Source organism: Sphingomonas arenae (assembly GCF_016924655.1).
Taxonomy (GTDB): domain Bacteria; phylum Pseudomonadota; class Alphaproteobacteria; order Sphingomonadales; family Sphingomonadaceae; genus Sphingomicrobium; species Sphingomicrobium arenae.
This window is the reverse complement of record NZ_JAFFJU010000001.1, coordinates 1190001-1239268: the sequence shown is the minus strand read 5'-3', so window position 1 is coordinate 1239268 and position 49268 is coordinate 1190001. Positions and strand designations below refer to the sequence as shown.

General features: G+C 64.2%; 39 protein-coding genes, 1 tRNA gene, 2 rRNA genes and 1 pseudogene (1 of these 43 only partly in view). 20 read left to right on the top strand and 23 right to left on the bottom strand.

The window, feature by feature from the left end; translation table 11 throughout:
- Positions 1–4514: beta strand repeat-containing protein (locus tag JT720_RS13790; protein WP_336511949.1), on the bottom strand; the 4514-nt coding region annotated here is incomplete at its 3' end.
- 340 nt (positions 4515–4854) lie between these two features.
- On the opposite strand from JT720_RS13790, the gene JT720_RS06215 reads away from it, so the two are divergent.
- The 7 genes from JT720_RS06215 (at position 4855) to JT720_RS06185 (ending at position 9496) form a co-directional block, all read left to right on the top strand.
- Positions 4855–5100: a MoaD/ThiS family protein gene (locus JT720_RS06215; protein WP_205480074.1), complete on the top strand. Its 246-nt coding sequence runs from the start codon at positions 4855–4857 to the stop codon at positions 5098–5100.
- A gap of 5 nt (positions 5101–5105) precedes the next feature.
- Positions 5106–5564: a molybdenum cofactor biosynthesis protein MoaE gene (locus JT720_RS06210; RefSeq protein WP_205480072.1), complete on the top strand. Its 459-nt coding sequence runs from the start codon at positions 5106–5108 to the stop codon at positions 5562–5564.
- A complete protein-coding gene (moaB, locus tag JT720_RS06205) occupies positions 5542–6108 on the top strand; it encodes a molybdenum cofactor biosynthesis protein B (protein WP_205480071.1) in 567 nt (188 codons plus the stop codon). Before JT720_RS06210 ends, moaB begins: the two co-directional genes overlap by 23 nt.
- Positions 6105–6578: a cyclic pyranopterin monophosphate synthase MoaC gene (gene moaC, locus JT720_RS06200; RefSeq protein ID WP_205480070.1), complete on the top strand. Its 474-nt coding sequence runs from the start codon at positions 6105–6107 to the stop codon at positions 6576–6578. Before moaB ends, moaC begins: the two co-directional genes overlap by 4 nt.
- A complete protein-coding gene (locus tag JT720_RS06195) occupies positions 6566–7762 on the top strand; it encodes a molybdopterin molybdotransferase MoeA (RefSeq protein WP_237219670.1) in 1197 nt (398 codons plus the stop codon). Before moaC ends, JT720_RS06195 begins: the two co-directional genes overlap by 13 nt.
- 229 nt (positions 7763–7991) lie before the next feature.
- Positions 7992–8747 carry a cytochrome b/b6 domain-containing protein gene (locus JT720_RS06190; RefSeq protein ID WP_205480069.1) on the top strand — a complete coding sequence of 252 codons (756 nt, stop codon included), beginning with the start codon at positions 7992–7994 and terminating at the stop codon, positions 8745–8747.
- On the top strand, positions 8744–9496 hold the full coding sequence (locus JT720_RS06185; RefSeq protein WP_205480068.1) for a molybdopterin-dependent oxidoreductase: 753 nt from the start codon (positions 8744–8746) through the stop codon (positions 9494–9496). The genes JT720_RS06190 and JT720_RS06185 overlap by 4 nt, the downstream gene beginning before the upstream one ends.
- Before the next feature lie 330 nt (positions 9497–9826).
- Here the strand turns inward: JT720_RS06185 and JT720_RS06180 are convergent, their stop codons facing one another.
- Both JT720_RS06180 and moaA read right to left on the bottom strand, forming a co-directional pair.
- Positions 9827–10561 carry a sulfite exporter TauE/SafE family protein gene (locus JT720_RS06180; protein WP_205480067.1) on the bottom strand — a complete coding sequence of 245 codons (735 nt, stop codon included), beginning with the start codon at positions 10559–10561 and terminating at the stop codon, positions 9827–9829.
- An 18-nt stretch (positions 10562–10579) separates the two neighbouring features.
- Positions 10580–11575 (bottom strand): GTP 3',8-cyclase MoaA, encoded by a 996-nt coding sequence (moaA, locus tag JT720_RS06175; protein ID WP_237219669.1) that lies wholly within the window; start codon positions 11573–11575, stop codon positions 10580–10582.
- A gap of 555 nt (positions 11576–12130) precedes the next feature.
- Between moaA and JT720_RS06170 the strand changes: the two are divergent.
- Positions 12131–12762: pseudogene (locus JT720_RS06170) on the top strand (tyrosine-type recombinase/integrase).
- Between the two features lie 196 nt (positions 12763–12958).
- On the opposite strand, the gene JT720_RS06165 reads toward JT720_RS06170, so the two are convergent.
- From JT720_RS06165 to JT720_RS06150, 4 genes are all read right to left on the bottom strand, one after another.
- Positions 12959–14329 carry an alkaline phosphatase PhoX gene (locus tag JT720_RS06165; protein WP_205480066.1) on the bottom strand — a complete coding sequence of 457 codons (1371 nt, stop codon included), beginning with the start codon at positions 14327–14329 and terminating at the stop codon, positions 12959–12961.
- A gap of 18 nt (positions 14330–14347) precedes the next feature.
- Positions 14348–15388, bottom strand: coding sequence for a phytase (locus JT720_RS06160; protein WP_205480065.1), 1041 nt, complete (start codon positions 15386–15388; stop codon positions 14348–14350).
- The gene (locus JT720_RS06155) at positions 15388–17742 is read right to left on the bottom strand and encodes a TonB-dependent receptor plug domain-containing protein (protein WP_205480063.1); all 2355 of its coding nucleotides are present in this window, start codon (positions 17740–17742) and stop codon (positions 15388–15390) included. Before JT720_RS06155 ends, JT720_RS06160 begins: the two co-directional genes overlap by 1 nt.
- Positions 17743–17814: 72 nt before the next feature.
- A complete protein-coding gene (locus JT720_RS06150; RefSeq protein WP_205480062.1) occupies positions 17815–18057 on the bottom strand; it encodes a hypothetical protein in 243 nt (80 codons plus the stop codon).
- Between the two features lie 1720 nt (positions 18058–19777).
- On the opposite strand from JT720_RS06150, the gene JT720_RS06145 reads away from it, so the two are divergent.
- Positions 19778–20023, top strand: a complete 246-nt coding sequence (locus JT720_RS06145) for a hypothetical protein (RefSeq protein WP_205480061.1) — start codon at positions 19778–19780, stop codon at positions 20021–20023.
- Between the two features lie 257 nt (positions 20024–20280).
- On the opposite strand, the gene JT720_RS06140 is transcribed toward JT720_RS06145, so the two are convergent.
- The 3 genes from JT720_RS06140 to JT720_RS06130 all read right to left on the bottom strand — a co-directional run bounded on the left by JT720_RS06140 (position 20281) and on the right by JT720_RS06130 (position 23124).
- Entirely contained in the window at positions 20281–21453 is a 1173-nt protein-coding gene (locus JT720_RS06140; RefSeq protein WP_205480060.1) for a DUF418 domain-containing protein, read from the bottom strand.
- 466 nt (positions 21454–21919) lie between these two features.
- Positions 21920–22618: an anti-sigma factor gene (locus JT720_RS06135; RefSeq protein ID WP_205480059.1), complete on the bottom strand. Its 699-nt coding sequence runs from the start codon at positions 22616–22618 to the stop codon at positions 21920–21922.
- The gene (locus JT720_RS06130) at positions 22615–23124 is read right to left on the bottom strand and encodes an RNA polymerase sigma factor (RefSeq protein ID WP_237219668.1); all 510 of its coding nucleotides are present in this window, start codon (positions 23122–23124) and stop codon (positions 22615–22617) included. The genes JT720_RS06135 and JT720_RS06130 overlap by 4 nt, the downstream gene beginning before the upstream one ends.
- Positions 23125–23195: 71 nt before the next feature.
- Between JT720_RS06130 and JT720_RS06125 the strand changes: the two genes are divergently transcribed.
- From JT720_RS06125 to JT720_RS06115, 3 genes are all read left to right on the top strand, one after another.
- Positions 23196–24539 carry a S8 family serine peptidase gene (locus JT720_RS06125; protein ID WP_205480057.1) on the top strand — a complete coding sequence of 448 codons (1344 nt, stop codon included), beginning with the start codon at positions 23196–23198 and terminating at the stop codon, positions 24537–24539.
- A gap of 98 nt (positions 24540–24637) precedes the next feature.
- Positions 24638–25291 carry a hypothetical protein gene (locus tag JT720_RS06120; protein ID WP_205480056.1) on the top strand — a complete coding sequence of 218 codons (654 nt, stop codon included), beginning with the start codon at positions 24638–24640 and terminating at the stop codon, positions 25289–25291.
- A 514-nt stretch (positions 25292–25805) separates the two neighbouring features.
- Entirely contained in the window at positions 25806–26729 is a 924-nt protein-coding gene (locus JT720_RS06115) for an SMP-30/gluconolactonase/LRE family protein (RefSeq protein ID WP_237219667.1), read from the top strand.
- 30 nt (positions 26730–26759) lie between these two features.
- On the opposite strand, the gene JT720_RS06110 is transcribed toward JT720_RS06115, so the two are convergent.
- On the bottom strand, positions 26760–27986 hold the full coding sequence (locus JT720_RS06110; RefSeq protein WP_205480053.1) for a Gfo/Idh/MocA family protein: 1227 nt from the start codon (positions 27984–27986) through the stop codon (positions 26760–26762).
- A gap of 207 nt (positions 27987–28193) precedes the next feature.
- Between JT720_RS06110 and JT720_RS06105 the strand changes: the two genes are divergently transcribed.
- Positions 28194–28556: a hypothetical protein gene (locus JT720_RS06105; protein WP_205480052.1), complete on the top strand. Its 363-nt coding sequence runs from the start codon at positions 28194–28196 to the stop codon at positions 28554–28556.
- A 669-nt stretch (positions 28557–29225) separates the two neighbouring features.
- Here JT720_RS06105 and JT720_RS06100 read toward each other — a convergent pair.
- Genes JT720_RS06100 through JT720_RS06080 form a run of 5 tightly spaced genes read right to left on the bottom strand, consistent with a single transcriptional unit; the run spans position 29226 to position 35399 of the window.
- A complete protein-coding gene (locus JT720_RS06100; RefSeq protein WP_205480051.1) occupies positions 29226–30848 on the bottom strand; it encodes a GMC family oxidoreductase in 1623 nt (540 codons plus the stop codon).
- Positions 30845–32275 (bottom strand): aldehyde dehydrogenase family protein, encoded by a 1431-nt coding sequence (locus JT720_RS06095; RefSeq protein ID WP_205480050.1) that lies wholly within the window; start codon positions 32273–32275, stop codon positions 30845–30847. The genes JT720_RS06100 and JT720_RS06095 overlap by 4 nt, the downstream gene beginning before the upstream one ends.
- Positions 32276–32297: 22 nt before the next feature.
- A complete protein-coding gene (locus JT720_RS06090; protein WP_205480049.1) occupies positions 32298–33200 on the bottom strand; it encodes an SDR family NAD(P)-dependent oxidoreductase in 903 nt (300 codons plus the stop codon).
- A gap of 4 nt (positions 33201–33204) precedes the next feature.
- Positions 33205–34191 carry an NAD-dependent epimerase/dehydratase family protein gene (locus JT720_RS06085; RefSeq protein WP_205480048.1) on the bottom strand — a complete coding sequence of 329 codons (987 nt, stop codon included), beginning with the start codon at positions 34189–34191 and terminating at the stop codon, positions 33205–33207.
- Positions 34191–35399: an acetyl-CoA C-acyltransferase gene (locus JT720_RS06080; protein ID WP_205480047.1), complete on the bottom strand. Its 1209-nt coding sequence runs from the start codon at positions 35397–35399 to the stop codon at positions 34191–34193. The genes JT720_RS06085 and JT720_RS06080 overlap by 1 nt, the downstream gene beginning before the upstream one ends.
- 106 nt (positions 35400–35505) lie before the next feature.
- Between JT720_RS06080 and JT720_RS06075 the strand changes: the two genes are divergently transcribed.
- The 6 genes from JT720_RS06075 (at position 35506) to JT720_RS06050 (ending at position 42187) form a co-directional block, all read left to right on the top strand.
- The gene (locus JT720_RS06075; protein ID WP_205480046.1) at positions 35506–36141 is read left to right on the top strand and encodes a TetR/AcrR family transcriptional regulator; all 636 of its coding nucleotides are present in this window, start codon (positions 35506–35508) and stop codon (positions 36139–36141) included.
- Between the two features lie 64 nt (positions 36142–36205).
- Positions 36206–37777 carry an AMP-binding protein gene (locus tag JT720_RS06070; RefSeq protein ID WP_205480045.1) on the top strand — a complete coding sequence of 524 codons (1572 nt, stop codon included), beginning with the start codon at positions 36206–36208 and terminating at the stop codon, positions 37775–37777.
- Entirely contained in the window at positions 37774–38562 is a 789-nt protein-coding gene (locus JT720_RS06065; RefSeq protein ID WP_205480044.1) for an enoyl-CoA hydratase/isomerase family protein, read from the top strand. Before JT720_RS06070 ends, JT720_RS06065 begins: the two co-directional genes overlap by 4 nt.
- A 127-nt stretch (positions 38563–38689) precedes the next feature.
- Positions 38690–40903 carry a TonB-dependent receptor gene (locus JT720_RS06060; RefSeq protein WP_205480043.1) on the top strand — a complete coding sequence of 738 codons (2214 nt, stop codon included), beginning with the start codon at positions 38690–38692 and terminating at the stop codon, positions 40901–40903.
- Positions 40904–40907: 4 nt separating this feature from the next.
- The gene (locus JT720_RS06055) at positions 40908–41363 is read left to right on the top strand and encodes a MaoC family dehydratase (RefSeq protein ID WP_205480041.1); all 456 of its coding nucleotides are present in this window, start codon (positions 40908–40910) and stop codon (positions 41361–41363) included.
- Positions 41339–42187 carry an alpha/beta fold hydrolase gene (locus tag JT720_RS06050; protein WP_336511948.1) on the top strand — a complete coding sequence of 283 codons (849 nt, stop codon included), beginning with the start codon at positions 41339–41341 and terminating at the stop codon, positions 42185–42187. The genes JT720_RS06055 and JT720_RS06050 overlap by 25 nt, the downstream gene beginning before the upstream one ends.
- Here JT720_RS06050 and JT720_RS06045 read toward each other — a convergent pair.
- The 4 genes from JT720_RS06045 to JT720_RS06030 are packed head-to-tail and all read right to left on the bottom strand — an operon-like array spanning position 42144 to position 45449.
- A complete protein-coding gene (locus JT720_RS06045; RefSeq protein ID WP_205480038.1) occupies positions 42144–43019 on the bottom strand; it encodes an alpha/beta fold hydrolase in 876 nt (291 codons plus the stop codon). The genes JT720_RS06050 and JT720_RS06045 overlap by 44 nt on opposite strands.
- Positions 43016–44065 carry a zinc-binding dehydrogenase gene (locus JT720_RS06040; protein WP_205480036.1) on the bottom strand — a complete coding sequence of 350 codons (1050 nt, stop codon included), beginning with the start codon at positions 44063–44065 and terminating at the stop codon, positions 43016–43018. Before JT720_RS06040 ends, JT720_RS06045 begins: the two co-directional genes overlap by 4 nt.
- Positions 44062–44598, bottom strand: a complete 537-nt coding sequence (locus JT720_RS06035; RefSeq protein WP_419555392.1) for a 2,4'-dihydroxyacetophenone dioxygenase family protein — start codon at positions 44596–44598, stop codon at positions 44062–44064. Before JT720_RS06035 ends, JT720_RS06040 begins: the two co-directional genes overlap by 4 nt.
- Positions 44599–44603: 5 nt before the next feature.
- Positions 44604–45449, bottom strand: coding sequence for a metal-dependent hydrolase (locus tag JT720_RS06030; protein ID WP_205480033.1), 846 nt, complete (start codon positions 45447–45449; stop codon positions 44604–44606).
- Positions 45450–46371: 922 nt separating this feature from the next.
- Between JT720_RS06030 and JT720_RS14225 the strand changes: the two genes are divergently transcribed.
- Positions 46372–48117 (top strand): recombinase family protein, encoded by a 1746-nt coding sequence (locus JT720_RS14225; RefSeq protein WP_419555391.1) that lies wholly within the window; start codon positions 46372–46374, stop codon positions 48115–48117.
- Here the strand turns inward: JT720_RS14225 and JT720_RS06015 are convergent.
- From JT720_RS06015 to JT720_RS06005, 3 genes are all read right to left on the bottom strand, one after another.
- Positions 48074–48150: transfer RNA gene (locus JT720_RS06015), tRNA-Met, on the bottom strand. The genes JT720_RS14225 and JT720_RS06015 overlap by 44 nt on opposite strands.
- Positions 48151–48260: 110 nt before the next feature.
- A 5S ribosomal RNA gene (gene rrf, locus JT720_RS06010) occupies positions 48261–48375 on the bottom strand.
- Positions 48376–48483: 108 nt separating this feature from the next.
- Positions 48484–49268: ribosomal RNA gene (locus JT720_RS06005) — 23S ribosomal RNA — on the bottom strand; it runs 2006 nt beyond the window's last position.

Genomic DNA, 49268 nt, shown 5'->3' with positions numbered 1-49268 from the left:
CCGCCAAAGTCGCCTTCGCGGAAGACATACCGGTCCGAGCCCGCGCCGCCGATGAAGGTGTCCTGCCCGGTGCCGCCCTCCAGCCAGTCGCCGCCCGCGCCGCCATCAACCGTGTCGTTGCCCTCCTTGCCGAAGATCCGGTCGTTGCCGTCGAGCCCCGCGAGCACGTTGGCGCCGGCATTGCCCGACAGGATGTTGGCGAGCCCGTTGCCGGTGCCATCCAGGTCGCCGCTGCCCAGAAGCTCGATCCGGTCGAGCCCCGCACCCAGCGTCCAGTCGAGCGTGGTGCGGACGGTGTCATAGCCCTCGTTCGCAGCCTCCACGATCGTGTCGCTGAGCGTGTCGACATAATAGACGTCGTTGCCAATGCCGCCGATCAGCGTGTCACTGCCCTCGCTGCCGTCGAGGAAGTCGTTGCCGGCATTGCCGATCAGCGTGTCGTTCCCGCCCATGCCCCACATCCGGTTGGAGCCGGAGTTGCCGGTGATGGTGTTGTCCAGATCATTGCCGCGGCCGGTGATGGAATAAGGTCCCGTCAGCACCAGGCTCTCGATGTTGGCGCGCAAGTTGACCGACACCGCCGCCTGCACCGTGTCGGTGCCCTCGCCGGCAAGCTCGTAGGCATAGTCGGTGGCGTCGGTCACGACATAAGTGTCGTTGCCCGCGCCGCCATACAGCCGGTCCACGCCGCGCCCGCCGTCCAGCGTGTCGTTGCCGCCATAGCCATAGAGCTGATCGTCGCCATGGCCGCCCTGCAAGAGGTCGCCGTAGAACGTCGCGCGAAGGATATTGGCGCCATTGTTGCCGACCAGCGTCACGGCACTAGTCAGCTCGCGCGCGTCGATCCCGTGGCCGAGCGATCCCGTGGTCACCGCCGACGCGCCCGTGCCGGTGCCGATCACCACCCGCTCGATGCCGATGTCCGCCGCAAACAGCGTCAGCGTCTGCGCCGCGCCGGCCGCGGCAAATCGAACCTCGTCCGTGCCGCTTGCGCCAGTGTCCCCGAACTCGGACGCGGCATGCTCAGCCGTCGAGCTGACCAGGTAGACGTCGCCGTCAGCACCGCCGTCAAGCTGGTCAACACCTAGGCCGCCGTTGAGAACGTCGGAGCCGCCATAGCCGTGGAGTGTGTCATCGCCGCCATTCCCCTGAAGGATGTCCGTGAAGCTCGTGGCACGAAAGATGTTCGCGCCATTATTGCCAACCATGGTCAATGCATTTGCGACCAGCCGGGCATCGATGTTTAGGCTCGCGGTCCCGCTGGTCACTGCCGTTGCGGCGGTTCCCGTGCCAACAACCGCTCGCTCGAGACCGCGGTCGCTGGAGTACAGGATGAGCGTCGAACCAGCGGGCCCCGCATAACGGACTTCATCCAGACCGCTGGCGCCGCTGTCCTCGATCTCGCCAGCCATATGGTCGTCGGTGGAAGCCATCAGGTAAATGTCGCCACCGTCCCCGCCATCCAGCGTGTCTATGCCTCCGCCTCCAACAATGACGTCGGCGCCCGCTAGGCCGTAGAGGAAGTTCCCGAGGTTGCTCCCCGTGATCTGGTCGGCAAACTCTGATCCGATCACGTCCTCGATGTTGGTCAGCGTGTCGATGCCTGCGCCGCCCGTATTCTGGGGACCGGCCCGGTCGACCGCGATGACAACACCGGCGCCAGCTTGCGCGTAGGAGATGAGATCGAAGCCTCCACCGCCATCGATCTGATCGTTGCCGTCGCCGCCATCGACCATGTCATCCCCGCCATTCCCCGCGATGACGTCGTCGCCCGAACCACCTTGGATCGTCTCAGCGAAGGCCCCTCCGGTCAGCCGGTCGTTGCCGGCCTCACCGCTGACAATGCCAAGTACTCGACCGGCGCTCCCGTTATAGACGTCGTCCCCGCCGGCAAGCAGGACATCCCCCTCGATCGTCCCGCTGTTGACGATAGTTTCAATGCCAACCGACGCTTCGTGGGCGATTATAGAACCGGCAATGATACCGCTGTTGGTGACAGACGAGCGGGCGAAATTGTCGGCAGCGTCGTAAAGATCAAACACGATACCGCCGTCGATGAGCCCACTGTTCACCACCTCGAAGCCAGTACCGTACCGAATCTGCCCCCAGATCCCGACTTCGCCCCGGATCACACCCGAGTTGTTGATGCTGCCTCTCTCGAACAGCTGGATGCCGACTGCCAGATACTCGCTGGTGGGTGTAGCGCGGGCGGTGATGGTGCCGCGGTTGTCGATCGTGCCACCGTACAGCGCCTCGACCCCGGCCGCGCCATTTCCACCGTCGGCCTCGATCTGACCAGTATTGAGAAAGGTAGTGCCGTTCCGGAGACTGACGCCCGTGGCATAGCCGGCCGCCGAAAAGGCGTAGACTTCGCCGCGATTGTCGACACTGAGCCTCTGGGAGTCCCAGGTGAGGATCGCCGTTGCGTCCCCGCTGCCGTGTGCGATCGCGTGGATGAAACCGTCATTCACGATGACGCCCCGGTCGGCGTTCAGGAAGGCGGTGACGCTCGTTGCAGAACCCGCTTCCACCAGGATCAGCCCGGCATTGGTGAAGGTCCCGAAGATCGGCGATCCATTCCATTCGACGCTGCCGACTGCTGTAGCAGTTGGACCCTGGCCGACGTCGTTGATGATGCTGCCCTGGTTGAGGACGTCCGGAGGAGGAGGCGAGGACGCATCGGCGGAGGACTGGAATCCAATCACCGCGAGCCCGCTGCCCGAACGCCACGTCTCGGCGGACGCAATCGAGATATCGGTCCTCAGCCAATGCGTCGACGACAGCGTGAGCGTGTCGGAGCTGCCCGGGGACTCAACTGGAGCTGCCACTCCGCTCGCAACCGCTTCGAGGCCCGCCGCGGGGGGCGGGGCATCCCCGACCTGCACTGTAATGCCGGACTGGACCAGCAGGAGCGATGATCCCGACACGTAGCGCGAATACTGAACTCCGCTCTCGACCAGAGTGCCGGAGAGAGCCCACGAACCCGCCAGGTAGACATGGTCCGAGACGCCGCCGGCGATGTGCAGAGTGCTTCCGCCGGCGGTCAGTGCGGACACATCGCCAGCATGGACGACCAGCGTCTGGCCGCCCGCCATCACGACGTCCTCAATCCCGACGACCCGACCGCTTGCCGCCACCATACGCAGGTCAAGCGTCACCGCGCCGGTCGGCAGCACCCAACTGTCCCGCCCGGCGCCGCCGTCGAGCGCGGCGAACCGGAGATCGACCGTCTCGAAGCGGTCGTCTCCCGAACCGCCTCGCGCCACATCTCCGGCAAGGGTGACGAGGCGATCGTTTCCAGCTCCGCCGTAGAGGCCATCGTTCCCTGCGCCGCCGGCCAGAGCGTCATTGCCCTGATCTCCCTCAAGAAGATCGTTGCCTCCGCCTCCGGAGAGTTGATCGGCTCCGAGGCCGCCGCGGGCATGGTCCGTGGCCGCGCCGCCGATAAAGCGGTCCGCGCCGTCGCCGCACCAAGCCGTGCCCTCGAGAACTCCCGCGCTATTGTCGAACTGATCGTCATGGCCGCCCAGGTCGACGGTTCCCCGGATCGTTCCGGCGTTGACGAGCGTGTCTGCGCCGAGTTCCAGGCGGATATCCCCGTCTATCAGTCCGCTGGCGAGATTCGTGATTGTCTGGCTGTTGACCTGAACCGACGTTGTGAATGTCTCCGTAGTCCCCGACGGCGCATAGATGGCGACATCGGCTCGGATGATTCCGCTATTGACGATGGCCAGTGTCTCGGTCGCGAGGTTCACGGCGTAGACGCCCACGCTTTCACCCGACGGGCCCGTAACGACCGCCTCGATCAAGCCTCGGTTATCCAGTTGGGGTCCGAAGTTGGCCCAGGATGGGCTCAAGCCGCGGCCAATGTAGACGCCGTAGGCCAGGGTCGATCCCTCGGCGAGGATGCGGCCTCCCGCTTCGTTGAGTAGCGCGCTATTGTTCTCGAGCCGGACGCCCTGCGCACCGCCGCTCTGCGACACGTCAGCGCCCGAAGTCGCACTCGCCGCAATCAGGGCGGAGTTGGTCAAACGGTTGTAAGCGTCCGAACTGTACACTGCGATGCTGTTGCCCGCCGTCGCGGTCGCATAGATCTCGCCCATATTGGTGAGGGTGGGAGAAGGATCGGCAGTTCCCCCCGTCAGCACCACCGTTCGGACGAAGAGATATCGCGTGCTGCCGCCGCCGGTGAACGCATCTGCCTCACCCACGATGGTTCCGGTGTTGATCAGGTGATCGGCCCAGATGGCGTTCACATCATTGGTCGAGGACCGATCCCAGACCTGCCCATGCACGTTCAGGGTCAGCGCGCCATAAAGGGAAGAATAGACAAGCGGGCTCCCAAATCCGGCCCGGAAGAAGGACCCGAACGGTCCATAAGCCGGATCGATATCCAGGCCATAGATCACCTGGCCGGACCATATGGTGCCACCGGACGGCTGGGTGAATGCAGTCGTATATGGCGAGGTTTCGGCGCCGGGACGAACCGGCAAGGTGGGAATGGTACTCGTCACGCGCCTGCCCCCTCACAGAACGAAGCGGGGACACGCTACCCCCGTGGCCGCTCTCGCGATTGCTGGAGTGAGAGGCTGCGGCGCCAGTCCCAGCAAAGGAAAGACGCGCTCGCGCTACGCAACAGCATCGCGAGAGTCCCCCCGCCGCCGAGCGCGATCTTACCGGGGATCCCCGTTTGCTGCAAAGGCGGAAATCGGCGCTTCAGCTTCAGCAATCCTGGAGACTGCGTACGCAAGCGCTACGGATCCCGACCCGCTCGCAGGCTGTTCCGGGTGTTTACCTAGTTGACCTGCCCGCCTGCTCGGGGCGACGGGACCGGTTCGAACACGAGGGTGAGAGATGGACGTACGCTTGTACGGCCGACTGGCCGATATGCTTGGGCGGGAGCTGCGATTGGAGGTCCCGGGGGCGGACTGCTCCGTGGCGGAGGTGCGTAGCCGGATCGCCGAAGAACATCCGCAGTCGCGCGAGCACATCCTGAGCTCGCGGGTCCGGGCCTGCGTTGGGGACACGCTGGTGTCGGACACGCATCGCTTGAAGACGTCGGAGGCCCTCGAGTTCTTCCCCCCGGTTTCGGGCGGGTGAGTCATATGTGGACGGCGCGGCTGGTTCTGGAACCCTTTTCGCCGGAGGACGCGTACGCAGCCTTCCAGCAGCGGTTATCCCACGAGGTCGGGGCTGTGGTTACCTTTGCGGGACTGGCTCGGGGGGCCAACAGGCAGGGCGCGCCGGTGGACATGCTGGTCCTGGAACACCATCCCCGCCTCACCCAATTGTCGCTAGAGGACATCACGGCCTCGGCCGCAGAAAGATTTGAGGTGAGCGCGCTGGACGTGATCCATCGTGCCGGCCACATCTCGCCTGGCGACGCGATCGTATGGGCCGCGGCCGCCGCGCCGCACCGCCGGGCGGCGTTCGAAGCCGCCGATTACCTGATGGACCGCCTCAAGACGGAGGCCATGTTCTGGAAGCGTGAAGATGGGCGGGACGGATCACGGTGGATCGAGCCCACCGATACCGACCACCATGAACGCGCACGTTGGGAGTAGGGTCTTGCCCGGACGCATCGATGAAACATTGCCTTTTTATCCCCTTCGCATCGCTGTTCTAACCGTGTCCGACAGCAGGACGGAGGAAACGGACACGTCCGGTGGCACGCTCATCGAGCGCCTGACCAGCGCCGGGCACGAGCTTGCCGCCCGAGCCATGGTGACCGACGACGTGGATGCGATCCGCGGCCAGGTGCAGGCCTGGGTCGCCGATGATGGCGTTGATCTCATTCTTTCGACGGGCGGCACGGGCTTCTCGCCCCGGGATGTGACGCCGGAAGCCATCAAACCCCTGGTCCGGCGGGAAATGGACGGCTTCTCCATCGTCTTCCACCAGGCGAGCCTCGGAACCGTGGGCGTTTCGACCTTGCAGTCCCGGGCCTTTGCTGGACAGATCGACGACACGTTCATCTTCTGCGTGCCCGGTTCGACGGGAGCTTGTCGTGATGCCTGGGACCATGTGCTCGGACTGGAACTGGACAGCCGCTATCGACCCTGCTCGCTGGCCGGCCAGATCCCGCGGCTACGGCATGTCTGCGCATGAGTGACCTGACCCACCTCGATGAGAGCGGCCGCGCCAGGATGGTCGATGTGTCGGAAAAGGCGCCGACGGAGCGGACCGCGCAGGCGATGGGGCGGCTCCATTGCTTGCCTGAGACCTTGCGCAGCGTGGCACAAGGCAAGTCGCCCAAGGGCGCAGTCGTGCACACGGCGGAGCTGGCCGGGATCATGGCGGCGAAGCGGACCGCCGACCTGATCCCCCTCTGCCATCCGCTACCACTCACCAAGGCTGCCGTCCGGATCGAGATGGACGACAAGCTGCCAGGATTCCGGATTGAAGCGGAAGTGAAAACTGTCGGGGTGACCGGGGTCGAGATGGAGGCGCTCACCGCCGCTTCGGTCGCGTGCCTGACGCTCTTCGATATGCTCAAGGCGATCGATCGAACGATGGTCATCGAAGGGCTGGAAGTGGTCTCCAAGGCCGGCGGCAAGTCGGGCAGATGGCGGCGATGATTAGCTTCGACGAAGCGATTTCCCTCATTTCCGATACTGGGGCTCCCTCCGGTACGGAGGACGTGCCGCTTCGCGCCGCCCACGGGCGCGTGCTTGCCGAACCTGTGATCGCCGGCGTCTCCTCTCCACCGTGCGACGTGTCCGCGATGGACGGGTATGCGGTGCGAGAGGGGGACGTAGCCAAGCTGCCGGCGGTTCTTCCGATCACAGGCGAGAGCTTCGCGGGCCGGCCGTTCGGCGGATCGCTGGAACCCGGCACCTGTATTCGCATCTTCACCGGGGCGGCCGTTCCGGCGGGTGCCGACCGCGTCATCGTGCAGGAGGTGGTCGCAAGAGACGGCGATCTGGTGCGGCTCGAGCACCCGTTGTCCACAGCCAGGCACATCCGGCCACGCGGGTCCGACTTCGAGGCCGGCGAGATCCTCCTTCCTGCCGGAACGCTTGTCACCCCGCGCGCCCTGGTCGCTGCGGCGGGTGGCGATGTGGCGAGCGTGGCAGTCTACCGTCAGCCACGAGTCCGGCTGCTCAGCACCGGCGACGAACTGGTAGAGCCAGGACAGGCCGGCAACACTCCGGGCAGCATCCCGGAGAGCGTCAGCTTTGGGGTTGGCGCGCTCGCAGAGGAATGGGGCGGGCGGCTCGTCGGGACTGACCGGCTGCCGGACGACCTTGCGCGCATGGAGCAGGCCGCGGCGGCTGCGTTCGACACGGCCGACCTTCTGGTCGTGACCGGAGGGGCTTCGGTTGGGGAGAAGGACTTCGCCAGATCCATGTTCGATCGGACCGGACTGGACCTGATCTTTTCCAAGGTATCCATGAAGCCTGGCAAGCCGGTCTGGTTCGGGCGGGCGGAGGGGAAGCTGGTCCTTGGCCTGCCGGGCAACCCGACATCGGCGCTGGTCACGGCCCGACTGTTCCTCGCGCCGCTTCTGTGCCGAATGACCGGTCGTAATCCTGCGGAGGCACTGCCGTGGCGGTCCCTTCCCCTTGCTGAGGATCTCGGCGCGACCGGTGACCGCGAGACATTCTCTCGTGGCTACATAGTCGGGGGCGCGGTTCGTCTGTTTGGACACCAGGACTCCAGCGCCCAAAAGGTGCTTGCCTCGGCCAGTCTGCTGATCCGCCGTCCTGCAGGGAACCAGCTGACCGCATCAGGGTCCCTGGTCGACGTGCTCGACTTCTGACCTGAGCCGCCTCTCGACCTGCGCGAAGTCCTCGGGGGTGTTGACGTTGGCGAACGCTTCTTCCGAAAACTCGACGATTGCTGCGCCGACCGTCTCGGTCGAGCCGAAGGCCGCAGGACTATGCCCCCGACGACGTTTGCGGTCGATACGCGCAAGCTCTGGCTGCCGAGTTCGCGCTTTAGGTTGTGGCGAGCCTGTCCAATGGAAGCGCCGTGCGGTATAAAGGTGCATGGACGCACCCCGCACGGCGCCCGGTTCGGCCGGGCTCCCCGCGAGCCCTGACGAGCGGCAGGAGGTCTTGCGCCATCGGCTGTCCACCCGGCTCTGGCACTGGCTGAATGCGGTGGTGGTGATCATCATGCTGATGAGCGGTCTGATGATCTTCAACGCGCATCCGCGGCTCTACTGGGGTCACTATGGCGCGAACTTCGATCCGGCCTGGCTGGAGCTGCCGCGCTTCCCCGGCTGGGCGACCATTCCGTCGACCTACGATCTGGCGGGCGCACGGCGCTGGCACCTAGCGTTCGCTTGGCTGTTCGGCGTCAGCACGATCATCTACCTGCTGGCCGCGCTGCTCAACGGCCATCTCCGCCGCGACCTGCTGCCTCGGCCGCGCGACTTCGCGCCCGGGCACCTGTGGCAGGAAATCAGGGATCATGCGCGACTGCATTTCCCGACGGGCGAGGCGGCCAAGCGTTACAACACGCTGCAGCGGCTGAGTTACGGGGCGGTAGTGCTGCTGCTCATTCCGCTGTTGATCCTCTCCGGCCTCGCCATGTCGCCGGCGATGGATGCGGCCTGGCCCTGGCTGGTCGACCTGTTCTTCGGCCGGCAGTCTGCCCGCTCGGTCCACTTCATCTGCGCTGGGCTGATGCTGCTGTTCATCCTTGTGCACCTGGCCATGGTGCTGCTGGCGGGACCGGTGAACGAGGTGCGGTCCATGATAACCGGCCGCTTTCGCCTGCCGCCGGAGCGTGCCGCATGATCAGCCGCCGCGGATTGCTGGTCGGAGGAACGAGCGCCGGTGCGCTGCTGCTCGGGGGTTGCGATCGCCTGAATCAGAGCGAGAGCTATCGCGGCGTGTTGCGGTCGGCCGAGGGACTTACCATGCGAGCGCAGCGGCTGATCATGGACCGCAACGCGCTCGCGCGTGAGTTCAGGGAAGCGGACATGTCGCCCATCTTCCGCTCGAACGGCACGGCCGACCCGGGCACGCCGCTTTATCAGCAGCTGCTGACAGGCAATTTTGCGGACTGGCGGCTGCGCGTGGACGGGCTGGTCGCGCGGCCGCTGTCTCTGTCCCTGCAGCAGCTCCGCTCCATGCCCTTGCGGACGCAGATTACCCGCCATGACTGCGTCGAGGGCTGGAGCGCCATTGGCAAGTGGCACGGCGTGCCGCTCGGGCTGGTGCTGGATGCAGCGGCGCTCAGCACGCGCGCTCGCTATATCGTCTTCCATTGCATGGATCAGCTGGCCGGCCGGCCATATTACGAGAGCATCGACCTGATCGACGCCTTCCACCCGCAGACGATCCTCGCCTGGGGCATGAACGATCGGGTCCTTCAGGTTCCACATGGCGCGCCGCTGCGCCTTAGGGTGGAGCGCCAGCTCGGCTACAAGCACGCCAAATATATCGAGCGGATCGAGGCGGTGGAGAGCCTCGCGGGCATTCATGGAGGCCGCGGCGGTTTCTGGGAGGATAGCGGCGACTATGAATGGTACGCTGGAATTTAAACCTCAGACCGAGGAGGGCCCACATCAAGATCTCGGCGAAGCAGCCGGGTATGGGGCGTCTCAGGCGCTCGCAGCCATGACCAGCAACGCTAACCCGCTTGACTGAGCACACGCGGCGACTGGTGAACCTGGCGCTGGGGATCGGCTCAGGTTCGGAAGGCGTGCCTCACGGCTAGGCGCGGCGGACGCTCCTTACGGCATCGGATCCCGAGGTCATTTATCAGTGGCACTTCTCTCCATCACCCCGCTTGGCTGGCCGCAGGCGATCCGCGGATTGATCTGCGTGTGCGACGTAACCTGGGGCGGTCATCGGGGTGGCTCCAACCGCGCTCAGTAGAAGCCGAGCAGCTTTACCCCGGCGACGACCAGCACCACGCCCAAGGTCTTGAGAATGACCGGCGCATGCAAGCGGATGCCAAGCGTGGTGCCGACCGTCGCCCCGAGCAGCACCGCTCCCGCGAACAGCGGCAGATTGCTTGGCAGCTGCTGCACCGAAGCGAAGTTACCGAGTAGCCCGGCAGTTGAGTTGCACAAGATGAAGACCGCGGCCACGCCCGAGGTCGGCTTGGGCGTCGACCATGCCATGAACAGCAGCAGCGGCGAAAGGAAGATGCCGCCCCCCGTGCCGGTCAGGCCAGACAGCAGGCCGATCCCGGCGCCCAGCAGGATTGCAAGCCAAACCGGCGGATCGTGGGACTCCTGCAGCGCCCGAATCTCGCGCGGCCATAGCAGCCGCGCTGCCGACAGGAGCAGCACCACCCCGACCAGCGACTTGTAAATGTCCCCGGGCAGCTTGATGGCACCGCCCAAGAAGGCGAACGGCAGCGCGCCCAGCAGGAAGGGCCACAAAGTTCGCCAACGGAACAGACCGGCGCGGATGAAGCGGAACGATCCGAAGCTCGCGACGATGATGTTGAGCACCAGGGCGGTCGGCCGCATGGTCGCAGCCGGCACGCCGAACAGTGCCATCAGCGCCAGGTAGGCCGATGCCCCCGCATGGCCTACGCTCGAGTAGAGCGCCGCGCCCACGGCCATGCACACGGCCAGCCAGATGTCCACTTCCATGCCCCCCAGCAAGGTTCGTCAGCCGCCCGTGACGCTCATGTGCCGCTGCACGGCGGGCGCTGCGGCGGCGATCTGGAAGTCGTGACCCTTGGGCTTACCGGCGAGCAGTTCATCGAGTGCGTCGTTCACGGCCCCGACGCCGCCCGTCCGGAGCAGATCCCGAAGTTCGACCTTCTGGTCGTGCCCTAGGCAGCCGTAGACCGTCCCGGTCGCCGCTACCCGGATGCGGTTGCAGCCCGCGCAGAACGTGCCGGTCAGTGGCGTGATGAGCCCGAGCCTCACCCGCATGCCCTCGATCTCGAAATAGCGCGCCGGACCGCCCGTCCGGCGGAAGCTCGGCTTGAACCGGTACCGCCTTTCCAACTCGCGCTTGACGGCATCGAGTGGCAGGTAATGGTCGGTCCGGTCCTCCTCGACCTCGCCCAGCGGCATGGTCTCGATCAGCGTCAGGTCATGCCCTTCACGCTCGCACCACAGCAGCATGCCCTCGATCTCGTCCGCGTTGAGGCGGGCGAGCGCAACCATGTTGATCTTCACCTTGAGCCCGGCGTCACGCACCGCGGCGATACCGCGCAACACCTGCCCGAGATCGCCCCTGCGGGTGATATAGCCAAATCGTTCCGGATCGCGGCTATCAAGGCTGATGTTCACCCGCCGAACGCCGGCCGCGAACAGCCCCGCCCCCATCTTCTCTAGCTGCGTTCCGTTGGTGGTGAGCGTCAGTTCGTCCAGCCCGTGGCCGACCCTCTCGCCGAGCCCCCGGACCAACTCCATGATCCCGCGCCGGACCAGCGGCTCGCCCCCGGTCAGCCGGATCCGGTTCACGCCTCGGGCGATGAAGGTATCGCTCAAAGCGATAATCTCCTCCAGCGAGAGGATTTCCTTCTTCGGCAGGAAGAGCATCCGCTCGGCCATGCAGTAGCGGCAGCGCAGGTCGCACCGATCGGTGACCGACATGCGCACATAGGTGATGCGCCGGCCGAAACTGTCGATCATGCCCGGCGGCGCCGTCATATGAACTCCACTTCAGTCCGGTTCAGAACACCATCGAGCACTCGATACGTCCGCTTGTGGCGGCCTAGGTGATCCATATCAAGGCAACCATCAGGGAGGAGAGCTGACGGCGTTGGGGCTTCTCTGGCGCAGCATGCCCGATGCCGAGCTGGGCCTCTGGGCGGCTAGCCGCCGTCTCTTCCCGGTCCGCATGCAGCACTTGAGCGCGCGTGCAGGACCCACTCGAGAGCGGGACTTCACCAAGCGGGTCTAGGCGACGCAGCAAGCAGGCGGAGCTCGCGCACGCCACAAACGGCAACGGCCCCCAGCTTTCGCCGAGGGCCGCCGATACCGTTGGTTGCGGGGGCACGCACCGAACGGTGTCATACGGTGCCGGTCATTGTACCGATATAGGAGGGCTGACGGCCTGAACGACCCACTCTCAGACATTTAGGCTTGGATCGCGACTTCCCTAGAGCAGACGTTGGTTCATTGATAAGTGCGGGACCGGCAAGCTCCATGCACAGCCTGCCAGCTCGTTTCCTCCTCGGCCGCTGTTGGCCTGAGGAGATGAGCATGGGACACGCAATCTACGATCCGGGTCAGGAAGACCGTCCCGCGTGGAATGTTGGCCGTAAGCTTGGCGCCAAGCGCCCGCTCCTGCCTAAGCAAGTTTGGGCCGTTCGCTTCTTCCTGGAACAGGAGCATCGCCTGCGTGATCGCGCCCTCTTCGATCTCGCGATCGACAGCAAGCTACGCGGGTGCGACCTCGTGAAGATCAAGATCGACGAGTTGGTCAGCGGAGCCCGCATTCGCCAGCGAGCGATCATCATCCAGCAAAAGACCGGCCGGCCAGTGCAGTTCGAGCTCTTGGAACCCGCTCGCACAAGTTTGCTCCAGTGGCTTGAACGTCGGGGTGGCTCTTTCGACGAGTATGTCTTCCCCAGCCGAACCGATCGGCTGACGCACATAAGCACTCGACAATATGCCCGCCTCGTCGACGAATGGGTCACTGCGATCGGCCTACGCCGGAGGATTACGGCACCCACTCGCTTCGACGCACAAAGGCAGCCCTGATCTACAAGCAGACGGGCAATCTGCGTGCGGTGCAGATCCTTCTCGGACACACTAAGATCGAGACCACCGTTCGATACCTCGGCGTCGAAGTGGAAGATGCTCTGGCGCTGGCTGAAGCAACCGAGATCTGAACAGGATGGTGGGCTGGTTCGCCAGCCCACCACTACCTCGCTCGGAGCGTCGGCAAGTGGCCGGTTGCCGCCGGTCCGGACATGGTTGGCGCCCCTAGAAAAGCGGACTCTGAAGCGCTCAGGCAGCTCTGAGCATCCATGTCAAAGACGGAACCCTCGGACGGCAGCTGCAGCGCGGAGGCGCTCCGACGGAAAACTAGGCTCCGCCCCTGCTCCAATCGCCTGTGATCGCCAATGTTCGGCCCGGGCTGTACGCGTTCACGAACATCGTTCCTCCGTCCGGGGAGAAGCAGGCGCCAGCTAGCTCGGTGTCGGCGTGAAGGCGGGCAAAGGTGTAGATCCGTCCGTCCGGACGGACACCGCGCAGATGGTTGGTCTTGCCGTCCGTCCGGTCCTCGCACACGATGAGGTCACCCCACGGAGCAATCGTGAGGTTGTCACCATAATCGAACACGTCTGCATCGCTGCTCTCGACGAACAGCTCGATGGTGTCTGCGGCGGCGGGTCGGACGCGCATGATCTGACCGTGGCGCGACGGACCGCCGGAGGTGCAGGTGAAATAAAGCTCACCCTGCCCAAACCAGATGCCTTCACCGCGAGCAAAGATGGCGGCACCCGCCGAGCGACCACGAAGGCGCAGGTCGTCGTCGGGGCTGTGGGTGTCCGTAAGGTCGATCCACCGAACAGCGAGCGGCTGCGCGACGTTCAGCTGCCGCCGGTGCCAGTTGCGCGTGTCCGCCCCTCGCTGGTCGGCAAGTGCCAGCGCCTGCAGTCTTCCGCCCCTTGCGATCCTGCCCGGTGAATTCGGGAGGAAGCGGTAGAACAGCCCGTCGTCCTTGTCCTCCGTGAGGTAGACGATGCCCGTCGAGGAATCCACCGCGGCGGCCTCATGACGGAAACGTCCCATGCCGGTCAGTCGAACCGGTTCGACCAGACCGCGATGAGCGGCCGGCACCTCGAAGATCCAGCCGTGCGAACGGTCCACCTCCGGCCGAGCGATCGTGCTCTCCTCGCAGCTGAGCCAGCTGCCCCATGGCGTGGGCCCGCCCGCGCAATTCACCGCCGTTCCCGCCAGGCTGAGCCACTGGCCCGTTCTCCGGCGGGTGGCGAGATCGACCATCAGCGTGCTCGTTCCGCCGGGCAGCACCCGACCGTATGTGTCCGTGCCGAAGTGGGGCGACTTGAGCAGGCGCTTCCTCAGGCGCTCGCTCGTCCCCGCTGGTCCCAGCAGGTGCGCGTCAGCCTTCAGTTCATGGTTGCGAACCAGCGCGACCTTGCCCGGACCCGCAGCAAAGCAAGCCATGCCGTCGAAATGGTCGGGTGTGACGAAGCCGTCATCCATCGGCTCACCGGCCTGGCTTACCACCTGGTAGGAGAAGCCCGCCGGGAGGTCCAAGTAGCCATAAGGATCGGGGACGAGGGGCCCAAAACCTTCGACCTCGTTCCGGTAAGCCGATGGAGCGCTTTTCTCCTCCTGCCCCTGTAGCAGGGCCCCCCGCGCGGGCAGGGCTCCCAGCGCGGCACTGGCCAGGGCCGCTCCGGCGAACTGGCGGCGGTCGATCAGCATTCGGGGACCTTCTTCCTCTTACTTCAGTTGCAGCGCCTGCTTCACGTCGCGCCAGGCGACCAGCTTGAAATTCTGCCGCTCGCCGCCTTCAGCCGGCTGCTCCAGACCGTCCTGGACGACCAGCAGACCACCGGGATATTGCGGGCCGAAATCGCCGAGCACCAGGCCGATGCCGTCCGTTTCCTCTGTCCCATCGAACCGTCCGGGCCCGATCCTGAAACGCCCCACGAAGCGGACGTCCGGAAGGGAGTAGACAACATAGGCGTTGTCGCCCTGACTCGATGCGACCAAGTAGCCGCCTGTGCGGCCGCGGGGGGCGAGCGCCAGTCCCTCGACATCCGCGAACAAGCGCTTCGTATCGACCCGGGCGACGAGCTCCCCGCCGGTCGGAGCGCTGCGGCGCGCATCGAACCGCCAGATCCCGGCTGCCTCTTCACCAACGTAGAGCTGCGCCGATCGCGGATCGACTACGCATCCCTCCGGTTGGGTGGCCACGCGCAAGGTCCTGACAATCGTTCCGGAGCCCGCCCGTGGGTCGAGCCGCACCTGGTGCACCGCGCCCTCCTTGAGGACCGAAAAAGCGAACACATCAGACCCGGAGCGCCAGAGGCACACGCCATAGCCCTCACCCGCCCCTCCAGGAGCGGAGCCAAGAGCCACCAGCTTCCCAGCGATGGTGTCCAGCCGGTACATCTGCAGCTTTGCAGTGGCCACGTCATTGCGGTCGCTTGCAACTACCAGCACGCCGTCGCGGCCGAGGTCCAACAGGTCCACGTTGTTGACCTGCCCGGCGGTGACAAACGAACGCACCCGCCCATCAAGCCCGTAGACGTACAGACCGGCCTTCTTGTCTGTCGCGACGATCAGGCTGGCATTGGGGTTTCTATGGTTACGCCAGATCGCCGGATCGTCCGCCGCATCAGCGTTCGCGGTTCCGACCGGGACTGTTTCGCCCCGAGCCGCAACGACGGCGGTGGTGACCTGGGTGGCGCTTGGCTGCTCGATGGTTGTGGCACAACCCGCGAGGAGCAATGCGGCGAAGCTCAGGAACCTCCGCATCAGAAGGCATACCTGGCGACGAGCTGGAACACCGGTCCGGCCTTTTCGGACTCCAGCTCATACTCGTCGAAGTCTCGATCCAGCTGGTCTTCGATCGTGTCAAACTTGTTGAAGACCTCCTTCTTTTTGCCATCAAGCAAGTTCGATCCGACAGCGCGGACCGTCAGCTTGTTGAAGAGGCGCTTCTCGATGAAGACTTCCAGGTCGGCGCCATAGGTGGTGCGGACTTCCTCGCCGACGATGCGGTCCTTGGCCGAACCCTGCTTGCGATAGGTTGCTCCGAATGCTGCATCCCACGTACGTAGGTTCTGGATGAAGCCGACGTTGAAAACGTACTTGGACTGGCCATTGAAGCGACGCTTGCCGGCAAAGTCGCGGACCGAGCTGTCTAACAAGGCCAAGTTCCCGAAGACGCCCGTGTCGCGAAGTCCGACGAAACCCAGACTGGCCGAGAGGTCGAACTCTATCCCCCAGGCCTTGCCGTCGCCGGTGTTGCGCGGCTGGAGCACGAAGGTCCCCTCGCCTTCCGACCCCTCGACGCCGGTATTCGCAATTTCCACCAGGTCATGCACCTTGCGGTAGAAGAGGTTCACACCCGCCACGCCGGTGCGACCGATGCGCCGCTCGTAGCCGACGTCGACGCCCCAGGCGGTCTCCGGCTTGAGGTCCGGATTGCCCAGCAGGTCGTTCTCGCCCAATTCCCCTTCCAGCAATGCCGGAGAGATGAAGTCGAATCGCGGCCTGCGGTTCGTTCGGGCGACCGACGCGGTGATCCGATCCCGTCCCGTCAGGTCGGCCTTGATCGAGGCAGACGGCAGGAACAGGCCATAGTCGTTGTCGAACCGGGCGCTTTCATCGAGATCGCGGATGTCGACGCTGGTATGCTCGTAGCGAACGCCGGCTTCCCAGCTGATGGGTCCATTCTCGCCCTCCACGAGAGCGAACAGGTCGCGGCGATGCTCCTTGATCTTGTTCAGGCCACCAGTGACGATCTCGAACTCCTCGAAGGGACCGGCAAGATCATCCGGGAAACTGTCGAACTGGTCCCAGCCGCGGAAGCTCTCGTCCAGGTCGAATTCCTGTTCGCCCTCTCGGATGTCTGTCTTGCGATTCTTGTTCTGCAGGAAGGCACCGAACTGGAAGGCGACGCCAGTGCCTAATGACACCTTGTGATCCAAAGCGAGTGAAAACTCCCGGTCCTTGATATCGCTGAGCGTACGTGCGCCTTCGAACGCGATGTCGTCATCATCGAAGTCGATCTCGAATTCGGTTTCGTCACGGTCTTCAAGGAAGCTTGCAAATGTCGAGCGGAACCGGGTTTCACCGACCGACCAGGTGTGTCCCACCCTGAGGCTCGCGCTCCAGCTGTCCTGATCGATATCCGCGATGTTCGAATTGTCGGTGAGGAGCCCGGGAACCTCGCCTTCGCCGTCGGGCACGGGACCGAAAACGCCGGTCGGCTCGTTATACTCGAACGAGCGCTCCGTCTCCGTCCTGTCAGTATGAACGTAGAAGCCGTTCAATTCCACCTTCGTCGGGCCAAACTCCATCGCGTAAGAGGCATTGGCGTTGTAGTCGGTGCCGTCTCGGGTATCGGTCTGGTCTTCCCGGTTGTCGAACTCTTCGGTGGCGTAGTTCGGGTTGTTTTCCGGCGAGTCCCCGAAGCGCAGGCTCGACTTCTTCTTGGGATTGTATCGGCCCTGGATGTTGCCTCCGATCAACAAGCGGCCTGGGCCAACGGCGCCGCCGTAAACCGCGCCGACGTTCGGCTTCACCTCACCGTCGTCGAACAGCAACCCGCCAACCCGGACGTAGCCTCCGTCTAGCGCCAGCGCGTCGCGCAGCACGATGTTGAGGGTCCCCGCGACCGCGTCGGCAGTCCGCCGTGCGGAATTGGAGCGGACGATTTCCACCCGGTCGACCAGCTCGGCCGGGATGCGATCAAGGAAGAAGCTGCGGTCGACGTTGGAACCCGGGATCTTCTCGCCATTGATCAGGATCTGGGTGTAGCCCGGATCAAGCCCGCGCAGCCGCGCTCCATCGCTTTCGATGACGTCGGACAGGAAAGTGACGCTCGGAACCCGCTTCAGCGCGTCGCCGATGGTCAGCGGTTCGAAGCGCTGGAAGTAGTCCGTGTCGTAGACGAGTACCGGTTCAGCAGTTTCCGACCGGTTGCGGTAACCGATCTCGGCCTGAACGACGATCTCCTGTGCGGACTGCGGGTCATTGGTGGCGGCTTCCGCCTCAGCAGCAGTTCCGGCCTCAAGGCCCGCCTCCCCTTCGGCTAGCGCAGGGGAAGCGCAGAACGCCAACAGCGAAACACCGGCCAGTGCGCCGGCTCGACCCAACTTCATCTGAGGAACCCCCGTCTATGTGACGAGGCTCCCGCTAGAGTGGTGGAAAGACTTCTCCGTGTCGCAATTCCTTCAGGTTCCTGTCTCGCCCGTTACAATCGTGTGATCCAGTCGCACCCGCCACATTGCTCCCTTGACGAGGTCATCAGGGAGAAACCTCTCCGCCACGCAGCAGAAAACAAAGTCCGCGATGGTCACTTCCGAAGGGAAGTTCGTCGCATGTCTCACGAAGAAATCGCTCACCTCCGCTTTCGTGAACGCCAGGAGCGCGCCGCTGCCAAACGAGCCACCAGCATCTCTGCCCGGCGGGCTCATCAGGAGATGGCGGTGTTGTACGCTGAAATCGTGCGAAGTGAGATGATGGGCGACCCCGTTTCCTCGCTTCGAGAGCATGGTGCACTTTAGTCGACGGAAACCGTGTTCCGATCTTCGATTGGAATGCCCACTGGTTGCCTCGTCCACGGACAACGATAAGCTTTGAGGATGGCCTCGCTTGCCTATCTCGCTGCCCCATCGTTGCTGACGCGGGCAGGCGTTTCAGCGGGCTCCCACGCGCGAGCTGGAATTGTTCATCGTTCGCGGCTTCGTCGAACCGTAGACCTACGCAGCGCTGATCGAGCGAATAGACCTGAACCGCCGCCCCAAACAGCTTGATGAACGAACGTCCGCTTAGGGGTGCCGGCGATCCCCTCATAACGTCCGAGAAGGGGGCCAAGCTGCCATCTCGGCCCTCATGAACGAACGACAGCTTTCGCCTTATGCTCACTAGAGAGCAGTCGTTCCGCTTACCACCATGCGCAGACGTTCGACTTGCCGCCTCTACCTACACACGGCGCTTGGGACCTTACACCGAACCTTGGTCCGGATAGCCAACCGACCCTGGTCGACGAGCGATGTTGCCAACAAAAATGGCGCTTTTCTGCGTTTGGCACGCTTCGTGGATAACTTGGGGAGAACTGCACGGTGCAGTTTTCACAAGGGGATCTCAGACCATGTTTCGCGCCTTACTAAGCTCAACCATTGTCTCGTTCTGCGCCGCGCTCGTAATGAGCAGTGTAACCGTCGGTGCCGCCGTCGGATCGGCGCACGCCGCACCGACCCAGCTGTCGAGTGTCGCCCGTGCTTAAGCCCACCGGCGCCGCTCGCGCGGACACGAAAGTAGAAGGCTCAGCTCCATCGTTGCCGAGAGCCACGAGGGTGACAGGGCGCCTCTGCGCAGTCTTTGGGCTGACAACCTTTACGACGTTCGCAACGCTGGAGACCATCCATCAGCTGTTCTTCACGCATTCGGTGTTCGCATGATTGGAGATCCCGGCCGCCGGGGCCGCAAGGTGGGACAGACTAACGGTCGATCCGAACGCCTGACCCTGTCAGCATTGGCAAACCGGCTGGCCGATCGGCCCTGGGCGCTGGCCGTAGGCAGCTTCGCAGTGACAGTTATCCTGATCCAACCGGCTTACATCGGCCTAGCTTGATCCGACAGGCGGCAAGGTCTTGCGTGTGCATGAGAACTCCTGAACCGTAGCACTCCGCACAAAATACGGCGGCTATTCACCTCTCCTCATCCAAGAGCGGCCGTTCCGCTTTCCAACAAAAACGTAGGCTCGTCACTACGTGGGTTCCCAAGCGGCGGTCGCAAATATGGCTCGCCCCGGTCAGTTCGGCCGTTGGCGGGAGATGTAATTCTGAGCTCGAGACGGGCTAAAGCCTAGGGACGTCGGCCAACTGCACCCGCAACTTGCCGATCTGCGCGAAACCATTCTGAATCGCAGCACTCAGCATAGCACCTGCGGCATAGCCAGTCATAGGAAGGTGCGGCACCCATGATGCGACTGCTGCGGTCGCCTCTACGAGGATGCGGGTTAGATTATGCACACTGAAGATGTTCGACACTCCAACGGAGTCTGCCGAAACATTGCCGATGCACCCTGCGATCACGTCCGGCCCGTCGACTTGGCGAAGAAGGCTAGGCGTGGCGTGGCTAGCAGAGTCTGTGGGAACATCTTCGTCGCAGTTGGGGAGCCGCTAGCTTTCCATGCGTTTTCCCAACGCTGAAGAGCAGAAGGGTTATCGATGCGCGACCATCCCTCAGGGAAGTCTGCAGGTTCCGACGGTCTCCAGAGCCAGGCTGCTTCGAAAGAACTCGGAAACCCTGGTCTCTCAAATCGTATTCGGAGAAGCTGTCCTTGAAGCCAATACCTCCTTCGCAGATCTCGCCGATGTCCCGAAGGTGACCAACAATCTGGTCACTACGATCTGGCCGCAGAACCGTAAGGTTTGAGTAGTAGGGCGGTGGCTGCTCGCGTCCAATGAAGGCATCATTCGATCTCTTGAAATCAGTACCGTGAGCGCGAAAGATGGCCTCATAGAGGTCGGCATTGTTCGCTGCTGCCATTACCGCGCGTGTATCGACCATGACCTACACCTAGCATGGCGCTCATGGATTGCGATGTTAGTTACCCTGAGTATCGCCAGTAGCCTTACGTGTATCGAACATAGCTCGGACTTCGAGCTCTGGAGGGGCTCAACTTGCCTCGGCTACACTCGCTGCACTAGCTGGAGGGGAGCGGCTCGGCGGAACGGTTGCACACGCAACTCGCTCAAGCATCGCCACAGCCATTCAGCGGGGCCAACTCGAAAACGGGCTAACCAAGCGTGGCTGAACAGCGCCAGCAGCAAGAACAAGCACAGAGCTAAGAGATTGATCCCTGCCCCACTGAACGCCCGCGCCAATCCCAGCCCGTAGCCGTAGAACACCAGTCCGCCGAGCAGGCCCGACGCGAGATAGTTAGTCAACGCCATGCGACCGACGGGTGCAAGCGATCGCTGCAGAAACCCGGCGCTCGTTTCGAACCACAATGCCAGCGCGCTAATCGCCCCCAGAGCCATGACGGGGAGACCGACATAGGCGGCGGTTACAGCGCCGCCGAGCGGACCATGTACTGGGATGCCAAGGAGGCGGGTCGCGTGAACCGCGCTGAGCGATAAACCGAGCGGAAGACCGACCAAAGCTATCTGCCGCAGCAGCTTGCGATGTGCCTGTGCATCGAAGGGTATGTTTTTGCGGACGCACCAAGCGCCAAGCATGAAGAGGCCGAAGACGCCGCTCGCATAAACCACCATGTGAGCAGTGTCGACCGCGTAGCGTAGCGCCGTTTGCGGCAGATTGGCGGCAACCACCTCCCCGTAGCTGCCCGTCATCAGGATCGAGAAAAAGGGCGCGGAGTCCTCCGGTGGGATGAGGCCGCCTAACGGGTGGCTCAGCCATGCTTCGAGTAAGCCGACCAAAAGAGGCGGCACGAGTATCAGGACAAGCCCGAGACGCAGCAGTAAGTGGTCGGACAACTTGCGCAGCGGAAGCATCGCCAATCCGAGCAGACCGTAGAGCACGAGGATGTCGCCCCAGAAGAAGAAGGCTTGGTTAATCAGTCCGAAAAGGATCAGAACTCCCATGCGCCTGAGATAGAATGCCGTGAAGTTGGTCTGCTCCCGCTCCGCGCGTCTCAGCAGAATCCCAAATCCGACACCAAACAGGAAGGCAAAAGCGCTACGTGCCTTGCCCTGAAACAGCGCAAGATCGAGCAGCATAGCTCCAAGGTCGACGGGTGCCGCGTTGGCCATGATCTCAGGCCCGACGAAGCGCATAACCATCGCGCCAATGTTCATGACGATCACACCGAGCAGCGCAATTGCTCGGATGCTGTCGATCATTGGTCTCCTTTGCTCGCGGAACTCCGGCTGCATCTGTAGACGTCCTCCACCTTGCTCGTGCGATTCTGGCGCGCAACGGACTGGTTGAGCGCAGCAGCCTTTGCCAGCACATGTGCTCTTCAGGTGCTGCAGATGACATCGTTACTTATCAGGAAGACGGCAGCGCCTCGAAGACTTTGTAACAAGTGTGACAATGCAGCGGCCCGGGAGCGACCCTCGCCGGCCGGAGAGCGTCCACTTTGCACGGCCAGGAAGGTAGAGCGGCCTCCCCTTCAACGAAGTAGCGGATTGGTCGTGCGCTTGCAGAGTTGACGGGACCACTATCAGCGTCCGGGAGAGGGCAGGCTGCCGTACCATCCGAATTGAAACAATGCGTCCGCTATTCGCCAGTGCTCACCCGGAAGCAGCCGTTCCGCTTCCCACCAGATCACGCCGCTTTCTCATCGCCTTCTCGCGGCGCCTCATCTCAGTTGGCTTCCCAACCTTGCTCGACCTGCAGAGCTTCCGCTTCGGCGTCGAGCGGTTCGCCCCTTATGTGCGCGTCGATGATGGCGGCGAGCGCTGGTTCCTGGCCAGCGGCCAACCGGTACTGGCCCGCTGGGGCTTCACTTCGGACCAGACCCTCCACCAGCCAGCTGTCTCCCGAGCGGCAGGCGAGACCGCTCTGCGCATCAGCGGTGAAGCTCCGGCAGTAGCGGCCTTCCTTGTCCTTGAAGGTGAGACCAAGGCGGACGCCGCCCTGGTCGCCGACCGACGCGAGCTGCCGATCAAGGGCGCTCTCGAGGCGACCGGCTGCTGCCAGTTGCCGACCGTCCGAGCGGAACGATCCGCCGTCACGGGGCAGCGAGACACCGATGCCGAGGCCAAGGGCGAGGCTGGCCGCCGCGGCAAGGCCGGCCAAGCTCCACCGGCGCCGGCGCTCCCGCGCCCCGGCGAAATCGATCACCTCCGCCGTTCGCGGCTGCGCCGCCGTTTCGAGGTGATCTGGCAGTGGCGCGGCAAGGATCGGCGCGAAGGCGGTGTTCAGCCGCCCGGCCAACGCCCGATGCTGCTCGGCAAATGCGGTGAGCTCCGGATCGGCCGCGACCCTTGCCGCCATGGCGCTTGCCTGGGGTTCGGGAAGTTCGCCGTCCAGCCAGGCGTAGAAATCGGGATCGTCGGTCATTGATCAGTTCCCCGGCCGAAAGCGGCAAGAAGGGCATTGCGGCCCCGCACCAGCCGGCTCGAGACGGTGCCGATCGGCTGCCCCAGAAGCTCGGCCGTTTCGCGATAGCCGAGACCCTCGATCATGATGAGGGCGATGACCTCGCGCTGCTCGTCCGGTAGCGCGCTCATCGCCCGCATGACCTGGGCCAGTTCGGCCGAGCGCTCGATATCCGCTGCGCCGTCGAAGCCTTGCTGTTCGCCTGCCTCCGGCGGTGCTTCCCAGGCCGCACGGCGCTGACGGCTGCGTGCCTCGTCGATCCAGAGGTTGCGGGCGATGCGGAAAAGCCAGCTGTCGAGCCTCGTCCCCGAGACAAACTGGGCGCGGCTGCGCAGTGCCCGCTCGACCGCGAGCGCCGCGAGATCGTCCGCATCCGCCGGATGGCGGGACAGCGCGAAGGCGAAGCGGCGAAGCCGTGGCAGCATCGCGCAAAGCGCGTCCGCGAACTCGTCCCGAGGGTCCATCATTCTCCATGCGGATGAAACGAGATGGCTGTGCCGTTTCATCCCTGATGACGAACTGATTAGGATGATTGCGAATGTCCAGACGCTCTTCCTCCCTTGCCGCCCTGCTGCTGACGGGCGCCGCGCTTGCCGCCGGTGGGGCTGCGCGGGCGCAGTTGCTGCCGCCGCTCCCCGTAGGCGGGCTGCCGGTCTCCCTACCGCAAGCCGTACGCGGCATGCCGGTGGTGGGCGATCTCGTCCGGAGCCTGTCGCCCGAGGAACGCCGTGCCGCAACCGTCCCCAGCCTCGACCGGCTCGGCGTGACCTCGGCTGTCGGCGAGCTCGGGCGCGACGCGCTTGCCGAGCTTCGGCGCCTACGCCTAGCCGAACTGGTGCGCGGCAATCCCGCAGCGCTCGACATGGGGCCGGACGGCGCACCCGTCCGACGCGGCGTGCTGATCGCGATCGATCCAACGGACGCGCAGCTTCGTGCGCTCGCCGCGGCGGGCTTCGCGATCGAAACGCGCGAGGACCTCGGCGGGCTGACCAGTGTGACCCTGGGCATCCCCAGAAATCTATCGGCAAAAGCGGCGATGAAGCGACTGATGGCGGCGGCGCCGGGCCTCGCTGCCGATTATGATCATGTCTATGAGCCGGCAGGCGGCACCCTTCTGCCCGTCGCGGCGGCCGCGCTTGTGGGTGCGGCACCGCCGCCCATGGCCGCTGGCCGGACCATCGTCATGATCGACGGGGGCGTGGCGGCGCATCCGAGCCTCGCCGGCGCCGCCATCGTCCAGCAGGGCTTCGCCGGGCCCGCGCAGCCGACCGGGCATGGCACCGCCGTCGCCTCGTTGCTGGTCGGCCGCGACCGCATGTTCCGTGGTGCCGCCATCGGCGCGAAGCTCTATGTCGCCGACGTCTATGGCGGCAGTCCCGCCGCCGGTAGTGCAAGCGCTATCGTCCGGGCGCTTGCATGGGCGGCTTCCAAGAAGCCCGACGCTATCAGCATCAGCCTCGTCGGACCCAGCAATCTGCTGCTCCAGCGCGCCGTGGCGATCCTCGCGCGGCGCGGGATCCGGATGGCGGCGGCGGTCGGCAATGACGGCCCGGCCGCGCCGATCATGTATCCCGCCGCCTATACCGGCGTAACCGCCGTCACTGCCGTCGATGCAAGGGACCGCGCGCTGCCGGAGGCCGGGCGAGCGCTCCGGCTCGACTATGCCGCGCCGGGATCGGACATGGCGGCGGCGCTGCCGGGACGCGGCTATGCAAAGGTGAGAGGCACGAGCTTCGCGACGCCGCTGGTCGCCGCGCGACTGGCTGCGGCAACCTCCGGGCAGGCGCTAGAGCGCGAGGCGCTCAAGGGCAGCGGCCGTATCGGCAAGGGAATCCTCTGCCGCACCTGCCGCACCGATCCGAAGATTGTCGGAGCGAAATAAAAAATCGAACCGTCGGGATGAATCGCGGAATCGCTGTCGTTCTCAACAGGCAAGCACCTCGTGGCTGCACGATGAAGAACGTCAGGAAAGGACAACAGATGATCCGCTTCACTCTCGCGCTGGCGCTCCTCGCCGGCACCGCTGCTCCTGCTTCGGCCCAGCTCCTTGGCAACGCCGGCGGCTCGCTCGGCGGCGTCATCGGCGGGACCCTCAATGGCAGCAACTCGGTCGGCGGCACGCTGAACGGCGCGCTTGGCGGCAATGGCGCGCTCAGCGGCACCCTCGGCAACGTGTCCGGCAGCATCACCAAGAGCGTGACCGGCAGCGGTCAGCTCAGCTCGAGCCGGTCGGTGGACACCCGAAGCGGCTCGGCCAGCGGCAATGTCGGCCTTGCCGGTTCGCTCGCCGGTGCGGCCGATGGCGCGATTGCGGGGACCGGCATGGGCCAGTCCGGCGGTCTTGCCGGCTCGCTGAGCGGCAGCGCCTCGGGCGAGAAGAGCGCCGGGTTCGGCGTCGAGGCGATCGGCACGGATGCAGTCCGCTCGGTCGCGGGCAGCGCCGCCGGCATGGCGCAGGGTCAGGTGGCCGCCGCTCGTGACCAGGCCAATGCGGTTCGCGGTGAAGCGCAGGGCGGGGCTTCCGGCGCTGCCAGTGGTGCCCTGTCTGCCGTGCGCCGGTCCGGCGCAGGCCTGAATGCTTCGGGTCGGACCAGCGGCTCGGCCGAAGGCAAGGCGAACGTTTCACGCGACTGATCGCCACACCCACATCGCTTGCCCTTGCCGCGGCCAGCGATTTGCGGCCCGCCGTTCCTCCGGCGGGCCGCACCTCTGCGGGAGCGACAACTCGAGCATGGCCAGCATCTGTGAACCTTAGCCCGCCGCATGAACGAACGTCCGCTATCCGGCAGTGCTCACCCGAAAGCAGTCGGTCCGCTTTCCACCACCTGCGGACGCTCAGTCCGGCCTAGCCCTTGATGTATAACTTGGCTTAGTAGCAGACTTTCGCCCGCATGCCTGGACGGGCGACAGTGGTCGCCGTCTGTCGGGGCGGTTGCGAGTCAAAAGGCTTGCCCTCGTCCAGCTAATCCTATCAACCGGCGACAGCGGCCAAGTACCTTATCGCTCCACCTTTCAGGCAGTGCAAAGTGGCATGACAAGTCGAACAGCTCTCGGTCTCTTCATTCCGCTGGCCTTAATCGCCGCGACGGGATGGGCAGCCACGACTCCGTCGCCCAGCCTCCCTGCAGTGCAGCGGCTCGAGCCCCAGATGAGCAAGCTCGTGCCGCAGGGGGCGGCCGTGCAGGTGCTGGCAAGCGGTTTTCGCTGGAGCGAAGGACCGGTGTGGATCGCCAAGGGCGACTACCTCCTTTTCAGCGACGTACCCGCGAACCGCATCCACCGCTGGACATCTGCCGGGGGTGCGGCACTCTTCCTCCATCCGTCGGGTGGAACGGCTTCGAGCGGGTTTCGGGAGGCGGGTTCCAACGGGCTCAAGCCTGGCGGGCCGGGAGCCATCCTGCTGGCCGATCAGGGCAATCGCGCCATAGCCGTGCTCGACCTCAGGACCAAGGCGAAACGGCTTCTGAGCACCCATTACAACGGACGGAAGTTCAACTCGCCCAACGATCTTGCGGTGGCGCGCGACGGATCGGTCTGGTTTACCGATCCGCCCTACGGCCTCGAAGGGCTGAATGCGTCGCCGCTGAAAGAGCAGTCCGTCAACGGAGTGTACCGACGGTCACCCGATGGCAGCGTGCGGCTGGTGGAAGAAAGGCTAAGCTTCCCCAACGGCATCGCCGTTTCTCCGGACGGAAGGACCTTGTACGTGTCCAACTCCGACCCGGCCCAGGCCGTCATTCTGGCCTTCGATGTTGCCGCAAATGGGACAGTGTCCCGGCGCCGCGTCTTCGCGGACATGGGGGCACTCGCCGCCAGCGGACTGCCGGGCCTGCCCGACGGCATGGCGGTCGACGAGCATGGAAACCTGTGGGCGACCGGGCCCGGCGGGGTGCACATCCTCACCCCCGACGGGCGGCGGCTGGGGCTCATCTCTACGGGCGCGGCCATCTCCAATTGCACCTTCGGCGGAGCGGATGGGCGAACCCTGTTCATGACCTCGAGCGACAAGCTTGCCGCCATACGCACCCGCGTTCGCGGCGCGCCCCAGCGCTCGCCGAGGTTCGCGCGATAAGACGGCCGGAGACGTTGCGGCCGAAGCGGATCAGCTCCTCATGCTGCCATCGCCGTTCAGCCTGATCGCACGGTTGGCCGCCGCTGAGGCATAGATGGCCTCGATCAAGCGCAGGTCGCGAAGGCCCATCTCACCCGGCGTCCTGATCGGGCTGTTGTCCCGGATGGCATTGGCGAAATGGTCGAGCTGGCCGGCGAACTGGAGGGTCGGATCGCCCATGTCGAATGCACGGCCGTCGCGGCCTTCCAGCCGCATCTTCTGGCCGGAATAATTGGTGGCTGGATCCATGATCAGCGTTCCCGACGTGCCGCGAACTTCGGCGAAGTTGGCGCCGGCGGAATCATAGGAAGTGGCGAGCTGCGCCATGGCGCCGGACGGAAAACGGAGCTGCGACGCGACGCTTGCGTAGATCTCGGCGAAGCGTGGGTCGCCCTCCGGACGGAAGACCGTGGCGCTCACCGTCTCTGGCATCTCACCGGTAAGATAGAGCGCCGCCTGGAGACCATAAATGCCGAGGTCCTCGAGCGGACCGCCGCCGGCCAGGGCGCGGCTCGCGCGCCAATTCTCGCGGGGAGTGGTCGGCCCCATGCGATAAGATTGTACGCTGTGCAGCATCCTGACGCGCCCGGCCGCCCCCTGGCTCATCAACTCCATCGCTTTGCGATTGTGCGGCTCGAAGTGCGATCGGTAGGCGATCATCAGCTTGCGACCGGCCCGGCGCCCGACCGCGATCATGCGCTCGCACTCGGCGCTGGAAAGCGCCATCGGCTTTTCACACAGGACGTGCTTGCCCGCGGCGAACGCCCGGACTGCCCATTCGGCATGAAGACCGCTCGGCAGCACGACGTAAACGGCGTCGATCCGGCGATCGGAAGCGATCTTCCCGAAGTCGTCGTAGGAGTAGCGAGCGTTCCTGGGGATGCCGTAGGCGTCGCCGACCTGGCCGAGCTTGTCGGCATTGCCGGAGACGAGGGCGGCGATGTGGGCTCGCTTGGATTGCGCGAAGCGCGGCATCATCTGCTTGAGCGCATAATCCCCCAGGCCGATGATCGCGAAGCCGACGCTATCGGCTGCCCTTCGTGCCGGCGGGCTCTCAGGAAGCTCCACACCATTGGGCATCTTCTGACCTGCAGCGCGGACAGTTGCCCGTGCTTGCGCCAGCCCGGGTCCGGCAGATAGTCCGAGAGCCAACGACACCGCGGTCGCCCCGCCCCCGACTTCCAGAAAGCTTCGCCGTGAGATGCGCTGGCCGTTCATGCATGCCCTCCTTGTCGCCATCGAAGCCTTTGTTCTCCGCAGGAGGCGGTCGAAGGGCGCTACCCTGCGGGCGATGGTAGCGCTAACCTCAGCCAAGAAGGGCGCGTATGGCAATGGCTTTTCTGCAGGCTCGGGAGGGAACGCGCTTGAAGAACCGAACCAGCGGTGCACGTGAGCAGAGCTTCGGCGAGAGGGGAGACGGCAACAATGTTTAAGGCTCTGACATGCGGCTTGGGGGCACTGTTCCTGGCTTCGGCCATTCCCGCTGATGCCGCCGCTCCAAAGCGCTCCACGGCGGCCTCCACGACCTTTCAGATCAACAAGCCAAGGATCGATCGCTCGCTCGCCGCCATGGTATCCAAGCTGACCTTCAAGCTGGGCAAGGATGGTCAGGATTTTGCCGTTCCCGGACCTGACATGCCGATGGCCATGCGAACAGTTCTGAAGCGCTACTTCCAGCATCCACGCGTCAGGCTAAGCTTCAAGGACGAGCTTGAGCGACGGCAGTCGGAGTATGGGGTCATGGCGCGCTTCCAGCAGGCCAGACAAGGTCGAATGGGGGGTCGTTGACGCGCTAGTTGGGAGCAAACTAACGGTGAGGTCACGCTCTCAGGCAAGCGCCGAAGCCGACGGCAGCCGAGGTCACGCTACCGCCTGAGACCTTGTGCCGCACCCTCTCCGCCTGCCGGGAGCTTGTCACGATCCAAGGGACAAGCACAGGCCCAGCTGCCTAAGCAGCGCACCTCCAAAGGTGCCAGCAAGAGACGGAAAAAGCGAAGGCTGTTCGGCCCATGCAAGCTGGGCATTCGTTACGCTTTGTCTCCCTCGGCCTTCTCGCCAGCAGTTCGGGGGCTGCCCCCGACTGCGGTAGTGCGCAGATTCAGGGTCTACCTTCCTACCCTGCCTTCTCATTCTGGGCGCGCCCTTGCATAAGCGGCTTGCCGCAATCCGGCTTTGTCCCCTTCTTGTTACCTCTTCACTGTTCTGGAGAACGAGGGGTCGGCTGGTGACTCGAGGCGCCGGGGGAAGGGTTCACCTGTGGGTCCGAAGCCCCCACTTCGAGCGGCGGCAATCATCGTTCTTGGCGGCTCCCAAGGCGGACATCGCGCTACTCTAATCGTCCGCACTAAGCTCCGCCACTGGAATGACCGCGACTGGCCGTCTGCAGAACGGCGAATGCCGGTGGGTTGACTGCGAAAAGCCGACGCTCTCTCTTGAGCTGTAACGCTCCAGCTTGCCTCAGGTGGTCTGCCGGACCAGCTCCGACCCTCGCTCGCCGATCATCATTGCCGGCGCATTCGTGTTGCCCGAGGTGATCTGCGGCATGATGGAAGCATCGATCACGCGTAGTGCATCGACTTCCCTGACCCGGAGCATGGAATCGACGACACTCTCTGGATCCGATCCCATGCGGCAAGTGCCGACAGGATGGTAAACGGTTCCGCCGCTTGCCAGCGCCCAGTCGAGAATAGCTTCATCGCTTTCGGTCGGTTTTCCAGGGAAGGTCTCCGAGCGGATCAGGCGGGCAAGGGAAGGTTGCTGGGCGATCCTCCTGGCCCAGCGACAGGCAAGCACCGCAGCGTACTGATCGTCCGGCGTGCTCAGGTAATTGGCAACGATGCTCGGTGCGTCGTTGGGGGAAGGCGAACGCAGGCGGACGTGCCCGCGGCTGCTTGGCCGAAGACGGCAGCCGGTAAGGGTAAGCCCCGGATCTTGCGCAAGCGGTCCCCTTGCCACGCCCCGAGCATCTCGCGCCAGCGTCGCCGGCAAGCCGTGAAACTGCAAATCAGGACGCGACAGGCCTTCTTCGGAGCGAAGAAAGATCGCCACCTGGGCAGCCGCCGAGGTCAGAAGGCCCCGGCGCTGCAGCAGGTAGCGCAATGCTTCGCGCCCTGGGCGCCTGGAGGCGGCGTTGAGCGACGGCACTTCGGGCCGAAGCTGAAACTCATTGTAGATGGTGTAGTGGTCCTGAAGATTGCGGCCAACCTCGGGCGAGTCGCTTACAACTGGAATGCCAAACTGCGCCAGTTCTGCCGCTGGACCGATCCCTGAAAGCATGAGCAGCTGCGGAGAATTGATGGCGCCCGCCGCAAGGATGACCTCGCGCCTGGCATCTAGGTCGAAGGTTTCGCGCTCAAGCTGAAAGCTCACCCCGACAGCGCGTTTCCCATCGAGCCGGATCTTATTCACCATCGCGCCTGTGATTACCCGCAGGTTGGTCCGGCGCAGAGCGGGATGGAGGTAAGCCACTGCGGCGGACTGGCGCCAACCATTGCGGATGGTCAGTTCGAACCAGCCGGCGCCTTCCTGCTCCGGCCCGTTGTAGTCTGCGGTGCGTGGGATGCCCGCCTCCGAGCAGGCGGCGAGCAGGGCGTCTGAGACGGGGTGCTGTTCCACGACTGGCGCGATGTGAATCGCTCCTTCGTTGTTCGGGGCGAGCGTTCGCCGCTCGATGCGCTGGAAGCATGAGGAGACATCGTTCCAACCCCAGCCGGGACAGCCAAGCCGCTGCCAATCGTCATAGTCCTGCCGCTGCCCACGAACGTAGAGCAGGCCATTGATGGAAGAGCAGCCCCCCAGGACCTTTCCGCGAGGCCAGTAATGGACGCGCCCTGCGCTGCTGACGTCCGGCTCCGTTAGGTAAGGCCAGGTGACCGCCGGATCGAGCATCGCCTTGGCGAAGCCAGCAGGTACCTGCAGCGGAAGGCTGGAACGCAGACGGCTGAAGCTCCATCCGGCGCGATCCGATGGACCGGCTTCGATCAGCGTCACGGTGACGCGTGGGTCTTCACTCAGGCGGCTTGCAAGCACGCATCCGGCCGAGCCGGCACCCACGATCACATAGTCGCTCAGGCCGTTCATGCCGTTGGCACGCCGCCGATGATCGCCTTGGTTTCGCAGAACTCGCCGAAAGCGTGGTCGCCCCATTCACGTCCGTTGCCGGACTGCTTGTAGCCGCCGAATGGCGCAGTGAAGTCGAGCGGTGCGCTATTGATGTTGACCTGCCCGGCACGAAGCCGCCGCGCGATCTGGCTTGCTTTCTGCAAGTCGGCGGAGTGAACATAGGCGGCCAGGCCGTACGGCGTGTCGTTTGCGATCCGTATCGCTTCGTCCTCGTCGGAGTAGCCCAAGATCGAAAGGACCGGACCGAAAATTTCCTGTCGTGCTACTGTCATGTCATTGGTCACGTTCGCGAAGACCGTCGGCCGAACGTAATGGCCCTGCTCCAACCCATCCGGATGACCGGTTCCGCCGGTCACGAGGGTCGCTCCTTCATCGATGCCAGACTCGATCAAGCGTTCAACCTTCTCCCACTGCGTTCTGGAGACGACGGGGCCAAGATGGGCGTTGCCGGACGGATGGCCGACGACCAATGCCTCGGTGACCGCCTTGGCAATCGCTGCTGCCTCGTCGATGCGAGCATGCGGAACGAGCATCCGGGTTGGCGCACTGCAGGTCTGCCCAGAGTTGAGCATCGTGCCCATCACTCCGGCCGTGACTGCGGCAGCGAAGTCGGCGTCGTCGAGCAGGATCTGGGGCGACTTGCCGCCGAGTTCCTGGTGAACCCGCTTCACCGTCGGCGCGGCCGCACGCGCAACCTCGATGCCTGCCCGAGTCGAGCCGGTGAAGCTCACCATGTCGATGTCGGGATGGGCGGCAATTGCTCCGCCGACGTTCGGCCCATCACCGTTGACAAGGTTGAACACGCCCGCAGGCACGCCTGCCGAGTGCATAATCTCTGTCCAGACCAGGGCCGAAAGCGGCGCGAGCTCCGAAGGCTTCAGCACCATCGTGCAGCCGACGGCGAGGGCTGGCAGCACCTTTGTAGCGATTTGATTGATCGGCCAGTTCCACGGGGTGATCAGCCCGCATACGCCGATGGGTTCCTTGCAGATCAGCGTGGTGCCGCGCGCCTCTTCAAACGTGTAGGCTTCGAGAATTGCGATTGCAGTCTGGATCTGTGCGGCACCAAACTCGACATGTGCGTCTCGAGCCAGCGTTTGCGGTGCTCCGATTTCGTCGGTGACCGCCTGTGCGAGGTCGGCGGCGCGACGATGGTACTCCGCGAGGACCGATTTCAGCAGCTCGACCCGCTCCACCCTCGAAGCCACGGCATATCCCGGAAAGGCTCGTCGAGCAGCAGCGACCGCGCGATCTACGTCCCTTGCAGAGCCGAGGCTGATCTCCTCGATCTGTTGCTCCGTGGCAGGACTTCGAACCGCAAACAGCTTCTCCGCCTCAGGCTCGACCCATTGGCCATCGATGTAGAACAAACGAGCGTTACGCACCGCGAACTCCCTTCTGAGGCGATCAGGTAGCCAAGCCGGCGGCTTTCGCAGCCTTGCCGACGAACTTCATGACCTGCCCGGCGCCGTCTTCGTAGATGGAGGCGCCGGTCGGATCACTGATCGCCGCCCACTGCTCCGCAACCGCCTCAGGCGTGTTGCTCCCCTCCTCGAGGAAGATACCTTCCGTTTCAATGATAAGGGTTCGCGCATAGCCCCCGGCCGTCGCGCACAAGATGGCGCGGGAGGGTGCGTCCTCGCTGACCAGGTAGAGGAGGCCGGGAGTGACCGCCTTAGCCTCCATCAAGCCGACAACCTGCGGAGGGAGCAGGTCGCGGGTCATCTGGGTGGCAGCGCCAGGAGCCAGCGTATTGACCCGGATGTTCGACTTGGCGCCCTCCAGGTGGAGTACGTTCATCATGCCGACCATAGCAGCCTTGGCTGCGCCGTAATTGGACTGGCCGAAGTTGCCGTAAAGCCCGGACGAGGAGCTGGTGAACACCACCCGGCCATAGTTCGCCTCGCGCATGTGCGGCCAGACGGCCATGGTGCAGAGGGCACTGCCCGTCACATGCACCCGCATGACGGCCTCCCAATCGGCAAGGATCATCTTGGCGAAACTCTTGTCGCGAAGGATGCCGGCGTTGTTGACGAGGATGTCCACGCGGCCCCAGCGCTCCATGGTCTTCGCCACCATGTCCGCGACGTGCGCCTCATCGGCGACATCGGCCCCGTGGGCGATCGCTTCGCCACCGGCTGCCTCAATAAACCCCACGGTTTCTTCTGCGGCAGAAGAGCGGCCGTCGGGGCCATAGTCGTTGACCACAACCTTGGCCCCGCGTGCCGCGAGGCCGAGCGCATGCTCGCGCCCTAGCCCGGCACCGGCGCCGGTGACGATCGCCACTCGGCCGTCGAAACGGATGGTCATTACGTCATTCTCCCTGATGTGGTGCGGACGCCATGGCCATGGCGTATTCGTAGCGGACACGAGGCTCCCACCCGAGTTCCTCTCGGATGCGGCTGGCATCGATGCGATTGTCGAAACCGATCAGGTTCAGGCCTTCGAGGCTCGGCAGTGAGAGATCAGATGGGCCGACGAGATCTTCCGGGCGCTCGTTTGCTTCTGCGGCAGCCCAGACGGGTTCAATCGGGTAATGTTGTGGGGGGGCGGCGCCGGCAATCCGCGCAATATCTTCGAAGAAGCGCTGCCACGTTATGCCATTCTCGTCGCAGACGTTGTAGGTGCGGCCGATGGCTTGCTCGGCCGTCGCGGCGAGCACCAGCGCATCGGCAAGGTTTTCGACGTGTGTCAGCCCTGCGCAGTTCTTTTCGGCATCTCCGAAGATTGCGCCTCCGGTAGTGCGGAACAACTCGACCAATCGATCGCCCCAGGCCCCTCCGCCGCCAAAGCCATAGACGTTGGCTGGCCGGACGATGGTCAGCGGCATGCCGGTTTCGGCCGCGACCTGCAGGGCAAGGCGCTCCTGCCCCTGCTTGGCTCGGCCGTAAGCACCCGCGTAAACGCCATACCCATCCTCCTCGCGGCAGACCTGCCTGCGTATCTTGTCGCCGTAGACTGCGATGGATGAGACGACGACCGCTCTGCCACCTTGGCGGGTAACCGCCTCGCACAGGGTTCGCGTGCCCTCGGCGATGATCCGCCATTGCCGATCGTAGTCGCCGGCCTGTCCAACAATCGCAGCGAGATGGATGACCACATCGACGCCCTTGGCCGCGCGGGCGACATCGACTGGCTCGGTAATGTCACCCGCGACCAGACTTGCGCGACTGCCCCATTCTTCAGGAAACGCCTCACCAGGCAGGGAAAAGCTGGTCACCTCATGGCCGAGGTCGAGCAATCGGCTGACCACGCGTCGGCCGATGAAGCCGGTCCCGCCCGTCACCAGGGCTCGCGGCATCAGGCGATCTCAAGCAGCCCGGCGGCGCCCATGCCGGCACCGACGCACATGGTGACGACGGCATACTTCACCCCGCGCCGCTTGCCCTCGATCAGCGCATGGCCGACCGACCGCGCGCCGGTCATGCCATATGGATGGCCGATAGAGATGGCTCCGCCGTGGACGTTGTAGATTTCCGGGTCGATGCCGAGCCGGTCGCGGCAGTAGAGGCATTGCGACGCGAACGCTTCGTTCAGCTCCCACAAGCCGATGTCCGAGACTTTGAGGCCGTGCCGCTGCAACAGGCGCGGAACCGCGTAGACTGGGCCGATGCCCATCTCGTCAGGCTCGCACCCTGCGGTTGCGAAGCCCCGAAACCAGCCGAGCGGCTCAATGCCGCGCCGGTCGGCTTCCTCGCCCGACATCAGCACCGCGACGCTGGCGCCATCCGATTGTTGGCTGGCATTGCCGGCGGTGACGAACTTGCCTTCCTTCACCACCATGCCGTTCTTCAGCACGGGCTTGAGTGCCTGCAGTCCTTCCAGCGTAGTGTCGGGGCGGTTGCACTCATCGCGCACGACCGTGACCTCCACGTCCTCCGTCGCGCCCGTCGCCTTGTCGACCAGCTTCTTCCAGGTGGTGGTCAGCGGCACGATCTCGTCATCGAAGCGGCCAGCGGCCTGTGCCTTGGCGGTGCGCTGCTGGCTCTGCAGCGCGTATTGGTCCTGCGCCTCGCGCGAGATGCCGTAGCGGTCGGCGACAATCTCGGCGGTTTCGATCATGCTCATCCACAAGGCGGGCTGCTCGGCATAGAGCCCAGGCTCGACCGCACCGTGCATGTTCATGTGGCCCGAGAGTTGGACCATGGAGATCGACTCCACGCCGCCCGCCGCAATCACCGGGACGCCCTCGGTGCGGATGCGCCCGGCGGCAAAGGCGATCGCCTGGAGGCCCGAAGAGCAATACCGGTTCACCGTCACGCCAGACGTGGTTATCGGGCATCCGGCCTTGATCGCCGCATTGCGCGCGATGTTGAAGCCAGTCGCGCCCTCCGGCATGCCGGCGCCGAGGATCACATCCTCTACCTCCGCATGCTCGACGCTGGCGCGGCGCACTGCATGGTCGATGACGTGCCCGGCCAGGGTGATCGGGTGAGTGGCATTGAAGCTGCCGCGCACTGACTTGGCCATGGCGGTACGGGCGGTGGACACTATCGCCACGTCGATCATCTTGGGTTCGCTCCTAGATTGCTCACCTGCTCAACTAAACAAGTGTTCAGTGTTGCGCAATGCGGCTGTTCAGGCCAGAGTCCGGCTCACCCAAAATGGAGTTCCGATGGCAAAGGCCGCCACTGTTGTAGAGTTCTCCGCCGGCCAGCAGCGTCTGGTCCAAGGCGCGATGCGCCTGTTCGCGGAGAAGGGCTTCGATGGGGTAACCGTCCGCGACATTGCCTCGGCAGCCGGGGTCTCGGTGGGGCTCATCAACCACCACTTCGGCTCCAAGGAGGGCCTCCGCGATGCGGTCGACCGCTACTTCTTGAAGCAATTCGAAGAAGTGTTGTTCGAATACATGCCTCGGGGCGAGTCCGGCAGCGAGGCTGACGCCGATGCGGTCGCCGAGTGGATCGAAGCCTGGATCGAGCGCCATATCGACGATTGGGAGCTGTCCAAGGCATACATGCGGCGCGCTCTTCTGGAAGGCAGCGAGTGGGGCGGGCACGTATTCGAGCGATTCTACCAGGTCGTTCGAACCAGTGTCGACCGGATGGACGCCGAGGGCCGCCTGCGGGGCGATGTTGATCGGCTGTGGCTGCCCTTGCTGATCATGTATCTCGAGCTGGGTACGTTGCTGCTGGAGCCCTACGTGGACCGGGTGCTCGGGCGCTCTGGCTTCGACCGCGCCCTGTGGCGGCGGCGGCACCGGGCCTACGTCGATCTCGTGTTTCGCGGAGTCCGGCCCGAGCCGAGCTGAACTGAACAGTTGCTCAGTTGAGCCACTTGCCCCTATGCTGAACAGCAAAGGGAAGAGGGCAGACGTGACGGATACCGCATCGCCGCAGCCGATCTACGCCGGCAAGCGCATCTACGATCTGCTCAGCGAGCACATGGCAGCGGTCCCCGACAGGGAGGCCGTGGTCGACGGGGCGGTTCGGCTGACATACGGCGAGCTGTCCCTACGGGTCGATAAGCTCGCCAAGGGCTTGATCGCGGCCGGCGTTGAGCCGGGCGACCGGGTCGCGATCATGACTCCGCCGGCGCTCGAGTTCTGGCTGACATATCTCGCCGCGACGTCGATCGGCGCAATTTGGATGGGCCTGAACCCGCGCTACCAGAAGCCCGAATATGCCTACCTGCTGGGCGACGCGGAGCCGCGAATCGTTTTCGTTCGGTCGCCCTACGATGGCCGGGACTACGTCGCAGACCTCGCGGAGGCAGGGCCAAAGGTCGAGCGCTTCGTCAGGGTCGACGAGCTGGATTCATTTGCGGCGCAAGGTCAGCCGGTTGCGGACGATCTGCTTGCCTCGCGCCGGGCAGCGGTCCACCCGGACGACACGGCAGTCATCGTCTATACGTCCGGCACGACCGGGCAGCCCAAGGGCGCCATGCTGTCGCACCGGGCAATTGTCGCGGCGGCGCTGATCAATCGGGATTGGATGGGCGAGGGGCTTGAGTGCACCATCTGCGCCGCGCCGATCAATCATGTCGGTGCGCTCAACAATGTGTGCATGAACGTGTTCGCAGCGGGTGGGCGCATCGTTTTCCACCATCGCGTCGACCTGGCGGAGATCGCGCAGCTTTCGATCGCGGAACGGCCGACGTACCTCGTTGCGAGCCCGACCACCTTCGTCATGTTCGCGCAGAACCCGGCGGCGGGGCTCGAGGCGCTCGGACGATACAAGCTGCTGGTGTTCGGCGGCGGGACCACGCCGGAGCCGCTGATCGCTCCGGTGGCTGCGACCGGCATCAAGATGGCGAACGTCTATGGTCAGACCGAGACGGTCGGGATCGTCACTGCAACCGCATTCGGTGACACGCCGGCCGTGATGGCCGAGACTTTCGGTAAGCCCCTTCCCTATTGCCAGCTGCGGATCGGGAGGGCTGACGGCAGCGAAGCGGGTGTGGGTGAGACCGGCGAGATCCAGGTCAAAGGTCCGCTCACCATGTCGGGTTACTTCCGCCGCGAGCAGGCGAGCAGGGAGGCGTTCACCGGCGACGGCTGGCTCAGGACCGGGGACCTTGGTTTGAAGCGGCCGGACGGCAACTTCAGCTTCGTCGGGCGGCTGAAGGAGATGTACAAGTCGGGCGGATACAACGTGTACCCGGCCGAGATCGAAAATGCCCTGGCGGAGCATCCAAAGGTCGCCGTCGCGGCGGTGCTGCCGGTGCGCCACGAGCTCTATCGGGAGGTCGGGCATGCATTCATCGTTCCAGTCGCGGGCACGGAACTGAAAGAGAATGAGCTGAAGGAGTTCCTGCGGGAGAGGTTGGCCAATTACAAGATTCCCAAGAGCTTCAGCTTCGAACCCGCCCTGCCGCTGCTGCCCAGCTCCAAGATCGATCGCATGGCGCTGAAGCGGCGACTCCAGAGCGAGGAAACGCCGGCATGAGCGGCGACTTCCGCCTAGACCGCGATGGGCCGATTGCGATTATCACGCTCGACCGGCCAGCCAAGCGCAACGCACTCACGCCGGAGTCGCTGGTCCAGCTCGAGCGGCTGGCCGAAGGCTTTCGGGACGAGCCCGATACTCGCGCGGTAATCATCCGGGCCGAGGGCGAGGACTTCTCGGTTGGCGCCGATCTCTCTTCCGTAGGTGGTGGCGCCGAGCCGCCGGCCGTCGTGCAGCTGCGCCGAACGGCTCGTCAGGGCGCGCGCCTGATGCGCGCGCTGCAGGAGATCGACCAGCCCACCATCTGCGCCATTCAGGGCATCGCGACTGGGGGGGCGACCTGCATCGCGACGGCTTGCGACTTCCGCATTGCAGCGGCCGGCGCGCGGATCGGCTACGGTGAAGTGAAGCTCGGCATCAACCTGATGTGGAATGCCCTCCCCCTGGCCGTGCACCTGGTTGGCCCTGCGCGCGCCAAGCGGCTGGTGATGTCGGGCGACCTGATCGAAGCAACGATCCTCGCGGAATGGGGCTTCATTGACGAGGTGGTGCAGCGATTGGCGCTCGACGAAGCGGCGCTGGTCATGGCGCAGCGCTACGCGGCTCTCCCGCCGGTGGCAGTGCAGATGATCAAGCGCAGCGTCAATGCACTTGCCGGAGCGATCGACCAGGCCGTGATGCACGCCGACGCCGACCAATGGCTACTAGGCACGCGCACGGACGACTTTGCAGAGGCCCTCGCGGCTTTCAGGCAGAAGCGAGCGGGGCAGTTCACCGGCAATTAAAGTCGGGCGCAGGCCAGGCATGGCTTGGACTGTCCACCTGTTCAGCAGCTCTTGCACTACACTGAACAGATGTTTAGCCTCCTGCAAATTGGCTTCGCGCTGCGCTTGACCTTGGAGGAGGGGTTAGATGGGATTCACGCACAAGGCTCGGGGCGTGCTTGCCCTTTCCGCATCTGGTTTGGCTCTGCTGGGTGCGACGCCTGCGTGGGCGCAGGCCGATGCGGTCACCCAGCCAACACAACAGGACCAAACTCCTTCGAGCAATGACGAGGCCGCGCCCGACGCTCCGGTCAACGAAACGGAAATCGTTGTCACCGCGCAAAAGCGGCAGCAGAACCTGATCGACGTGCCCGCCTCGGTGCAGGCGGTCACAGGCGAGACCCTTGAGCGGACGGGCCGGCAGAACCTAACCGACCTGGTCAACCTGATTCCGGGAGCGTCCGTCGTCTCCCGCTCCGCTCCGGGGTTTGAGACAATCCAGATCCGCGGCATCAGCTCGGGCACGGTCGGCGACACAACCACTGGCTACTACATCGACGACGTCGTCTTCTCGATCCCCAACCTGCAGATCTCGCCACCGGCGCGCCTGTTTGACCTTGAACGCACCGAGATCCTGCGCGGACCGCAGGGCACCCTATATGGCAATGGGGCTATGGGCGGTCTCATCCGGCTGATCACTGCCCAGCCAAGCACCACGGACTCTGAAGTTCGCGGCCAAGGAGAGCTTTCGTTCACCGATGGCGGCGGCACGAACTATGCTACGGACGCGGTCGTCAACGTGCCGATTGCGCGTGACGTAGCCGGCTTACGGCTGAGCGGAGGCTATGAGCGACTGAGCGGTTTTGGCGAGGCGCGCGACCGCCCCGGTGAGAAGAACCTCAACCCCTCTCGCAGCTGGAACGTGCGCGGCAAGCTGCTGCTTCGCCCCACGTCGGACATCACAACGGTCCTGTCCGTGTGGCACATCAAGAACAGCCAGGATTACAACAATGGCTTCGTATCTGTGGACCCGCCGATCCTGCCGAACGTGCATGGCACGGACCCGTTCAACCGGGTGACCGCCACCTTCTACTCGGGTTCGGTGAACTGGGACCTCGGACCCGTCTCGCTGCAGAGCGGCACGTCTTACCTGAAGCACCGACTGAGCTTCGACACCACGTTCAACACGCCTGCGCTCGACCTTCGCGCCGTCGCCGACTTCAGGAGTCGCAGCTTCAGCCAGGAAGTGCGGTTGGTATCGGATGCGAGCGGACCGTTCGACTGGATCGTCGGCGGACTCTACACCGATGCGAAGATCCGCTCGGGCTTCGATTTCACCGTCCCGTTCGACATTCCGGGCTCGACCCTGTTCCTGCCCCTGATCTCGCAGCCCACCGCGCCATTGACGACCAAGTCCTACGCGCTGTTCGGCGAAGCCTCCTACGAATTGCTCGATGGCAAGCTGATCCCGCTGGTCGGCCTGCGCTACTTCCATGATAAGCGGGCGGCCAGCGGCACGACGATCGTCTTCCCCACCCTGACCCCGCCCGGCATCACTTTCACGAGCAGCGGGTCCGGCAAGTTTAAGGCGTGGAGCCCTCGCTTCAACCTCGCCTACAAGCCGACGAACGATCAGAACTACTACATCAACGTTGCCAAGGGTTTCCGCAGCGGATCGGTGCAGACGCAGGCGCAGGTGCTGTTCGCCTCGATCGACGGCGTCACCACGTCTACCCTCATCGAGCCCGACCAGTTGTGGACCTATGAAGCCGGTGCGAAGCTCCGCACCCCTTCGCGCGCAATCACCATCGACGGCGCCGTTTACCTGACCGACTGGAAGGACATCCAACTTCCCTTCACGACCAGCGGAGGGATCGTTGCGACGCTCAACGGCGGCGATGCCCGCCTGAAGGGGATCGAACTCGGGCTGACGTGGCGCACTCCGGTTCCAAACCTGACGCTGCAGTTCGTCGGCAACCTGAACTCCGCCAAATTCCGCAATGTCGACCCGGCGCTCACGGCGCGCCTACCCGTCGCGACCAATGGCAACCGGCTACCAGGCGTGCCGAAAAGCACGTTCACAGTGGCGGCCAACTACAATCGGCCAGTCTTCGCGGACTGGGATCTCAGCCTCCACGGTTCCTACTCATTCCGGAACCGGCAGTCCGATCTCGCTACCGGATTGCTGACCCCTAAGCTCGACCAGGCGGTAGTTCGCGCAGGGATCGAGAACGATCACCTGCGCTTCCAGCTCTTCGCGGACAATGTGCTCGATGAGAAGGGGCCGGTCTTCATTACCAGCACCGGCGTGCAGGCTCTCTATCCGCGGCGCATCGGTTTGAACGTCGGATTTAAGTACTGAACCGATGAAGCTGTACACGCCCGAGGAAGCGAAGATGCTGGTCGGTCAGGAACTTGGCACGTCCGACTGGCTTCTGGTCGATCAGCAGCGGATCAACGCCTTCGCCGAGGTGACCGAGGACCACCAGTTCATCCACGTTGATCCGGAGGCAGCCGCAAAGACCCCGTTTGGCGGCACCATCGCGCATGGCTTCCTCACCTTGTCATTGCTCACCCGCCTCTTTCCGGAGGAAGCGGTCGTCCTTCAAGGGATCACGATGGGGGTGAACTATGGCTTTGAGCGCGTCCGCTTCCTCGCGCCTGTGCCGGTGAACAGCCGCATCCGGGCGCGCCACAAGCTGCTCGACATCGCGGACAAGGGCGGCGGGCGCTGGCTGGTGACCACCGAGGTCACGATCGAGATCGAGGGCGAGCAGCGGCCGGCGCTCGTCGCCGAGTGGCTGGGGTTGCAATACTGCTGACCGCCGCCTTGGGTCGGGAGGCTGTGCGGTACCGGGTGCTCGGGCCGGAGGCCGCGCCCTGGCTCGCCATTTGTCACGGTATGGCGCTCGATCACCGGGACTTTACACCGCTCGCGGAGAAGCTTGCCGCGGAATGGCGAGTGCTCCTCTGGGACATGCCGGGGCATGGGACGAGCGCCGCTCCCCATGGCGACTGGAGCGCTGCTCACATGAGCGATGCGCTGGAGGCGGTTATGGCAGCGGCAGGCGCTGATCGTGCGGCGCTGCTCGGTTTCTCCTATGGCGGAGTAGTGGCGCAGATCTTCGCGCGTCGGCATCCGGACCGTGTCGCGGGGCTGATCGCATACGCCTGCTTCACGCCTTTCCTCGCGCGACCCACAGTCCCGCGATCGCTGGTCAGGCCACTCGTGGCAGCGCTGTTTGGCTGGAAGAGCTGGCCGAGGTTGAAGCGGCAGTTCGCGCAGCGTTGTGCCCTCGCACCGGAAGCACGGGAGCACATCAAGCTGGCGATGGAGCCCTCGGGCAAGTCCGGGTTCCTGGCGATGACGCGTTCCCTGCTCCTGGCGAGCGACCCTGACCCATTGTTCCGGGTCGATGCGCCAGTGCTGCTCGTGCGCGGAGCGGAAGACAGCAATGGCAAGGCTCTGGCTGCGGCAGTGGAGGCTCTGGCATTGGCGCACCCCCATGCCGAGCAGCTCGTCATCCCGAACGCCGGGCATTGCGCCCACCTTGATCAACCCGACTCGTTCGAGGCGGCAGTGCTACCCTTCCTTGAGCGGCTCAGGAATGCTGGGCGCTCAGCCACTCGAGCAACAGACGGCTGACCTCGTCGGGGCGCTCGCGGTGCAGAAAGTGGCCTGCGCCCTCCACCACCTCCACCTGCAGCCCGCCAGGAAAGTCGCTGTGACGCATCGAGGCGGCGAACACTTCCGCGGAGATGCAGCCGTCGTCGCGGCCCGCAAGGCCCAGCGTCGAGACCAAGAATGGCCCCGCGAGCAAGCGCTGGCCTGCCGCCGCAGCTTCCGAGCCGACGTCCATGGCCTGGCGATAGTAGGCGAGCGCCGCGCTCAGCACGCCGGGTTTGGCGAACCGGGCCTTCATGGCTGAAAGCGCGTGGTCCGGGATCGACCAGCCGAGAGACCAGCCGCGCCAGAGGTCTTCGAGATAGCCGAAGTCGTCGGCAGCCACGCGGCTCTCCGCGTCGGGTGCCTGGAAATCCATGATGTACTGGAAACGGGCGAGCTGTGCCGGATCGCTCGCGGACACCTCCGCCATCCGGGTCGGGTGCGGCACGGCGAGGGCACTGAAGCTGGCAAACCTCTCGGGCGCAAGCGCGCACGCGGCAAAGCCGATCGTCGCGCCCCAATCGTGACCGATCAGGTGGGCACGCCCGCCGAGCTGCTCGACCCAAGCGACCACATCCTCCGCCATGCGGATTGTATGGTAGTCACCATCGGCAGGCTGCGCTTCGGGCGCGTAGCCGCGCAAGGTCGGAGCAATAGCGCGGTGACCTGCACCCGCAAGCGCTTCGAGCTGATGCTCCCAAGTTTCAGGCCCGTCCGGAAAGCCGTGGAGAAGCAGGACTGCCGGACCGTCCCCGGCCGCAAGAGCGGGAAACTCCAGCTCGCCATGGTGCAGCGTGATCGCGTCGCTCACGCAGGCAGGCCCGCGTCGCTCCATGGCGCGATCAAGATCTTGGCGTGCCGCTCCGGGTCTTCGAGCAGGCGGAAGGCGTCATCCACCGCGTTGAGCCCGATGGTCGCCGACAGCAGCGGCCGCCATTGCAGCCGCCCGTCCGCGACCGCCTGCAGCGTCGCGGCGAACTCCTCGGGCGTGTAGTAGACCACGAATTGAATCGACAGCTCCTTGGCGATCCCCAGCATCGGGTTGATGGTCTCCTCGCCATGGGCGATGCCGGCGACCACGATGCGCGTTCCAGCCGCTGCATCGCGGACCGCGACGCCGAGCACGCCCTGCGCGCCGGTGCAGTCGTAGATGACGAGCGGCTTGCCGGGAGAGGCTGCCGCTGCAGCAGCCAGAGCATTGCCATCCTTCGGACTGATCGCCTGCGCCGCCCCCAACGTCGTTGCGAGCTCGCGGCGGCGCGGCGAGAAGTCGCTGGCGACGATTCCCTCCACGCCATGCATCTTCAGCACGGTTACGATCGCCAGCCCGATCGGCCCGCAGCCGAGCACCACCGCCGCTGCGTCTACCGGCGGCAACCCGGACTTCGCGACCGCGTGCCACGCAATCGCCAGAGGCTCGACAAGAGCGGCGGCTTCGTCCGGCACCTCGTCCGGAACCTTCAGCAGCAGCGCTTCGCTGGCGAGCATGTACTCGGCATAAGCGCCGGCTACATCGACGGAGGCGCCGATCGGCTTGGGGACGCCATTTTCGAGCAGGAAGGGCACCGACACCACACGATCGCCGATCTGCAGCGTTCGCGCTGTCTCCGGCCCGAACTCCGCGATCTCGCCGATGAACTCGTGTCCCAGGATCAGCCCTCGCGACAGGTCCTGCGGCGGCGCGCCGAACTCCTCGCCCAGCTTGGCGATCTCGGCGGCATGCTTGGCGAGGTGCAGATCCGATCCGCAGATGCCGCACAGCCTGATCTTCAGCAGCACCTGTCCCGGCCCAGGCTCCGGCCGCGCACGCTCCTCGACCGCGATCCGCCGGTCGCGCAGCACCGCAGCCCGCATCATTCACCCACCACGATGAGCTTGTCGTAGTTCAGGCCCAGCGCGTCGCAGTAACCACGGTAGAGCTCCAGTGCGCGGCGGGCATCGATCACCGACACGACCTTGCCTTCATCGTCTAGGTTCACGTTGGCGCCGTAGATGGCGAACCAAACCAGCGTATCGCCCTCCTGGTCGGCCGGGGTCATCAGCGTGTGGGTCGAGCCCGCCGGCTCGAACAGGTAGGACCCGGGCGAACTCACCGCCTCGGGTGTTTCGGCATAATACCAGCGCCCCTTGTGGGTCACGGCATAAACCAGGCCGGTATGGAAGTGCCGTACCACCTTGTAGCCTGGCGGCAGCCGCGTGTTGGAAATCCAGAGCCCCTGGTTGAGATCGACATGCAGCAGCTGGATGGCGCTGCCGTCGCCGGCCTCTGCAAAGGGCAGATCGTCCAGGCCGACGTGCAAGGTCGGGGCATCCGCGTCCGTCGGGATGATCGGCTTGGCTGCCATTTTCGCCGCGAACTCGGCGAGGGCTGGCGGGATGGCGCTGGTCATGTCGTTCAAACCGTCTCTCCCTTGATGCGTCCAAAGCCCTTGGCCATGCCGGAGTAGCGCTGCTGTGCGGCGGTGAACTCCGCCGTCAGGGGCAGCTCACGCGGAGTGTAGCGCGGCCGGTAGGTCTTCAGGATTTGCGGGATGGCGCGGCGCCAGTAGCGGCGATTCCAGCGCTTGCGCTCGCGCGCGATCTCGGGTTTGTCGTAGGTGGCGAACAGCTCCGGATCGGCCTCCCGCATCAGGTCAGCGAAGCGCTTCACCCACTTGAAGTAATGCCCCTGTGCCCAGAGCTGGTTCTTGAGCCGGTAGAGATACGTCCCGCCGCACGCATGATAGACGTCGAACGCGACGCTGCGGTGCTCCAGCTCCTCCATCACATGCCACTTGCCGAGGTGGGCGAGCGGGCTGTCGACGCGGTCGTACATGCCCATCTCGAGCTGCACGGTCGACGCTGCGCTGGTCATCGATTCGAAGCCCTCGGCGTAGGCGAGGTTGAACAGCAGCGGCTTGTCCTTCGAGAACCCCTTGTACTCGGCGTCGAGCTCTTCTTCGAGCGCGCTCAACCCCGCGAAGCCGGGGTTCACCGAACGGATGATGTCGTTGGCGCGGGCATGCTGCTTGTAGTGCTCACCCTCCTGCGCGCAGAACATGCGCAGGTCGTCTCGCAGCTGCGGGTCCTGCACGTGCGGCAAGGCCTGGCGCATGGTGCGGATGAGGTAAGGCTCCAGGTAGGGGAGCATCATCCACGCGCCGAGGAAGGTGTAGCTCATCGCCGGGTCGTTCTTGATGAACACCCGTTGCATCTCCGGCGTGAACTCGAACGCCATTTTGCGGATCGTCATCTCAGCCATTGCGAGTCTCCGCGACCGGTCTCCTCCACCGGCCTGCCTCGTATCTACTAAACACCCGTTCAGCCGGGATCAAGCGGGCTAAAGAGGTGGACAGATGCATTATCGCTACCTTTGAACACCTTGCCACACGGGGACTTGCTGGCATTGCTAGCAAGCCTGAACAGATGTTCAGAGAGGAGGAGACGAAATGGTGCACTGTGCCGGTCCATTATGTCCGCCTTGGGCGCTTAGCAGACGCGATCGCCTACCCCGTCGAGCCGGGCATCCCCTGCCCGTCCTCGCAATTTCGGCGACGTCATAAAGTCGTGCAAGACGACTTTGCGGCGGCCGAGGTGTCCTGCTTCGCAGTGCAGGCCAGAGCAGCTCGATAACGCCTTGCTCATTTAGCCATAGACAAGATCGCAACCCGTACTTAGTTTGTTCCTACTGCCTTGGGTAGGACGCTGCGGCCCTTGGCATTAGGAACAGGATGGCTGTGTGCTCAGGCGCAGTCCTCGTAGATCGTTAGGGGCGCACCCTCCCCTACCTTTTCGACCCTGGCGCGGTTGGACCAGGACCCAAGCCTCCCCTCGTGGGGATCATGTCGATGCTGACGCCATCGACAGTACGGCTGAAGGTCCGAGAGCGTGCGTCACGAGAAGTTCTTTCCTCCCATTGGCGATGAAGACGAAGCTTTAGCCGCCTGCCTCCCACCTTCGATCTTGAGTGTCGAGGCGTCCGCCTCTCGCATTCTCCCGGTTGGTCATTTCACGCCCTGGCCAACGGTAGACTCCAGCACCGCCACTCAGTGGGAGTCTCCTCCGCGATCCGCCGCTGAGCTCAGCAGCTTGTTGGAAAGCATGCTGGATGCGGTTGTGTCGCTGCTTGTCCGCCGACTGCTGGCCGAGCAGATCGCGGTCGCGAGCCTAGAAAAGGACCGGTGATGATACGTAAACCACGGGCCATCGGCTACGGTCGCTTCAGCGATGAAAAGCAGACTTCCACCTCAACGGCCGACCAGGGGCGGAATATAGCCGCCTACGCCTGCGAGAAGGGCATGGATCTAATGGCCTACTTCTCTGACGACGCGATTACCGGAGCTACGATGGCACGGCCGGGGCTTCAAGCAATGATCCGGGCCGTGGATGCCGGCGAAGTCGATGTCGTGATCATCGAGGATGTGGATCGCCTTGGACGTGACGAGGAATATCTTCAGTTTCTGAAGAAGCTCTACGCCCGACGAGATGTGGTGCTGCATACCTTGGTTGGTGGCGGACCCATCGATGACCTGCTGTTTAGCTTCAAGGGCATCATCAGCGAGGCACACCGCAAGAAGATTGCATATTGGTCCCGACGCGGCTTGGTGGGCAAGGCGGAGCGTGGCGGCTTCACTGGCGGCCGCACCCTTGGGTATGAGCGCGAGGTCACCTCGACGCTACCGAACGGCACCGTGGAAGACAGCATCGTCATCGATCCTGAGAGTGCGGACCTCGTTCGCACAATCTTCCAAATGTATGCGGACGGCTTCTCCCTGAGGCAAATCTGCGCTCACCTCGACGGGATGGGTGTTCTTCCGCCGGGGGCCGCGATGAAGCGGAAGAAGTCGAGCATCGGCTGGAACCCCTCAACGCTATCCGGCAACGTCGAACGGGGTGAAGGCATTCTCAATAACCGACTTTATATCGGCGAGCGCATCTTCAACCGCCGCCGCTATGTTGAGGAGCCGGACGGCAAAGGTGGCATCAAACGCCGCCCCAGGGACAATGACCGAAGTCTCTGGAAAGTTACCATGATGCCGGAGCTGCGGATCATCTCGGACGACCTTTGGAACGGCGTCAAAGCGCGACAGGCACTCGAGCGCACGCGGCGGGATCACAAATTCGGGTTCAACAAGAACCCGCTAGCTGGCGCCAAGCGGCCGACATATCTTCTCTCGGAGCTGGTCTTCTGTGGAGGCTGCGGTGCTCAGTATGTCGCTTCTGGCGGAGGCCGCTGGCGCTGTCGGGTCAACCTTCGGAAGGGTGCCTGCCTCAACAAGCGCTCAATCACCACTGTTGAGCTTGAAGGACGGGTTCTCGCCGGTTTGAAGCGCAAGCTTCTCACCCCGGAGTTGATCGCTCGCTTTGCTCGGATGCTTCAGAAGGAGCTCGCGCACGCAAACTCGCAACGGGAGCAGGCTAGAAAGTCTGCCGAGCACAATCTCAACGATCTTGAGGCTCGAATCCGGAAAATCGTTCGCCAGATCGAAGGCGATGACGATGTGCCGAAGGCGCTAGTGCAGCGTCTGAAGGACCTGGAACTTGAGGAAGAGCGCCTGCGCAAAGAGCTCGACGCCACTCCGATCGCTGAGGTGATCGAGCTCCCGGCAAACTACGCTAAGATCTACGAGAAGGCAGTAACAGAGATTGAGCACTGCCTGGTTGGGGATGACGCTGCGCGAGCACGCGAAACGATCCGCTCGGTGATCGAGAAAGTTGTCATTCAGCCTTCTTCCGGCCGCCAAGAGCCGCTCGAGCTTGAACTGCACGGAGACCTGTTCCGAATGATCGAATTTGCCCAGACGGCGTCTCAGCCCTTGAGCAAAGCTAGGCAGGCCAGAGACGGCAACGGCCCCCAGCTTGTGGCTGGGGGCCGTATGACACCGTTGGTTGCGGGGGCAGGATTTGAACCTGCGACCTTCAGGTTATGAGCCTGACGAGCTACCGGGCTGCTCCACCCCGCGCCACCTTCAACGCTGTACGCGCGCCGAAAACAAGAACGCCGCTGCAAGCATGGGCCAGCAGCGGCGTATGACATGTGAATGGGTTCTTCCGTTCTGACGCCAGCTGCAAAGCCTGGCGACGACCTACTCTTCCACAGCTTGAGCTGGAGTACCATCGGCGCTGCCTGGTTTCACGGCCGAGTTCGGGATGGGATCGGGTGGGTCACAGGCGCTATGGTCACCAAGCTATGAAGCTGGCGTCAAAGCGGAAGTTCTAGAAATCGTGCTGACCTTAACTGGCGTCATCTAGCTGAGGTCAACCCCACCGACAGAACTGTCGATGATGGTGGGACTCTCAAGCGCGAACAGAGCAATTAGGACCGGTTAGCTCCACGCATTACTGCGCTTCCACACCCGGCCTATCAACGTGGTGGTCTTCCACGGCTCGATGATACCTTATCTTGAGGGAGGCTTCCCGCTTAGATGCTTTCAGCGGTTATCCCGTCCATGCATAGCTACCCTGCTGCGCCGTTGGCACGACGACAGGTCCACCAGAGGCATGTTCACCCCGGTCCTCTCGTACTAGGGGCAACTCCTCTCAAGTATCGACGCCCACGGCAGATAGGGACCAAACTGTCTCGCGACGTTCTGAACCCAGCTCACGTACCACTTTAATTGGCGAACAGCCAAACCCTTGGGACCTGCTCCAGCCCCAGGATGTGATGAGCCGACATCGAGGTGCCAAACAACCCCGTCGATATGAGCTCTTGGGGGTTATCAGCCTGTTATCCCCGGCGTACCTTTTATCCGTTGAGCGATGGCCCTTCCACGAGGGACCACCGGATCACTATGACCGACTTTCGTCTCTGCTCGACTTGTCAGTCTCGCAGTCAGGCAGGCTTATGCCATTGCACTCTATCAGACGGTTTCCAACCGTCCTGAGCCTACCATCGCGCGCCTCCGTTACTCTTTAGGAGGCGACCGCCCCAGTCAAACTACCCGCCACAGAGGGTCCCTGCACCGGATAACGGTGCGAGGTTAGACTGTAGAAAACAACAGGGTGGTATTTCACCAGTGGCTCCACCCGAGCTGGCGCCCGAGCTTCAAAGCCTCCCACCTATCCTACACAATTGTTTCCC

What these genes read in the sequence shown, in the direction of transcription:
- JT720_RS06215 (WP_205480074.1), top strand. Translation starts at nt 4,855, where the DNA reads ATGGACGTACGCTTGTACGGCCGACTGGCCGATATGCTTGGGCGGGAG.
- JT720_RS06210 (WP_205480072.1), top strand. Translation starts at nt 5,106, where the DNA reads ATGTGGACGGCGCGGCTGGTTCTGGAACCCTTTTCGCCGGAGGACGCG.
- moaB (WP_205480071.1), top strand. Translation starts at nt 5,542, where the DNA reads ATGAACGCGCACGTTGGGAGTAGGGTCTTGCCCGGACGCATCGATGAA.
- moaC (WP_205480070.1), top strand. Translation starts at nt 6,105, where the DNA reads ATGAGTGACCTGACCCACCTCGATGAGAGCGGCCGCGCCAGGATGGTC.
- JT720_RS06195 (WP_237219670.1), top strand. Translation starts at nt 6,566, where the DNA reads ATGGCGGCGATGATTAGCTTCGACGAAGCGATTTCCCTCATTTCCGAT.
- JT720_RS06190 (WP_205480069.1), top strand. Translation starts at nt 7,992, where the DNA reads ATGGACGCACCCCGCACGGCGCCCGGTTCGGCCGGGCTCCCCGCGAGC.
- JT720_RS06185 (WP_205480068.1), top strand. Translation starts at nt 8,744, where the DNA reads ATGATCAGCCGCCGCGGATTGCTGGTCGGAGGAACGAGCGCCGGTGCG.
- JT720_RS06180 (WP_205480067.1), bottom strand. Translation starts at nt 10,561, where the DNA reads ATGGAAGTGGACATCTGGCTGGCCGTGTGCATGGCCGTGGGCGCGGCG.
- moaA (WP_237219669.1), bottom strand. Translation starts at nt 11,575, where the DNA reads ATGACGGCGCCGCCGGGCATGATCGACAGTTTCGGCCGGCGCATCACC.
- JT720_RS06165 (WP_205480066.1), bottom strand. Translation starts at nt 14,329, where the DNA reads ATGCTGATCGACCGCCGCCAGTTCGCCGGAGCGGCCCTGGCCAGTGCC.
- JT720_RS06160 (WP_205480065.1), bottom strand. Translation starts at nt 15,388, where the DNA reads ATGCGGAGGTTCCTGAGCTTCGCCGCATTGCTCCTCGCGGGTTGTGCC.
- JT720_RS06155 (WP_205480063.1), bottom strand. Translation starts at nt 17,742, where the DNA reads ATGAAGTTGGGTCGAGCCGGCGCACTGGCCGGTGTTTCGCTGTTGGCG.
- JT720_RS06150 (WP_205480062.1), bottom strand. Translation starts at nt 18,057, where the DNA reads ATGAGCCCGCCGGGCAGAGATGCTGGTGGCTCGTTTGGCAGCGGCGCG.
- JT720_RS06145 (WP_205480061.1), top strand. Translation starts at nt 19,778, where the DNA reads ATGCGTTTTCCCAACGCTGAAGAGCAGAAGGGTTATCGATGCGCGACC.
- JT720_RS06140 (WP_205480060.1), bottom strand. Translation starts at nt 21,453, where the DNA reads ATGATCGACAGCATCCGAGCAATTGCGCTGCTCGGTGTGATCGTCATG.
- JT720_RS06135 (WP_205480059.1), bottom strand. Translation starts at nt 22,618, where the DNA reads ATGACCGACGATCCCGATTTCTACGCCTGGCTGGACGGCGAACTTCCC.
- JT720_RS06130 (WP_237219668.1), bottom strand. Translation starts at nt 23,124, where the DNA reads ATGATGGACCCTCGGGACGAGTTCGCGGACGCGCTTTGCGCGATGCTG.
- JT720_RS06125 (WP_205480057.1), top strand. Translation starts at nt 23,196, where the DNA reads ATGTCCAGACGCTCTTCCTCCCTTGCCGCCCTGCTGCTGACGGGCGCC.
- JT720_RS06120 (WP_205480056.1), top strand. Translation starts at nt 24,638, where the DNA reads ATGATCCGCTTCACTCTCGCGCTGGCGCTCCTCGCCGGCACCGCTGCT.
- JT720_RS06115 (WP_237219667.1), top strand. Translation starts at nt 25,806, where the DNA reads ATGAGCAAGCTCGTGCCGCAGGGGGCGGCCGTGCAGGTGCTGGCAAGC.
- JT720_RS06110 (WP_205480053.1), bottom strand. Translation starts at nt 27,986, where the DNA reads ATGAACGGCCAGCGCATCTCACGGCGAAGCTTTCTGGAAGTCGGGGGC.
- JT720_RS06105 (WP_205480052.1), top strand. Translation starts at nt 28,194, where the DNA reads ATGTTTAAGGCTCTGACATGCGGCTTGGGGGCACTGTTCCTGGCTTCG.
- JT720_RS06100 (WP_205480051.1), bottom strand. Translation starts at nt 30,848, where the DNA reads ATGAACGGCCTGAGCGACTATGTGATCGTGGGTGCCGGCTCGGCCGGA.
- JT720_RS06090 (WP_205480049.1), bottom strand. Translation starts at nt 33,200, where the DNA reads ATGACCATCCGTTTCGACGGCCGAGTGGCGATCGTCACCGGCGCCGGT.
- JT720_RS06085 (WP_205480048.1), bottom strand. Translation starts at nt 34,191, where the DNA reads ATGCCGCGAGCCCTGGTGACGGGCGGGACCGGCTTCATCGGCCGACGC.
- JT720_RS06080 (WP_205480047.1), bottom strand. Translation starts at nt 35,399, where the DNA reads ATGATCGACGTGGCGATAGTGTCCACCGCCCGTACCGCCATGGCCAAG.
- JT720_RS06075 (WP_205480046.1), top strand. Translation starts at nt 35,506, where the DNA reads ATGGCAAAGGCCGCCACTGTTGTAGAGTTCTCCGCCGGCCAGCAGCGT.
- JT720_RS06065 (WP_205480044.1), top strand. Translation starts at nt 37,774, where the DNA reads ATGAGCGGCGACTTCCGCCTAGACCGCGATGGGCCGATTGCGATTATC.
- JT720_RS06060 (WP_205480043.1), top strand. Translation starts at nt 38,690, where the DNA reads ATGGGATTCACGCACAAGGCTCGGGGCGTGCTTGCCCTTTCCGCATCT.
- JT720_RS06055 (WP_205480041.1), top strand. Translation starts at nt 40,908, where the DNA reads ATGAAGCTGTACACGCCCGAGGAAGCGAAGATGCTGGTCGGTCAGGAA.
- JT720_RS06040 (WP_205480036.1), bottom strand. Translation starts at nt 44,065, where the DNA reads ATGATGCGGGCTGCGGTGCTGCGCGACCGGCGGATCGCGGTCGAGGAG.
- JT720_RS06035 (WP_419555392.1), bottom strand. Translation starts at nt 44,598, where the DNA reads ATGACCAGCGCCATCCCGCCAGCCCTCGCCGAGTTCGCGGCGAAAATG.
- JT720_RS06030 (WP_205480033.1), bottom strand. Translation starts at nt 45,449, where the DNA reads ATGGCTGAGATGACGATCCGCAAAATGGCGTTCGAGTTCACGCCGGAG.
- JT720_RS14225 (WP_419555391.1), top strand. Translation starts at nt 46,372, where the DNA reads ATGATACGTAAACCACGGGCCATCGGCTACGGTCGCTTCAGCGATGAA.